We start from the raw sequence: 57671 nt of genomic DNA on the forward strand, positions 1-57671 counted from the left end.
CGGAAGATAATTAAATAAGGTGACAAAAGAAATGGATAGAATTGAATTCAAATGGACTGATGGAAACAATGAAGCTTTTCAACAGTTCTATATAGAAACGGAAAAATACTATAGTCAGATTGTTGGCGGAGTAGAAAAAAGAGCTGGGTTTGTTCCATACAATCTATCTGATACTATATCTGATGTTCTCATAGCATATATCAACGGAAAACCTGTTGGTTGTGCAGGACTGAAAAAGTATTCTGATAGTGATGTTGAGATAAAGCGTGTATGGGTAGAAGCTGAGTCAAGAGGTCAAAAGATTGCTAGTAGAATGATGGACTTTATTGAGGAAAAAGCCAGACAAATGAATTACAAGAGAGCAATACTGCAAACAAGACCTATTATGTTGGATGCTGTAGGACTATATGAGAGACGAGGATATTCGCTTATTGACAACTATCCTCCGTATGATTGTCTTGAAGGCGCCATATGCATGGCATTAGTATTGTAAATCAGAAGATAATCTTACAAAAGACAGACAAAGATTTAATGAGTAGAAAGTAAAATCAGAGTATTATTTTTGATCGCGGTTATTAAAGTTGCCACCAGCCGCATACAGTAGCCCTGAGCTTTCTACCGTACGCAGCAGGTAAACAGCAACTCGCCCTAGAAATGCCCAAAACAAGGCATTTAAGAGAGTGAAAAAGTTCTCAAAGAGATAATCATCTGCTATGGCAGAATATTGTTTCTTCGGAAATATTCAAAAATCTATTACCGGAAGCCCATGTGGCTTCCGGTTTTCTATTTAAGTCGTTCCTATTCGGGAATTAAAAATTTCACTTTACGATTCTATAAGATACTAAAAGATGCTTCGAAGACCCTATTTAGGCATGTCAGTTTGCTTGTGTATATAAAATATCTTGGCTGTGAATCTGATATTCTTTTAGTTGAGGCTATCATATGCAAGGCATTATGACTGCAAATCTTGGTTATTTCAAAATGGGTCAACAAAATACGGTGAAGTAGTTGACTGTAAAGCTGATATTATTCGATTTGAGTCAACCGGAGATGGCTGAGCGGTTGACTCTAAATAAGTTATTGCTATATATAGATCAACTATCGCATAGAAATGTTATGATCTCAAAACATGTTTTTTTAAAATGAGTCAATGGTCTTGGGGAATATTCATGACCGCAATCCCATAATTCTGTATATGAGTCAAGTGTCGAGCTGTAATCAGATGACTACAAATCCGGTCTTGTTCAAAATGAGTCAATTCAAGGCTAAGTAGCTAGTTGATTTCATTTCTACTAATGTTCTATATAAGTATGAAAAACCATTAAACCTATCGGGTTATGGGATAGTCTATCCTGAGTTCACATTCCTTTCGAGGAAACTACGAAAAGAGATTTATTGGGAGCACGAAGGGATGATGGACAAGCCTGAATACGCCATCAAGGCGGTTAAAAAGCTCAATAGCTATCAAATAAACGGGATTATGCCAGAAGAGCGCCTAATCCTTACTTTTGAGACTGAACAGGATGTTTTGAATTCGAAGATTGTAAGTGATTTGGTGGATAAATATCTTAGATGAATGGATATCTCAGATGAACCGTAATTATTTGATTTGCATGCCGGTAAATTATATAGCATACTAAAGATTACTGATTTTTTGATTCGATACATTAAATGAGAGATTAAATATAAGGAGAAAATTTAGTATGAAAATGGGTAGCAGTAACGATAAAGAGGCAGTAAAGGCACAGTATGCATCATCCAAAAGCCTTGATACCAGAATCAACTTCCATAATATGTATTCAACAAACAAGATGGGGTTTGGCCCCTGGCTTATATCTAATTATGAGATTAAAGAGGGCATGAAAGTACTTGAGATTGGATGCGGAACAGGCGATATGTGGAAAGGGCACGGCGATCTCATCGCAAAGTGTGATAAGCTTGTTCTATCTGATTTTTCTGAAGCTATGCTTGACGCTGCAAGGAAGAACGTTGGAGAGTTTTCAAACATAGAATACAAGCAAATCGATGTTCAGAATATACCTTTTGAAGAGAGCTCTTTTGACATAGTAATAGCAAACATGATGCTCTATCACGTGCCGGATATAGATAAAGCAATCAGTGAGGTCAGAAGAGTACTTAAGGATGATGGCGTTTTTTACAGCGCTACATACGGTGAGCACAATTTCAATGATATTATTGCTGAATGGTTTGGGCTTGTTGGCAAGAACTATGATCCTAACCATCTATTTACCCTTCAGAACGGAGGAGATGTTCTGGGAAAAGAGTTTGCGGATATAGAGGTGCGCCGATACGAGGATTCTCTTCATGTTACAAATATAGATGATCTTGCAGATTACCTTCAGAGTCTGAAGGCTCTTCATGGCATTGGAACTATGGAAAGAGAAGAGATTCTTAATATGCTGCTACCTCATGTAGAAGGTGGCGCCATCAATCTTCAGAAGGAATATGGAACTTTCATAGCACAGGGGATAAAGTAAGTGGACCAGGGAGCAAAAGGTACTATATCTTTTCTGACAAGTTTGTGGTAGGGTCAAAGTAGGTAAAGTTATTCGCATTTGAAAGGAGACCTGCCATGAAGAATATAAGACTGGTTCTAATCGGTGAATTGCTACTGTTCATTGCGGTATTTATGATGACTGTATTAGGGGGAAGCTGGGGGATGTCTGCTGTCTTATGGTTCCTTGACTTGCCATCGATACTGCTTATAGTACTAATCTTTGTTCCGGGATTACTTATCATGGGGGAATGGAAGAATTTCTTAAAAGCATTTTCAGTTGGCATCAGGCCATTTAGTCTGTTGGAACTGAAAAATATAATAGGCGCTGTCGATGCGGCCCAGAAGCTTACTATATATGCAGCTCTTTTTGCAATAATCATATCAGGGGTTCTGTTGATGGGACGATTAGACGATCCATATACGATAGGTCCCAATTTGGCAGTCTGTTTTCTGGCCGGATTATATGCAGTTATTATTGAGTTTTTGCTTCTTCCACTGAGGCTGAATGCAGAGCGGAAGATGAATGAAGAAATGGATCTGGGAGAATGACGAAAAATGAGATAACAAAACAGCAGTATCTCAAAGTTGCTCAGAAATACAGCTTTACTAGACGTGAACTGGAGCTGGGCTTTCTGAAGGTGTCCGGTTTTTCAAATAGAAGAATAGCATTTATGCTTGGAATATCGGAGCAGACTGTTAAGAATCATTTTACGCATATTTATGAGAAAGCGTGGGTTCCGGGAAGAAAGGAATTCCATGAATTGTTTGTAAATAATCAGGACTAAAGATCACTGAAAATGGAAATAGATATGAGGGTAAGAAACGTATCTGATCTTTTGAAGTCTCTTGCAGAGGCAGGAAGAACAGTGTTTGTTTCTACACATGATCCGGAATTGATTGAGCTTTGTTGTGATCATGTGCTGACTATTAGTAATGGAAAGGTATTTAGTCTGGTAGACAAGACTGGAGCGGTATAACGAACATGATAGTTGAAGGAAAGCATATCTATATACATGGAGACAGAGAGAAATCTGCGCCACTTATTGTCATGAATACATTTCAGGGTGATGAAAGTAATGTTTATAGTGCGCTTTGTACCATAACGGAAAAAGAGCTGAATCTTGCTGTTATAAGTGATATCAACTGGAATGATGAGATGTCTCCCTGGGAATGTGCACCTTTGTATAAAAATGACAGTCCTTACACGGGCGGAGCCGACAGATATCTTGAGAAGCTGACTGGGAGCATAATCCCTGCGATAAAAGATGAGCTTGGCGCAGAACCTGAATATACGGCTATCGCAGGCTATTCGCTTGGGGGATTGTTTGCACTTTACAGCTTGTATAAGACTGATGTGTTCACCAGAGCAGTGAGTGCATCAGGTTCTATGTGGTATCCTTCATTTTCAGAATATGTAGAAAAAAATGATTTTTGTAAAATGCCTTCAAAAGTATATTTTTCCCTTGGTGATAAAGAGGCGCGCACTCGCAACGCGCTTCTTAGTACAGTTGAAGATAAGACCGGAAAAGTTTATGATCAATACAAAAATAAGGGAATAGAAACTACGTTTGAAATGAATCCGGGAAATCATTTCAAAGATGCAGATTTGCGTCTTGCAAAGGGAATAGCCTGGATACTTAAATGATCTTAACTATTAAATAATTAACATCAAGAGAAAGACTAAAGAGAGCGGCCATGACAAATACAGAACAGACCACACAAAATATGACCTCAGGAAACAGTATGAAACAGATCATACTGTTCTTTTTGCCATTATTATGGGGAAATCTTTTCCAACAACTATATAGTCTTGTGGATAGCATTATAGTTGGCAAAGGAATCTCGGATCAGGCACTGGCCGCTGTTGGGGCAACAGGGACACTTAATTTCCTTATACTTGGATTTGTTGTAGGAATGACAAGAGGATTTGGCATAACCTTTGCACAGAGCTTTGGAAAAAATGATATTGCTATGCTGAATGCGTATATCAGGGCAGCCAAGAAGCTCAGTATAACTTTTGGAATAGTGTTTACTGTAGTTTGCATTTCTCTGCTCAATAAGATGCTGACGTTCTTGAACACTCCTGAAGATATCTATGACGATTCATATAGATATTTTGCGGTGATCTTACTGGGAATTGTAGTGACGGTTATGAATAATCTTGAGATCACAATTCTCCAGTCAATGGGAGATTCCAGAACGCCCCTCACTGCTATGATCTGTTCCTCACTTGTGAACATCATGCTGGATATCATTTTGATAATGGCCTTTGGCACAGGAGTTGCCGGGGCGGCAGTTGCAACAGTAGTTTCTCAGTTTGTATCATATCTTTTGTGCCTTAAAAAGCTTAGAACCATCAATTTTATGAGCCTGGAAAAAGACACATCAGAAATAGCAGATGAAAAGCTTTTACTGGTTGAACTGATGAAAATAGGACTTCCTGTGGCGTTTATGAATTCGGTCACAGCTGCAGGGGCCATGGTTCTGCAGTATTTTGTAAATCTTATGGGAAGCGCATATGTGGCTGCATACTCAGCCTGCATGAAATTTGCATCACTCTTTGAGCAGTTCGGAATGTCTGTAGGTCTTTCCATGATGACCTTTGTAGGGCAAAATAAGGGCGCCAGCAAATATGACAGGATACGCACAGGAGTAAGACAGGGCCTTATGCTTTCCACAGTGGTGAATGTGCCGATATCGCTCCTTATGATATTTGTGCCCGGAAGTCTGGCTAAGATGCTGCTGACTGATAATACGATAATCGGTTATTGCACCGATTTTATGCCAATCATGGGAATGAGCTTTTTTGCCTTGGGATGGCTTTTTGTATACAGATACTCTGTTCAGGGGTTGGGCAATACCTTTATACCAATGCTCTCAGGCGGTCTTGAAGTCATTATGAGACTGATCTTTGGATTCCTGGTAGGAAGGAACGGATTTAAGGGCATTGCCATTTCTGAAGTATCTGCATGGATAGGCGCTTTTCTGATGCTCATGGTGACATACTATTGTTTAATTGGCAAAAGAACTAAAGCATCAGCCTGAAGAGACAAAAAAGAGTCCATGGATTTTTTATCCAAGGACTCCTTTTTTAGCATTCACCTTCTGCATCCGGATCTTTTGTAACAGAAAGCTTTATTGCTTTAAAAATATGCTTCTGGATGAATCCGGTTCTGACGGTCATAAAAAGGTGCTTTTTCTAATCTTAAACGAGATTAAATATCGTGTAAATTGTCATTAAAAAATGTTAATATCTATTTAATTTTTCTGGTTGCCATTTGTAGTTGTTTTGGTGAATACCCGATTTGTTTGGAAAATGTTCGGGAAAAATTGGAATAGTTGTTAAAACCTGACATATAACATGCGTCGCTGGGAGAATAGCCCTCCTGTAGCAATTTGCAGGCCAGAGCAATCTTTTTGGCAATAATATACTGCTGTATTGTAAGTCCTGAAAATTTCTTAACGCAGCGTGAAATATAAGTTCCATTGTGATGAATTTCTTTTTCCAGGATACTAAGGGTAATCTCTTCAGTTAAGTGTGCATCTATATATTCAAATGTTCTGCTGACAATATCTGGAAGGGCATTTGGAGTATCTTCCATTGGATTATCAGAGTGTTTGGAAGTGAGTTTCACCATTATCAGTTTGAGATATGCGTCGACCAAAATATCGGAAGAAGCTTTAGGATGTTCGATATTCTTTTGAAGGCAGATGCATTGTTTTTTTATTTCCTCTAGTTCTTCTTCTGACAGATGTATAGAGTGAAGAGATTTGTCTTCACTGTCATATGGTTCAAAACATGAGCATAGAGAGAACTTTTTGTTGGAAGCTTTTTTGAGAACCGCGTCAGAAACGTTTATAACGACGCGATCATATTTATTAAGAGTGTGAATATCTGCCGTGTGAAACAGGTAGTGAGGTATGAAAGCAACATCCCCCTTATGCATGACTTTTCCTGAAAACTCGGTGTATAACCAGATTTCTCCGTCTAGTAAGATCAATATCTCGTGGCAGAAATGATTGTGCATGTCATCAGTATAGTCGAATGGAGCATCAATAGACTTTACTTCACATTGAAGATCTCCTTTTACCGGCTGAAATTTCTTTAGTATCTTCTTGCCTGTCATAACAATTCTCCTTATCAAGATATTAAAAATAGGATAATGCAATATTGATAGAAACACAATATGTATACATTGCACAATCTGACATTAATATTTTGTTAAAATCATACAATTGCGCAAAAAATATCAGAAAAACACATTAAATGTGCAGATATTGCTATCCTAAAAAGGTCATATTGCGCAAAAAAAATATACATAGAAGTGTAAGAAACATCAAAGGGGCAGTGTTATATTTACAACTAGGGGAAGGTTCTTTTTCAGAAAAAAAGTTGGGGTGAAACAAATGAGAAAGACAATAAGGAAGGTATGGAACTATAAGTGGATATACGTGATGCTGGTACCGGTAATTTTATATTATGTACTGTTTAAGTATATCCCAATGTATGGAATCACCATTGCATTCAAGAATTACAACGTTTTTAAAGGGATTACAGACAGTCCCTGGTGCGGATTTGAAGTATTCTCAAAAATCTTTAAGAGCAAAAATTTTTGGAACGCTATAAGAAATACTTTAGTGTTGAATTTTGCTACTTTATTTGTAAGTTTTCCGCTTACGATCATCGTGTCTCTTATGCTTAATGAAGTAAGAAACAAACATTTCAAGAGAATAACCCAGTCAGTTTTATATTTACCACATTTTATATCATGGGTAGTTGTAGCAGGAATTGCTACAAATCTTTTCTCTATGACAAACGGAAGCATCAACAGAGTGATTGAAAATATGGGAGGAAGTCCTATTCCGTTTATGAGTGATCATGGATGGTGGATATTCACTTATGTTGTATGTAATGTGTGGAAAGAGATAGGATGGGGAACTATTATTTATCTCGCAGCTTTGACAGGTGTTGATGAGAGCTTATATGAAGCAGCATATCTGGATGGCGCCACAGAATTTCAAAGACTAATCTATATAACTCTTCCCTCAATCAAGTCAGTAATTGTTACAATGCTTATTCTTCAGATTTCAAAGATGATGTCAATTGGCCTTGATGCTCCGCTTCTTTTGGGAAACAAGAAAGTTATGGATGTATCAGAAGTTATCAGTACGTACACTTACAGAATTGGTATTGAAAAGGCAAAATATAGTGATTCTACTGCGATTGGCCTTTTTCAGTCGGTAATAAATATTATCATTTTGTTTGTTGCTGATAAGTTTGCAAAGGCAATTGGTGAAGACGGAATAATCTGACGGGAGGAATAAAGTGTGAAAACAAAGAAACTTACACCGGGACTAATTGTTAATGATCTGCTTTTAGCAGTACTTGCTTTTATATGCATATATCCTTTTTTGAATGTACTGGCTTACTCAGTAAGTGGTTATAATGCAGTGCTTTCAGGGAGAGTAACTTTTTATCCGATCGATTTTAATATTGATGCTTACAGACAGATCCTTGGAAAGACACAAATTTGGATGGCGATGAAGAATACTGTGATCATAACAGTTGCAGGAACAGCATTAAGTCTTGTTCTTACAATTCTTGCATCATTTTCGCTTTCTAGAAAAGATTTGCCTGGAAGAAGCTTTTTTACAGCGTTTATTCTTTTTACTATGTATTTTAGCGGCGGAATGATCCCAACTTTCCTGACAGTCAAGTCTCTGGGACTATTTGATACAGTATTTGCGCTGTTTGTACCACAGTCCATCAACGTATTTAACTTTATCGTTATGAGAACATTTTTTAAAAATATTCCGGAGAGTTTGGAGGAGGCTGCAAGAATTGATGGCGCATCATACATGAAGGTATTAAATAAGATCATTCTTCCTCTTTCGGTTCCTATCATCGCAACCATGGGACTGTTCTATGCTGTTGGTTATTGGAACACATATTTTGACGCACTTATTTATATTCAAAAGCCTGAACTGTATACATTACAGCTTCGACTCAGGAGTCTTTTGTTTGGAGAGGAGCTTAATAACTCTAATGCAAATGCAGAGGGTATCGGAACGCAGGTTATGAGCCAGTCTCTTAAGATGGCGACAGTTGCTGTATCAACAATACCTATTCTTATTGTATATCCATGGCTTCAGAAGTATTTCGTTAAAGGTGTAATGGTTGGATCAGTAAAAGGATAATCATACCTCATATGGGGGTAAAAAATAAGGAGGCACTAATGAAAAACAAAGTATTGAAAAACTCATTGGCTATTGCACTTGCAGCAACAATGGTAGTTGGATGCGGAAGTACAGCGCCGGCTGAGACGGGGGCAGAACCAAAAACAGAGACACAGACTCAAACAGCGACTAGTACTGAGAGCACTGATAGTGCTACAGCTGCAGAAGCAAGTAAGTATCAGACAACTTACGGCTCAAAGCAGTTTGATAATGTGACGATCACAGTAGAACTCTTTGACAGAAGCAATGCTCCTGATGGCTCAACTATCACAGATAACAAGTGGACAAAGTATGTAAATGAGCAGATGAACAAGGTTGGAATCAACGTAGAGTTTGTCCCTGTTCCAAGATGGGATGAAGTAACAAAGATGCAGGCTATGGTAGCTTCTCAGACAGCTCCTGACCTTACGCTGACTTACACTTATGCTTATGCAGAAGACTACTATAACCAGGGCGGAACATGGAATCTATCAGAGTTCATTGATGGAGCTGACCAGGCTCTTAACATGAAAAAATATCTTGGAAGTGACGTTATTGATATCGGAAGAAATGAAAGCGGCGAGCTCTATGGTATCGTGGCTAAGAGAGCTACAACTGCAAAGAGTAACTTCTTTATCAGAAAAGATTGGCTTGATAAGCTGGGACTTGAGATTCCTACAAATCCCGATGAACTGTACACAGCACTTGATAAGATGGTTCATGAGAATCCAGATGGTATGACAGGTGTTTCTGGCGCAATTATCTGGAACGGTTGGAACTTAAAGCAGGTATTTTCAAAGATTGCAGGGGACCCGCTAAAAGTTAATGTATGCGGCGGTGGTGAGGATGTCATTCAGGATTACTACGATCCTGGTATGTATGATTATTATCAGTTCCTTAATAAACTCTACAACGGCGGAATTCTTCACCAGGAGTATTATAACCTTGCAGAAGATGATTTCAAGAGTGAAATCGTAACCGGTAACCTTGGGTTCTGTGAATACAGCGTAAACGGTAATGTTGACGTACTTCGTGGATCACTTCTTAAGACATTAAAAGAGAATGTAAGTGATGCAGATTTTGTTTCTATTCCTCAGTTCAAGAATATAAATGATGGTCAGGTTTATTCAGCAGCATATGGTGCTGGCGGACTTATTGCTTTCTGCCCTAAGACAGCAAGTGAAGAAGTTGTAGAAGCATGCATGACATATCTTGACTGGATGTGCACAGAAGATGGCGGTTTTGTTCTTTATCATGGATTTGAAGGCGAACATTACGATATGGTTGACGGAGTTCCGGTTGTTAAAGATGCTGAATACAATGCTCAGGATAAAGACTGGATCAGAACAGACCTCTTTATTGTAGGTAATCAGGGATACTTCGAGACAGTTGATGACTTCAATAAGTGCACATCAAAGGAAGCTCCCGGATATGAAGATTATGTTATCCAAAACTATGAGTATGCTCTTGCAGGAACACTTAATCACGATGCATCCTACACATCACCTTCTACAGCAGATCTGATCACAGATCTTAACATAGCAAAAGATGATTATCAGGTAAAGATGATCACATGTGCTCCTGAAGAATTTGATCAGATGTACAACGAATACATGGATGAACTTAAGTCAGTAGGAATTGACACAATCATTTCAGAGAGAGAAGAGCATTACAATAACTAACCATACCTATGGGGAAGCAGTTATTTTGACTGTTTCCCTATATTAAAAAAGAGGAGTATTTGGGGCTATGGATAAAAAAGATGGAATGAATTATGCACCAAAAGGTAAGCCGGCACCGGTTGTGAACAAAGGAGAATTCGTCATTGCAGCGATAGCCCTTGATCATGGTCATATCTATGGCATGTGCAATGGACTTATTGAAGCCGGAGCAACGCTCAAGTGGGTATATGACAGGGATGTAAAAAAAGCTGAAGCTTTTCAGAAGGCATATCCGGAGGTAAAAATAGCATCTTCAGAGGATGAGATATTAAATGATTCGGAAGTAAAACTTGTTTGTGGAGCGGCAGAGACCTGGAAGAGGTGTGAGCTTGGAATAAGAGTAATGGAGCATGGAAAAGACTATTTTACCGATAAAGCGCCACTTACGACTTTGGAGCAGCTTTCAATGGCAAAAGAAACAGTAGCCAAAACCGGAAAGAAATATATGGTCTATTACAGTGAAAGAATCCACGTTGAGTCTGCAGTTTTTGCTGGCCAGCTTGTGGATGAGGGGGCTATAGGAACACCCATCCATGTGGATGGCTTTGGACCTCACAGAGTAGGTAATCCAAAGGGAAGACCAGACTGGTTTTTTGAAAAAGAAAAATATGGCGGAATATTATGTGATATTGGTTCCCATCAGATAGAACAGTTTTTATACTATTGCAGAGTCAAAGATGCGCATGTGGCATATAGTGAAGTTGGCAATTATGGGCACCCTGATTATCCGGAACTTGAAGACTTTGGCGATGCAATAATTGTAGGTGATAATGGTACAACCCAGCATTTCAGGGTTGACTGGTTTACCCCGGATGGCCTCTCAACCTGGGGAGATGGAAGAACAATAATACTTGGAACTGAAGGATATATCGAGATAAGAAAGTATGTAAACATTGGTACAGGAGATGGAACCTGTGATCATGTTTATCTTGTAAATAAGGATGGAGAACAGCATTTTGAAGTTAATGGAAAAGTGGGGTTCCCATTCTTTGGACAGCTCATTTTGGACTGTATCAACAGAACTGAAAATGCAATGACGCAGGAACATGCCTTTAAAGCGGCTGAATTGTGCGTAAAAGCTGAAATGGAAGCTAAATATTTAACGCATAAATAATAGGGGAGAAAAGTATGATAAACGTTGCAATAGTTGGAACGGGTAATATTTCCAATCTTCATGTACAGGGACTGTTGGAGTTTCCTGAAAGATGCAAAATCGTAGCTCTTTGCGATATATATCCCAATAAAGCTGAAAGCATAAAAGAAAAATACAATCTTGGAAGTGATGTAAGAGTATTTGCTGATCATAAGAGTATGCTTGCTTCAGACGTAAAAATAGATTTAGTTCATGTCTGTACACCACCTTATGTACATGCATCAATAAGCATTGATTGTATGAATGCCGGGAAAAACGTCCTTGTGGAAAAGCCAATGGCAGCAAGCCTTGAAGAGTGCGATAGGATGTTGGAAGCTGAAAAGAAAAACAACGTAACCCTTGGAGTAATAGCGCAGAACAGATTCAGAGATGGGGTATATAAGCTAAAACAGCTGGCAAAGTCAGGTCTTGCCGGTAAAATCTGTCTTGCCAGAGTTGATTCCCAGTGGTGGAGAGCCCATTGTTATTATGATCTTTGGTGGCGAGGAATCTGGGAAAAAGAGGGAGGTGGGCCTACGCTTAATCATGCAGTTCATCATATAGATATGCTCAATTGGATAGAAGAGAGATCTCCTGTTGAAGCGACGGCGGTATTGACCAATGTTATGCATGATAATGCTGAAGTGGAGGATTTGTCACTGGCATGTCTGAAATATGAGGATGGATCTGTGGCAGAAGTTATTTCATCTGTAGTTAGCCATGGTGAGGAACAGGGAATCACTCTTCAGTGTGCCGATGCCAAGATTTCCATGCCGTGGAGTCTTAAGGCTGAGGTAGGAATGGAAAATGGATTCCCGGTAGATGGGGGGAACACTGAACTTATCGAGAAAATAAATAAGTTCTATGATGAATTGCCTGATCTTAAATATGAAGGGCATACCGGCGAGATAGATGATTACCTTTCCGCATTGGAGAATGGCAGAAAACCACTGATAACAGGAGAAGATGGAAAAAGAACGATTGAAGTAATAACAGCTATTTACGAAGCGGGGTTTGAAAAGAAAACTATCAGCCTTCCTATAGCTGAGAACTCGGAATATTACAAGGCTGACGGCATACAGAAAAACGCAGTGCACTTTTATGAAAAAAAATCATTTGTTGAGAATTTTACAGAGGAAAAAATAACAGTAGGAAACTATTGATGGGTATGAAAATGGTTCGATATGGCATAATTGGAATTGGAAATATGGGAAGTGCGCATGCAAAAGCTCTTTTCAATGGTGAGGTTAAAAATTCGACTTTGACCTGTGTATGTGATTGTGATAAAAATCGGATTGACTGGGCAAGGGGACAGTTTGGGGACAAGGTCTCATATTACGCGGATTATAGAGAGATGCTTTCGTCGAGTAATTTGGATGTGTGTCTTATTGCAACGCCCCATTATCAACATACCAAAATGGCAATAGATGCCTTTGATAGAGGATTACATGTTTTAACAGAAAAACCCGCAGGAGTTGATACAAAGTCAGTTGAACTCATGGATAAAAAAGCTTTAGAGAGCGGCAAAAGTTTTGGGATAATGTTCAACCAAAGAACCAGCAATATATTTAGTGCCCTTAAGAGCTTTGTTGACCTTGGAATACTTGGAGATATAAAGAGATTTAACTGGATAATCAGCAACTGGTATAGGACTCAGGCATACTATGAGTCATCAGGCTGGAGAGCATCCTGGAATGGCGAGGGAGGCGGAGTATTGCTCAATCAGGCACCGCATAACCTTGATATATGGCAATGGATAATGGGAATGCCTTCATCGCTTACAGCTTTTTGTCATGAAGGGCTGTTCCATGATGTTGATGTTGAGGATGATGCAACGATATATGCTGAATATAGCAATGGAGCAACAGCTACTTTCATAACTTCAACAGGAGAGTATCCAGGCAGCAACAGACTTGAAATCAGCGGGACTTATGGCAAAGCAATTGCAGAAAATGGAGTGCTGAAACTTTTTCTTTTGAAAAAGGACGAGAGGAAGATTTGTTTTAACTCTAAAGAATCCATGCCTTGTGAAGAGGTTACAGAGATAGTCTTAAATCTAAAAGACGAACGGGATGGACATATTCTTATTATGGAAAATTTCAGTGATCACATTTTGAATGGAACAAAACTCATAGCACCGGGCGAGGAGGGAATTAAGAGTCTTGGAATCAGCAATGCTGCATATCTTTCTTCATGGAAAAGAAGTGTTGTTGACCTTCCAGTTGATGAAGATGAGTTTTTATTTTATCTCAATAGAAAAAAAGCATCTGAAGTGTCTGACAAATTAGCTAAAAAAACTAAAGGTGCTATAAAGGATATGGGTAATTATAGCAGACGATGGTCTGTTCAATGGTAAAAGAAAAAAGTGCCTGTAGGCACTTTTTTCTTTTACATTTTCGTAGATTCTCTATATATCAGATCTGTTTCTGTATAAGTGATGCGGTAGTTAAGATCAGGCTGCTCAATCCTTGACATGACCATGTTGGCAGCAGAATAGCCTATTATCTGGCTGTGAATATGACTGGTCGAAAGTGAAGGTGTCATTATCTTGGACTCAGGTGAGTCGTCAAATCCAAACAGCTTAATGTCCCTTGGACATTCGATGCCTAGCTTTCTAAGCCCATATAAAAGATCAAGTGCAACGAAGTCGTTGGCACAAATAAACATCTCCGGAAGTTCTTCCATGTTCTGAAGAGCCTTGAATAAATAATCTTTATAATGAGAATCATGACTGTGAACTTCTGAAAGACAGTATTTTTCATTGAATTCCAGATTATTGATGTACAGTGCTTCTCTAAAGGCAGTAAATCTCTCATAGAATGAACGACAGTGAGTTACCTGGCCTACGAAGCCTATTTTTGTCATGCCCTTTTTGCTCATATCGTTTATCACTGTGTAAATGCTTGTGGAATTGTCCATAAGCAGGATGTCTGCATTTAATGGTTTCCAGTAGCTTGCAACGGGAGCATCTATCATAAGTACCGGAATGTCAAGTTCGCACAGCATCTCACAGTAGGGATGGTTGAACATCTCGATACATACAATTGCCTTAGTGTTGTCGGGATTAAATGAAAGTGGGAGACTGAGGTCTGTCACATTGTTCTCATCTACTCTGTGCATGGTAAGGCTATATCCAAGAATCGATACCTCATTCTGAAACTTGTCGATCATAGTAGAAGCAAAGTGAGAGTTATTAAGAAGTCCTCCTGTGAAAAGAGCTATTTCCCCGGCAGCTTTATTTCTGGTAAAAGAAGGATTTTTGATATCAGCTACAGAGTTTGCATATGAAAACTGTTTGTATCCCATAGCTATTGCTTTTTCTAAAACCTTCTGCCTCGTTGACTCAGCTAAAACCCCCGTATTGTTGATTGCTTTTGAAACTGTATTTCTGGATACTCCAAGAGCATCTGCTATATCCTGAAGTGTAACCTTGGTTGCCATTGTAATCTCCGTTCTTTAGTGTTTTTTCTTATGCATAACACCCATATCATTATAAAATGTAAAAATTATTGTGTCAAATGTAAAAATAAAATGATGCAAATGTAAAAGTATTATATTGACAGTTTTTTTACCATATGTTATATTTTACATACGCAAAAGAAAATGTTACAAATGTAAAACAGATGGGGAGGGAGCGTTATGAATGCAAAAGCAAAGGACAACAGCTTACACAATACATTCATATATATTAAGCAGCATTGGCAACTGTACGTATTCTTTTTGGGGCCTGCACTAATCCTTACGATCGTGTTCAGGTATGTTCCTATGGGAGGCATTCTTATCGCATTCCAGAAATATAACCCTTTCAAAGGAATATTGGGGAGCGAGTGGGTTGGTCTTAAATATTTCAGGCAGTTTTTATCTTCGCCTGACTTCTTCCAATATCTTACCAATACATTAAAACTTAGTATTTTCGGTCTTCTTTGGGGCTTCCCAATGCCGATCATATTGGCGCTCTTGCTTAACAGAGTGACAAGCAGCAGTATCAAGCAGAAAATTCAGCTGGTTCTCTACATGCCAAACTTTATTTCAGTCATCGTTCTCTGTGGTATGGTCAGAATACTTCTTTCAGTAACAGGACCACTTAACCTTTTGCTTGGAACGAGCATAAACTTCCTTACGATCCCGGCAGCTTTCAGACCGATCTACATCATAAGCGGAATCTGGCAGGGAGCAGGTTGGGCATCGATCATGTACACCGCGGCTTTATCCAATGCCAGCAAAGAGCTAAAAGAGGCAGCTCAGATCGATGGAGCGAATATCTGGCAGCAGATAAAGGCAGTTGAGTGGCCTGCTATAAAGGACATGGTTGTTATCCAGTTCATACTTCAGGCCGGAAACATCATGAGCATAGGCTTTGAGAAAGCTTATGCATTACAGTCAGATATGAACCTTGCTTCATCTGAGATCATAGCAACCTACGTTTACAAAAAAGGTTTGCTTAATGGTGATTACAGTTATTCCACAGCGGTAGGTCTTTTCAATACTATCGTCAATGTCATTCTTCTCATCACAGTTAATAAAGTAGTAGAGAAGCTCAATGACGGACAGGGATTATAAGGAGATATCAAAATGGAAAAATCACTTTCAATCAGGAAAAAGAGCGAGTTCGCAAGGGCTTCTCTTGGAGATAAGACATTTCTTCTTGTTGGATATATCATCCTTGCAGCATTTGTACTGGCTATTATAGGACCCATGGTCTATATCATAATTGCTTCATTCATGGATCCCATAACACTTCAGAATAAGGGAATAGTTTTTGACCTCAGCAAGTGGACACTCACGGCTTACGAGCGAGTAATGACAAACCCTCAGATCTGGACAGGCTTTTTTAACGCAGTGCTTTATTCAGTACTATTCGCATTTATTTCAGTATTTATTACACTGCTGTGTGCTTATCCAATGTCACGAGATGATTTTAAGGGTAAAAAAATATTCAACACAATTTTTATCATAACGATGTTTTTTGGAGGCGGACTTATTCCTACATACCTTCTTGTCAGCAACTTAGGTCTTCTTGACAGTATGTGGGCAGTAATCCTTCCGGGATCATTTAGTGTTTGGAACATGATAATCGCAAGAACCTACTACAAAGGAATTCCAAGTGAACTTAGAGAGGCAGCAGACGTTGATGGAGCCAATGAGCTTGTGTTCTTCTTTAGAATACTTCTTCCTGTCTGCACACCACTTATTGCAGTGCTTATCCTTTGGCAGTTCGTTGGAATGTGGAACAGCTACTTTGATGCGATGATCTATTTAAACTCTGCAAACAAGCAGCCGCTTCAGCTGGTGCTCAGAGCAATCCTTATTCAGAACGAACCTGATCCTGGAATGATCGCAGATATGCAGAGTACAGCCCAGAGAGCACAGCTTGCAGAACTTTTAAAATATGCAACCATCATAGTTTCAAGCTTACCACTTATAGTTATGTACCCATTCTTCCAGAAATACTTTGATTCAGGAATTATGGTGGGGTCTGTAAAAGGTTGAGCAGAACTTCCTTACAAAAAGAAGTTTTAAATAATGTAATGTTAGAGGGAAAAGGAGAGGAAAAATGAAAAAGAAAGCATCAAAATTTTTAAGTGCTGCACTTGTACTTGCACTGACTGCAGGCATAGCTACAGGTTGTGGCAACGGGGCATCAGGCAGTGGATCAGCCAGCGTTTCAGCAGATGATCTTAGCTTCCCACTTGAGAACAAAGTTACAATCACAGGTATGATCAGCTATCCATCAGGAACTGAGTCAGAACCTAACAACAGAACAATCTTCAAAAGACTTGAAGAAGAAACCAATGTACATGTTGACTGGACAGCTATTTCAAGCGATCAGTGGGGCGATAAGATTCAGCTCAACATGGCAAACAAGAACACTCTTACAGATTTCGTTTTCAATGCAGGATTCAGCAACTCTGATCTTATCAGATATGCAGATCAGGGCGTGATCATTCCTGTGGAAGAGTACATCGATAACTACATGCCTAATCTTAAGGCTGTATTTGACAAGTATCCTGAATACCGCACAATGTGTGAGGATTCAGAGGGACATATCTGGGCACTTCCTTGGATCGAACAGCTTGGTTCAAACAAGACAGCTATCCAGACAGTAGGTAACAACTTCACATACATCAACAAGAAATGGCTTGATTTCCTTGGACTTCAGACACCTACAACAGTTGATGAGTTTGAAGAAGTACTTAAGCAGTTTAAGGATCACGCAGCAGACCTTCAGAAAGAATTTGGTATCGAAGGCGATATCATTCCTATGTCATGCATCATGAACGATCAGGATCCAAGTCTTCTTATCAACGGTTTTGGCGAAGGCTACGGCGATAACGACATAGGACAGCACATTGCAGTTACTGATGACAAGAAGGTCATCTGCACAGCTACTCAGGAAGGCTTTAAGTCTGGTATGCAGTGGCTCCATAAGCTCTATGAAGAGGGCCTTATCGATCCTGAGTGCTTTACACAGGACTGGTCTACATATGTAGCAAAAGGAAAATCCCACAGATACGGCGTATGCTTCACATGGGATGTTGCCAACATCGATAACCTTGAAGACTTCGTTCCACTTGCAGCTCTTCAGGCAGATACCAAGAACGTAACACCTTTAAATGCTTCATTCACATCAGGTTTTGACCGCGGCAGATGCGTTGTAACATCAAAGTGCGCTAACCCTGCATTCGTATGTGCTTGGCTTGATCTTATGTATGATCCATTCCAGTCACCACAGAACAACTGGGGAACATATGGCGAAGACGATGAATTCGATATCTTCGAGCTTTCAACAAATGCAAATGGTGAAAAGATGCTTAAGCACGCACCTCTTGGAGATGCATCACCTGTAGAAGTTCGTGAAGCTGAGTGCGTAGGCGGACCTCTTGCAATCCTTGATGAGTACTATGGCGTATACGTAACATGTCCTGATGATGCACAGTATCGTCTTGACTGGATAAAAGAGTACTACACAGATGACATGCACTGCCAGTATGTATATCCTAACGTATTCATGACAGCAGATGACACAGAAAAGCTTACAACTATCCAGACAGATCTTATCAGCTACATCAACTCAAGCAGAAGTAACTTCGTAATGAACGGCCTTACAGATGCTGACTGGGATGAGTACATCAAGCAGGTCAATGCATATGGTCTTGATGAGTACCTTTCAATCTATCAGAAGTACTTTGATGAGTTCTACAAGTAATTAAGAATGTTTTTTACATTATGAAAGGCGAGGGGGAGGAGAATTAATTTATCCTCCCTCTTTTATGGAAAAAAACTGTTTACCAGATCTTTCATCAGCCGGAAAAAGAAATACAGGATTTATTTAAGTGAGGAACAAAGAATGAGTGATAAATTAAACAAAGCCAGAGAATATGAAGCAAAGAAGGAAAAGATGATCCCGGAGGAGCAAAGGCCTCTTTTTCATCTTACTCCCAGATGTGGCTGGATGAATGATCCAAACGGTTTTAGCTTTTATAAAGGGGAGTATCATCTCTTTTACCAGTATTATCCATATGATACAGTATGGGGACCTATGCACTGGGGACATGCAAAGAGTGCTGACCTTATAACATGGCAGTACCTTCCTTGTGCAATGGCACCGGATGAGCAGCATGATAAAGACGGATGCTTTTCAGGAAGTGCCATAGAGATGGAAGATGGTAAGCAGCTCCTTGTCTATACAGGTGTTGAAAAGAAAGAAGATGAAGAGGGTAATATCAGAGAAGTTCAGACTCAGTGCATTGCTCTTGGAGATGGAACAGATTACAAAAAGTATGAAAATAACCCTGTAATTGACAGCACTACTTTACCGGAGGGCGCAGGAAAGTATGATTTCAGAGACCCTAAGGTATGGAGAGAAAACGGCAAGTACTATCTTGTTGTAGGAAATAAGACAGAGGATAAAGATGGACAGATCCTCAAGTATGTGAGCGAGGATGGGATCCATTGGAAATATGACAAACTTGTCATAAAGAATAACCGCAGATTCGGAGTGATGTGGGAATGCCCCGATTATTTTGAACTTGATGGCAAACAGCTTCTTATGACAAGTCCACAGGATATGCTTCCTGAGGAGCTGGAATTCCATAACGGTAATGGAACTTTGTGCGTAATTGGTCATTTGGATGAAAATGGTGATTACTGCGAAGAAAATTTCCAGGCAATAGACTACGGAATTGATTTTTATGCACCACAGACAATCCTTGCTGCTGACGGCAGAAGGATCATGATCGGCTGGATGCAGAACTGGGATACATGCGGTATCAGACGCGATGATTTCCCATGGTTTGGACAGATGAGCTTCCCAAGGGAAATCTGGCTTGAAAATAACAAGCTCATGCAGAGACCAGCCAGAGAAATAGAGAATTACTACGGAAAAAGAATAAGCAGACAAAACGTGCTTATATCTGACAGCGCATCACTTTCAAGCATTGAGGGAAGATGCATAGATATGACTGTAAAGGTCAGACCAACAGGAGATGATCTTTCATATAAAAAGTTTGAGATAAGATTTGCAGATAATGGCAAAGCTTTTTCAACCATTGAATACGATCCGGAGATGAATATTGTAAAGATTGACAGAAAACATTCCGGAAGCAGAAGGGCTATTGTCCATCAGAGAAGATGTAAAGTGGCTAATAATAAGGGACAGATTACATTAAGACTTGTCCTGGACAGATACAGCATGGAGCTGTTCATAAATGATGGTGAGCAGGCTATGTCAATGGTCATTCTTACTGATGTGAAGGCTGAAGGAATCAGCTTTAAAGCTCAGGGAGAGCTATTGATGGATGTGACAATGCATGAACTTGTGAGGGGAAAAGATGAATAAAAAAATAGATGTTGTTGCTCTTGGGGAACTTTTGATCGATTTTACAGGCAGTGGAGATAGTAGTCAGGGAAATCCTTTATTTGAGGCTAACCCAGGCGGAGCTCCCTGTAATGTTCTTTCAATGCTTCAAAATCTTGGAAATGACACAGCTTTTATCGGAAAAGTTGGAGATGATTTCTTTGGGAGGCTGCTTGCTGAGAGGATAAGCAAGCAGGGCATAAGCACAAAGGGACTTACCTTTGATAAGGAGATACACACTACACTTGCCTTTGTAAATAAGCTTCCAAACGGTGACAGGGATTTTTCTTTTTACAGAAAACCCGGTGCTGATATGATGCTGAGTATTGATGATGTTCTGGCAAACAGAGCGCTTATTGAGAGCGCAGATGTATTCCATTTTGGAACTCTTTCAATGACAGATGAGACGGTTCGAACGGCAACAGAGCTTGCTGTTGACATAGCTAAAAAAGCGGGATGCCTCATTTCTTTTGACCCTAATTACAGAGCACCACTGTGGGAGTCGGAAGAAAAGGCGTTAAAAGCCATTGAATATGGACTAAGTAACTGCGATATCCTTAAAATATCAGATAATGAAGTAGAGCTTGTTACGGGAATATCTGATATCCAGGCAGGTGCTGAGAAGATAAAAAGAGATTTTGGCATTTCTCTTGTCTTTGCAACTCTTGGACCAAATGGCAGCATGGCTCTGTATAAAGATATGGTTGTTAAAAAAGAAGGATATCTGAATCCTGACACTATAGAAACTACAGGTGCCGGTGATACCTTCTGCGCCTGCGCAATTGACTATGTACACAAAAAAGGCATAAACAGTCTTACTAAAGAGGAGCTTTTTGAGTGCCTTGACTTTGCAAATGCTGCAGCTTCAATAATCACAACGCGCAAAGGAGCGCTTTCCGTAATGCCTTCAAAAGAAGAGGTTGAAGCCTTCTTGGTTCGTTTTGGCAAAAAATAAAGCCCCTCACGCAGGATCTTGCCTACGCAAAGGGCTTATTGGCTAAATTGTATTACTCGTTAATTGTAAACTGTCCAATGAGATTATTAAGTGATTCAGACTGCTCCGAAAGCTCCTGGGAAACCGCGCTTGATTCTTCAGCGGTAGCGGAGTTGTTCTGAACTACATTGGATATCATTTCTATACCTTTATCTATCTCATCCATGCTCTGAGCCTGCTGTTCAGCAAGGTCACCGGTCTGGATGATCATCTCTGTGATCTCTTCTACGCTGTTTTGCATAGCGTCAAGAGCTTCTGTTGTTTCAGCAACAACTGAGTTACCGTTGTTGATCTCATCCATAGTATCAGCAATAAGCTGGTGAGTGTTCTTGGCAGCTTCACTTGACTGATCTGCAAGCTTTCCAATCTGATCGGCTACGACTGCAAAGCCTTTTCCTGTTTCACCTGCTCTTGCAGCCTCGATAGAAGCGTTGAGGGCAAGGAGTGAAGTCTGTTTTGCAATGGCCTCGATGGAGTTCGTTACCTGCTCAATTTCAGCAGAAGCCTCTGTGATCCTTGTCATGGCATCTGTAACAAGATGCATCTTTCTGGCACTTGCTTCAGCATTATCTCTGACTTCTGTAGCCATTTCCTTACTCTTTTCAGCCACTTCTGCAAGCTGCTTGGTCTGCTCGTTAATAGAATTAACTGAAGCTGTGAGCTCCTCAACTGCAGCTGCCTGATCTGTAGAACCTTCTGCAAGGTCATTAGCGCCCTGTGACATGTTAACAGCGCCCTGTGAAACCTGCTGTGAAGAGTTCTTAACTTCTGAAAGAGTGCTTGAAAGATTATCAGAAATATCTGAAAGAGCTCTTCTGATGGCCTCATAGTCGCCAATATAAAGCTTTTCATTCTGAGAACCTGAAGAGAAATCACCTGAAGACATTCTCTTAAGTGTTTCATCAATATCTCTTACGATATTTTCAATAACATCGGTAGCTTCCGTGATATCATTTGCAAGTCTTCCCAGCTCATCTTCTGAATCTGTTTCAACTTTGATCTCAATTTCACCTTTGGCCATTTTGTCTGCAGCTTCTGCAATGGCATTTATCGGCTGCAGGATGCTGTCTGTAAGAGCTTTTCTCGCCTTTAATGAGTACATTATCGCATAAACAACAACTATGAGAGATATCAAAGTCATTACAAGTACGCTGATAAGAGCGAGGATGTATGCGGAAGATGCCTGAGCTTTTGCTGAGATTCCAATTTCCTTAAAGTCTTTTACAACGACTTTTATGGCCTCATTTACAGTGCCTACATAGTAGTCATACAGATCCTGGTCTGAGGCACCGTCTGAGAACATCTGAATAAGGGTATCATCGGCCTTGTCTATATCACTTATATGCTGATAAGCAGTGGACAGATCACCTTTATATACTTTACTAAGTGTATCAAGACCATCATTCAGCTCCTGGATCTTTTCCTGAGCACCTTCAATCTGTGTCTGGATGTCATCAGCATCCTTAGCAGCAAGTGCCCACAGATAATATTTCGCCAGAGCCTGAATAGTTATTCGTACTTCACCCTGTTGAGTGTTCTGCTCGTAGTAAACCGCATATATGTTATGCAGGTTAAACAGAGCAGTAACATCGATCAGAATGATAACTACGAATATTACGATAAGATTAGTCTGAAATTTATTAAAAACCTTTTTGAATTTGTCAGCTACGGGAAGCTTCTTAAATGAGCCAGACGTAAATTCATTGTTAACTGCCGTTTTCTTAGCCATGATAACCTCCTATCATTTTCCATACCTAAAAAAGGCACAAACCTTATTCTGAATGTTTTATCGACAAGATATATATAATATTTTAGTATTTAGACGTAAAAAAATACATATATATACGTGAATTTATACTTTTTTCAGATATAAGTATAGTTTATGGCAACCATAATAAATATCGATTTTACTTATATATGTTACAAGAGTACTATGAATATGCATTGAAAATGCTATTAAGAAAAAAGTGAGGGTTTAAAAATGGTTAAAGCAGTAGTAGGCGCAAACTGGGGAGACGAAGGAAAAGGCAAGATCACAGATACTCTTGCAGATAATGCCGATGTTGTTATTCGCTTTCAGGGAGGCGCTAACGCAGGCCACACTATAGTAAATGATTATGGCAAGTTTGCACTTCACACTATGCCATCAGGTGTTTTTCATTCACATATAATGAACATCATCGGAAACGGTGTAGCTTTTGATATAACAAAGTTCATGAAAGAACTTAATGAGATTACTTCAAAGGGTGTTCCAATGCCACAGATAATGATCTCAGACAGAGTTCAGGTAATGATGCCTTATCATGTACTTTTCGATACTCTTGAGGAAGCTCGTCTTGCAGGAAAGAGCTTTGGCTCAACAAAGTCAGGTATTGCTCCTTTCTATTCTGATAAGTTTGCCAAGATTGGATGGCAGATCAACGAGTTTTACCAGGATGATGAGGTTATTAAGGAAAAGATCGCAAGAATAGCTGAGATCAAAGATGTTATCTTAAAGAATCTTTATCATGCAGAACCAATCGATCAGGAAGCGCTCTTTGAGCAGATCGTAAGCTGGAGAGAGCAGGTTAAACCATATATTGGAAATGTAGCTCTTTATCTTGATCAGGCAATTAAGGAAGGAAAGACAATTCTCTTAGAGGGACAGCTTGGAACCATGAAGGATCCTGACCACGGAATCTATCCTATGGTTACATCCTCATCACCTCTTGCTGCTTACGGCGCTATCGGAGCAGGTATTCCTCCATATGAGATCAAGCAGATCGTTACAGTATCCAAAGCTTACTCATCAGCAGTAGGAGCAGGTGCATTTGTTTCAGAGCTCTTTGGAGATGAGGCAGAAGAACTCAGAAGACGCGGTGGTGACGGCGGTGAGTACGGCGCTACTACAGGAAGACCAAGAAGAGTAGGCTGGTATGACTGCGTAGCAAGTAAATATGGCTGCAGACTTCAGGGTACAACTGATGTTGCATTCACAGTACTTGATGTGTTAGGATACCTTGATGAAATACCTGTTTGCGTAGGATATGACATTGACGGTGAAGTGACAACAGAATTCCCTGTTACACACCTTCTTGAAAAGGCTAAGCCTGTATATGAGGTACTTCCTGGCTGGAAATGCGATATCAGAGGAATAAAGAACTACGAAGACCTTCCTGAGAACTGCAGAAAATATATTGAGTTTATCGAGGAACATATTGGATATCCGATCACTATGGTCAGCAACGGTCCTGCAAGAACAGATATAATATATCGTAAAAAAGGATGATATTTATTATGGAAAAAACTCCTAAGTTTAAGAGAGTTCTTGCACTTGCAGCACTTATTCTGATTGCTGTTTTGATAGTGGCATTTTTACTTGTGGCTTTGTTTGGCGGTCCTGAGTCAAAAGATCTTTTTATGGGCCTTGCGGGAGCTGTAGTAGCGGTGCCGATTTTGACCTGGCTTTTGATATGGTCGATTGGAGCTATCACAGGAAGACATACCATTGCTTCCCTTGATGCAATGAGCAGCAATAAAAAGCACGACAAATACGGAAATGTAATTCCTGACGGCGAAATTGACACAATAGTATTTGATATAGGTAATGTCCTTACAGATTTTGCCTGGGATAAGTTCCTTGTATTTAAAGGCTATGATGACAAAATGGTAGAGCGTATTGCCAAGGCAACTGTTTACAGTGATGACTGGGTGGAATACGACAAGGGTAACCTTACTAATGAAGAGATAATTGCAAGGTTTGTGGAAAACGATCCTGAGATCAGGACAGATATAGAGGATTCTTTCAAAAATATCGATGGAATCATCTTGAAGCGTGAAAAGACAATTCCATGGATCAGAGCCTTAAAGGCAGCAGGTTACAAGGTTTTGTATCTTTCAAACTTTTCAAAACAGGCTCTTGAGGGATGTCCTGATGCAATGGCCTTCTTGGATGAAACAGACGGTGGAATCTTAAGCTACCGCGAGCATGTAGTAAAGCCTGACCCGGCAATCTACAACCTCCTTGTAAGCCGCTACAATCTGACTCCATCAAAGACAGTATTCATCGACGACACACCGGTCAACATCGAGGCAGCCCAAAACCTCGGCTGGAAAGGAATAATCTACCGCGATTACAATCAGGTAGTTGACGAACTTGCAACTCTTGGTGTGAAGTTCTGATAAAAAGTCACAGGGACGGTTTTTTTGACTTGTTGTGAACAATAAGTCAAAAGAACCGTCCCTGTGTGACTTCTTCGATACTTAGGCTTGGGAAAAATTGTTTTTGATCAATTGAATGAGCTTGTCTGCGGCTATGGACAGTGAGCGTGAAGTGTCGGTGACGACGCAGATCTGGCGCTTGGGTATCATCTTATTGAAGCGAAGCTCAAAGAGGACGCCGCTGTCCAGATACTCTTTTGCGAAGTCTCTTACGACGCAGCCAACACCCAGGCTTCGAAGGGCGAACTGGACTATCATATCGCTGGTTGCGAGCTCGAATTCCGGATGAAGAGTGGTGTTGTGCTTTTCAAGGAAGGAGTGGATATAGTCCGTTGTGCTGGTTTTGCCTTCAAGGAAGATCAGGGGCATTGATTGTAGGTCTGAGAAATCAAGCATCCTGTTCTTATACGGGATAAACTTTCTTCCCGCCACAAAGGTGTCCTGAATGTCTGAGACAGGGAAAAAAGACAGATTGCTATCTTCTGTAAATGGGCTTGAAACCACGCCGAAATCAATTCGATCATCTCTTAAGTAAGAGAGCGTCTCAGGGGTCGGGCCGTTTGTTACAGTTACTTTTATACCGGGATAGAGTTCATGGAATTTTTCAAGGTAGGGCAAAAGAAAGAATCTGAGGGTCATGTCACTGGCGCCGATTCTTACCTCTCCTGCATCAAGATGAAGGAGTTGCTTTAACCTTTGCTCTCCAAGGTCGATCTGCTCATAACCTTTTTCTACATATCTATATAGAAGACTTCCCTCAGACGTGAGCTTCATTCCCTTTGAGGTTCTTTGGAATAGTGTACATCCAAGTAGGGATTCCAACTGATGTATGGACTGGCTCACGGCAGGTTGCGATATTGACAGCTCTTTTGCCGCAGCGGTTATACCATTATATTTGCCTACATAGTAAAAGACTTTGTAATATTCGAGATTACTTATCATTGCATGCTCCTTCATAAGTATTGCTTATATCACGAGATATTATATCATCTTTTATTTTCATAATAAATTCTCATAAAATATTCTGTACTTTTTATGACAGCCTTGCTATAATTTATCAAGGAATTTGGTAAAAGATTATTGAGTTTAGGCAGAGGGATGACCTTCAAAGCCTTTAAAGGAGCGCCTTTCAATGAGTATTCAAAATGACGGTAGTGTCAATGAGAACAGTGTTGAGGACATCGTTTCCAGATATCGTCCAGAAGTGGATAAGTTATTACCATATGTCAGATGGCTGCAGGACAATGCTAAATCAGAGGTTGCCCAGAGCTATTCTAATGGCGACCTTAAATCTATGCCATTTCCAGTTTACGATTCAAATTTGTTAATGTTTGTAAAAGCGGCTCAGAATACTAATCTTATTGACCGCAATTATGTCTATGTTTATTCCAGGAATCATTTAAATAGTGCTAAAGATGAGCTTATGTTTATCAGGGAAGCTCAGATAATGGATATGGATGACCTTGCAGGTATTCTTTCCAAGTACATTCTTACTGGAATGACAAAAGGAACAGTGTGGGCAGAGGGAGTCTACAACGGAGTACTGTTCCAGGTAGTCAGCAAAATGGACGAGCTTTTGAATTATTGGTCTTCCAAGGCCTGATAGCTGAACTACTTTATTAAATGTTGGTAGGAGTGGAGAATGGGAGAGAAGTCTGCCAAGAAGAAACAGTATATTCTTGACAAAGCCAGAGTGGTTTTTTCTGAAAAAGGTTTTAAGAATGTAACTATGAAAGACATTGTAGATGCCTGTGACATAAGTCGTGGGGGTCTTTATCTCTATTTTTCCAGTACCGAAGATATTTTTCTTGAAGTTCTTTCAACTGAGTCCGATGAGGACGATGACGAGGCTATTGGTGCAGCGTTATCAGGTGATGCATCTGCAGGTGATATGCTTGCTCTTTTCCTCAAGGAACAGAAAAAAGACATCCTTAGAAAAAAGAACAATCTGACTGTCGCTACATATGAGTATTTTTCCGTTAAGAAACAGTCGGCAAAAGATAATCCTTTAAAAGTTAAGTTTGATACATCTGTAAGAATTGTTGAAAAGCTTATTGAAAATGGCGTTGAAAATGGTGAATTTGTTTGTGAGAACCCTTTAGGCTGTGCTCGCAATCTTATGTACGTGGTGGAAGGTCTTAAGATTTCTTCCAAGACTATTGGTATTTCCGAAGAAGCCATTGATAGAGAATTAATGTACGTTCTTGAGGGATTAGTGTCTGATGAATTAAATAGTTAGTTTTAATTAAAGAGTGCTTATATCAGCACTCTTTATTTTTAACAATATACAATATTTTTTTGAACGAGGAGATATTATGAGCAGTGTAAGACGAATCTATGTTGAGAAAAAACAGCCCTTTGCTGGAAAAGCAAGAGAACTCAGGCATGAGATTAAGAGTTATCTTGGAATTGAAAGCGTATCAGATGTAAGAATCTTCATCCGCTATGATGTAGAGAATATTTCTGATGAGGTTTTTGAGAAGGCCTGCAGAACTGTTTTCTCAGAGCCTCCTGTAGATATTTTATACAGAGAGAATATTGAAGTGCCAAGTGGAGCTGTAGTATTCAGCATCGAAGCACTTCCGGGACAGTTTGATCAGAGAGCTGATTCCGCAGAACAGTGCGTTCGTTTTATAAAAGGTGATGAAGAACCTGTTATCAAGACAGCAGTTACCTATATGCTCATTGGAAATATGACTTCTGAGGAAGTTTCAAAGATCAAGGAATACACAATGAACCCTGTGGATTCAAGGATCGCAGATGAGACCAAGCCTGAGACTTTGGTAACAAATTATGATGAGCCAGAAGATGTGGCAGTTCTCGATAACTTCTGCACAATGCCTGAAGAGGACTTTGAAAACCTCTACAAATCACTTGGCCTTGCAATGACACTTAATGATTTCAAGTGGATCAGACAGTACTTTAATGATGATGAGCACAGAAATCCTACAATGACTGAGATCAGAGTCCTTGATACATACTGGTCAGACCACTGCCGTCATACAACATTTGGAACAGAGCTTAAGAACGTTGAGTTTGGAGAGGGTGATTACAGAGCACCTATCGAGAATGCCTATAACGACTACCTTGCTGCAAGAGATTCACTTTATCAGACAGAGGATAAAAAGAAAGAAAAATTCATTTCCCTTATGGATATCGCTCTTATGGGAATGAAAAAGCTTAAAAAAGACGGAAAACTCACAGATATGGAGGAGTCAGAGGAGAACAATGCCTGCACAGTTGTAGTTCCTATCGATGTGGACTATGGCGAGGGCGTAAAGAGAGAGAACTGGCTTGTGTTCTTCAAGAATGAGACTCACAACCATCCTACAGAGATCGAGCCATTCGGTGGCGCTGCAACATGTCTTGGTGGTGCAATCAGAGATCCTCTTTCAGGAAGAGGCTACGTTTACCAGGCTATGCGTGTAACAGGTGCCGCAGATCCTACAGTTCCTGTAGCTGAGACTATGAAGGGCAAGCTTTCACAGAAAAAGCTCGTAAGAGGCGCTGCTTCAGGATATTCATCATACGGTAACCAGATCGGACTTGCTACAGGTTATGTAAAAGAAATCTATCATCCGGGCTATGTGGCTAAGAGAATGGAAATTGGTGCGGTTATGGGAGCTGCTCCTCAGGAGCATGTTATCCGTGAGAGCGCTGATCCCGGAGACATCATTGTGCTTCTTGGCGGAAGAACAGGAAGAGACGGCTGCGGCGGAGCAACAGGTTCATCTAAGGCTCATGATTCAAAATCTCTTACAAGCTGCGGAGCAGAAGTTCAGAAGGGTAATGCACCTACAGAGAGAAAGCTTCAGAGACTCTTTAGACGTCCTGAAGTCAGTGAACTTATAAAGAAATGTAATGACTTTGGAGCAGGCGGAGTTTCAGTTGCTATCGGTGAGCTTGCACCTGGTCTTGATATCAATCTTGATCTTGTACCTAAAAAGTATGCAGGTCTTGATGGAACAGAACTTGCTATCTCAGAGTCACAGGAGAGAATGGCAGTAGTTGTAGCTCCTAAGGATGTGGACAAATTCCTTGAATATGCTGGAGAAGAAAACCTTGAGGCTGTTAAGGTTGCAGTAGTTACTGAGGAGCCAAGACTTGTACTTAACTGGAGAGGCAAGAAGATTGTAAACCTTAAGAGAGCATTCCTTGATACCAACGGAGCTCACCAGGAGACAAGCGTTAAGGTTGAGATTCCTTCAAAGGCTGATAACTATCTTGACCAGACAGCTTCAGAGGGCGTTAAAGAAGCTCTTTCAAATGGAGATGTAAAGAAAGCATGGCTTTCAGTATTAAATGACCTCAATGTATGTTCTCAAAAAGGTCTTGTTGAGATGTTCGACTCATCAATCGGAGCAGGTTCAGTCCTCATGCCTTATGGTGGAAAGAGACAGCTCTCTGAGACACAGACTATGATCGCAAAACTTCCTGTTTTATCAGGAAAAACAGATACAGTAACAATGATGAGCTACGGTTTTGATCCATATCTTTCAAGCTGGAGCCCATACCACGGTGCAGCTTTCGCAGTTACAGAGTCTGTATCAAGGATTGTTGCAAGCGGCGGAGATTACAAAAAGCTCCACTTCACATTCCAGGAGTACTTTAAGAGAATGACAGAAGATGCAAGCCGTTGGAGCCAGCCTTTCACAGCTCTTTTGGGTGCATATGAAGCTCAGATGAAGTTTGGCCTTGCTTCTATCGGTGGAAAAGACTCTATGTCAGGCTCATTTAACGAGATAAACGTACCACCTACACTTGTTTCTTTTGCCGTAGATGTAGCACAGCTTTCAGATGTAGTAACACCTGAGCTTAAAAAGGCAGGAAATAAGCTTGTTCAGTTCAAGCTTCCAAGAGATGGCTACGATCTTCCTGATTATGAAAAGATCATGGCTCTTTATGAGAAGATTAATGCTCTTATGAAAAAGAAGGCAGTCGTTTCAGCCTATGCTGAGGATTCATACGGAATTGCTGCTTCAGTATCCAAGATGGCCTTCGGTAACGGTTTTGGAGTTAAGATTGACGAGAGCATCAGTGCAAAAGAGCTCTTTACAAATGATATAGCAGATATCATTGCAGAAGTTCCTGCAGAGTTTGTTTCAGATGCAGTAGATGCAGGAGCAAGAGTTATCGGTGAAGTTACAGATGATAGCACATTCACAGCTTGCGGCGTAAGCTTCTCAGAAGAAGAGGCCCTTGAGAGCTGGAAGGATAAACTTGAGAAGGTATTCCACTCAACAGTTAACGAGGAGAAAAAAGCTGTAGGCACAGGTCTTTTCAAGGCTGAGAGCGTATATGTATGCAAGAATAAGGTTGCAAAGCCTACAGTATTTATTCCTGTATTCCCTGGAACAAACTGCGAGTATGACAGCGCTCAGGCTTTCGAAAGAGCCGGTGCAAATACTAACATCAAGATATTCAGAAACAGAGATGCTCAGGATATCAAAGAATCTGTTGAAGAGTTCAAAAAAGCTATCGAGCAGGCTCAGATCATCATGTTCCCTGGCGGATTCTCAGCCGGCGACGAACCTGACGGAAGTGCTAAGTTCTTTGCTACAGCCTTCCAGAATGAGGAGATCAAGGCAGCAGTAGAGGACCTCTTACAGAACAGAGACGGACTTGCACTTGGTATCTGTAACGGTTTCCAGGCTATGATCAAGCTTGGCCTTGTACCAAACGGCAGGATCACAGGACAGGATGAAAATGCACCTACACTGACATTTAACACAATTGGAAGACATATTTCCAAGATGGCTACAATAAAGGTTGTTTCCAACAATTCACCTTGGCTTCAGAATGCAAAGCTTGGCGGAGTATACACAAACCCTGCTTCACACGGAGAAGGAAGATTTGTTGCAACTGAAGATGTACTTGATAAGCTCTTTGCAAACGGTCAGATCGCAACACAGTACTGCGACCTTGATGGAAACATCACAATGGATGACGAGTGGAACATCAACGGCTCCTACAGAGCAGTTGAAGGTATCCTTTCACCTGATGGAAGATGTCTTGGTAAGATGGCTCACTCAGAGAGACGCGGCGACGGCGTAGCAATCAACATCTACGGCGAGCAGGATATGAAGATCTTTGAGTCAGGTGTTGAATACTTTAAGTGATATAGCGAGAGTGAAGCGGAGCAATCCGTATATCACACAAGTCACATGTACAGAGGAGTAATTCATGAAAGCATTTTTAATATTGGAAGACGGAACCGTCTTTGAAGGAAAGCATATTGGTGCTGATAAAGATGTAGTAAGCGAGATCGTTTTTAACACATCAATGGCAGGATATACAGAAGTTTTTACAGACCCATCCTACGCAGGACAGTCTGTTTGTATGACATATCCGCTTATAGGAAATTATGGCGTGTGCCTGGATGACATGGAATCAGATAAGATCTGGGTCGACGCAGTTATAGTAAGAGAGCTTTCTCATATTCCTTCCAATTTCAGATGTGATATGTCAATTCAGGAATTCCTTGAAAAGTACGATATTCCTGGAATTGAGGGTATAGATACCAGAAAGCTTGTAAGGATCCTTAGAGAAAAAGGAACCATGAACGGTTTTATTACAACCAACGAAAGCCTCAAGTATGAGGATGTAAAAGATAAGCTCCACGCCTATACAACAGGAGATGTGGTAAGCAAAGTATCCTGCAAGGAAAAGAAGTTCCTTAAGGGAGTAGCAGATATTTCTGAGAACGGACCTCTTTCAGGCAGTGCTTCTTTTAACGAGGATGATTACAAGGAGAGCCTTAAAGGTGACCTTTCAAAGAGAGAAAAGAAGCCTGCTATCGTAAAAGAACTTAACGGAAAAGGCCTTAAGATCGCGCTTCTTGACTTTGGTGCAAAAAGAAACATTGCAGCATCACTAGTTGCCAGAGGGTGCGATGTGACAATTTATCCTTCAGATACAACAGCAGAAGAAATTCTTAAGGATGCGCCGGATGGAATCATGCTTTCCAACGGCCCCGGAGATCCAAAAGAGTGCACACAGATCATTAAAGAGATCAAAAAGCTCTATGATTCAGAGCTGCCTATTTTTGCGATCTGTCTTGGACATCAGCTCATGGCACTTGCAACAGGAGCTGATACCTTCAAGATGAAGTATGGACACAGAGGTGGTAACCACCCGGTAAAAGACCTGTCAAATAACAGGGTTTATATCTCATCACAGAACCATGGATATGTGGTTGATATGGATAAGCTCGATCCAAATGTGGCAAAGCCTGCATTTATAAATGTAAACGATGGAACAAACGAGGGACTTGCCTATGTTGGAAAGAATATCTTTACAGTTCAGTTCCATCCCGAAGCGTGCCCTGGACCACAGGACAGCAGCTATCTGTTTGACAGATTCATTTCAATGATAAGGGAAGGAGGCAGAGACTAATGCCAAAGAATAAAGATGTAAAAAAGGTACTGGTCATCGGCTCCGGTCCTATAGTAATTGGTCAGGCTGCAGAGTTTGACTATGCCGGAACTCAGGCCTGCCGCTCACTTAAAGAAGAGGGAATTGAGGTTGTACTTGTAAACTCAAACCCTGCTACGATCATGACTGATAAGGACATTGCTGACGAGGTTTATATTGAGCCTCTTACAGTGAAGACCCTTGAGCAGATCATAGAAAAAGAAAAACCGGATTCAATCCTACCAACTCTTGGTGGACAGGCTGGACTTAACCTTGGAATGGAACTTGATGAATCAGGATTTTTGAAATCCCATAACGTTAAGCTTCTTGGAACTACAGCTGAGACTATCAGAAAAGCTGAGGACCGCCAGGAATTCAAGGATACAATGGAAAAGATCGGTGAGCCTTGTGCGGCTTCACTTGTTGTACATAACGTAAAAGACGGTGTGGATTTTGCAAACAAGATCGGATACCCGGTAGTTCTTCGTCCTGCATTTACACTTGGCGGATCAGGCGGCGGAATAGCCTACAACCAGGTACAGTGCGAAGAAATCCTCGAGAACGGACTCAGACTTTCAAGAGCCAGCGAGGTTTTGGTTGAAAGATGTATCGCCGGTTGGAAAGAAATCGAGTACGAAGTAATGCGTGACAGTGCAGGAAACTGCATCACAGTCTGCAACATGGAAAACATCGACCCTGTTGGTGTTCACACTGGTGACTCAATAGTTGTGGCTCCATCACAGACTCTTTCTGATAAAGAATACCAGATGCTCAGAAGCGCAGCTCTTAATATCATTGATGAGCTTCAGATCACAGGTGGCTGTAACGTACAGTTCGCCCTTCATCCAACAAGCTTTGAGTACTGTGTAATTGAGGTTAACCCACGTGTAAGCCGTTCTTCTGCGCTTGCATCAAAGGCTACAGGATATCCTATAGCAAAAGTTGCAGCAAAGATTGCCCTTGGATATACCCTCGACGAGATAAAGAACGCAATCACAGGAAAGACCTATGCAAGCTTTGAGCCTACTTTGGACTACTGCGTAGTTAAGTTCCCAAGGCTTCCATTTGATAAATTCATCACAGCCAAGAGAACACTTACAACACAGATGAAGGCGACCGGCGAAGTTATGAGCATCTGCACTAACTTTGAAGGCGCAATGATGAAGGCTATCAGATCTCTTGAACAGCACGTTGACTGCCTTACAAGCTATGATTTCTCAGAGCTTGATGACGATGAGCTTTTAGAGAGACTCAAAGTAGTAGATGACCAGAGAATATGGGTAATTGCTGAGGCTCTTCGCCGCGGCATCAGCCATGATAGGATCCATGACATCACAAAGATCGATCTTTGGTTTATAGATAAGCTCCACACCCTTGTAAAGATGGAACTTAAGCTCCTTAGAATAGGTGAAAAGAATACAGAAGGTAAGCTGGGGACAGTAGAAGATGCTAAAAAGATCATTTCTTTTGACACACTCCTTGAAGCTAAGCGCCTTGAGTATCCTGACACAGTTATCAGCAGACTTACAAGATTCTCGGTTGATGTTTTAAAACAGCTCCGTGAAGAACTTGGCATCAAGGCCACATTTAAGATTGTTGATACCTGCGCTGCTGAGTTTGAAGCAGCAACACCATATTACTATTCGGTTTACAACGGTCCGGACTCTGAGGATGAAGCTGCAATAAGCGGTCAGACGAAGTCATGCTCTCGCGATGCTCGCCATGACACGTTCAGTCCAGACTCGACAGAACCTCGTCAGGACTTCACAGCCAAGAAAAAGATATTGGTTCTTGGTTCAGGCCCTATCAGAATCGGCCAGGGTATCGAGTTCGACTACTGCTCAGTACATGCTACATGGGCATTCAAGAAAGCCGGATTTGAGACAATCATCATAAATAACAACCCTGAGACAGTAAGTACTGACTTTGATATTGCTGATAAGCTCTATTTTGAGCCACTTACTCCTGAAGACGTTGAGAACATCGTTAAGCTCGAAAAGCCTGATGGAGCAGTAGTTCAGTTTGGTGGACAGACTGCCATCAAGCTCACTCAGGATCTGATGAAGATGGGTGTTAAGATCTATGGAACAGATGCTAAGGATGTAGACGCAGCAGAGGATAGAGAGATCTTTGACCAGATACTTGAAGAGACTCAGATTAAGCGTGCTCAGGGAGCAACAGTTTATACAGCAGAAGAGGCAAAAGAGGTTGCTAACCGCCTTGGATATCCGGTACTTGTTCGTCCTTCTTACGTTCTCGGCGGACAGGGCATGCAGATAGCTCTTTCAGACCAGGAAATTGAGGAGTTCATGAATATCATCAACAGATATGCTCAGGATCATCCAATCCTTGTTGATAAGTATCTTCAGGGAATCGAGACAGAAGTTGATGCTGTATGTGACGGCGATGACATCGTTATCCCCGGAATCATGGAACACATTGAGAGATCAGGTATCCATTCAGGAGACTCAATCTCCGTTTATCCTGCACAGTCTCTTTCTGACAAGGTAAAAGAGACAATTGCTGAATATACAAAGAGACTGGCAAAGGCCCTTCATGTAATAGGCCTTATCAATGTTCAGTTTATCGCTGTAGGTGATGAGGTTTACATCATCGAGGCCAACCCAAGATCTTCCAGAACAGTTCCTTACATCAGTAAGGTTACAGGAATTCCTATTGTTGATCTTGCAGCTAAGGTCATGATGGGACATAAGTTAAAAGACCTTGGATATACACCGGGACTTCAGCCTGAGGCTGGTTACGTTGCTATCAAGATGCCGGTATTCTCTTTTGAAAAGATCAGAGGAGCTGAGATCAGCCTTGGACCTGAAATGAAGAGTACAGGTGAGTGTCTTGGAATCAGCAAGAGCTTCAATGAAGCACTTTACAAGGCCTTCCTTGGAGCAGGCGTGAACCTTCCTAAGTACAAGCAGATGATCATTACTGTTAAGGATTCAGATAAGGGAGAAGTTATTGAGATAGCACGCCGCTATGAGAAACTTGGATACATTATCTATGCAACACGTTCAACAGCCGATACGCTCAATGAGAACGGCGTTAGGGCCAGAAAGATAAATCGTATCAACCAGGAATCTCCTACAGTCATCGACCTTATCCTTGGTCACAAGATTGACCTTGTAATCGATACTCCTACACAGGGAAGAGATAAATCGAGAGACGGATTCCTTATCCGCAGAACTGCCATAGAGACAGGTGTTAATGTCATCACAGCACTTGATACAGCAAGAGCGCTTGTAACAAGTCTTGAGACAAAGGCAACTGAAGAGAATCTTGAACTTGTAGATATTGCAAAACTGTAAAAGTGGACTGTATCGGGACGGGGTTGTAGGGCCATTTTAGAAAATGGCCCTACAACCCCGTCCACTTAGTTCTTTCGCTCAAATCCATGTTGCCCGAAGATTTCTGTATTCTGCGACCATAGGAGCAAGTTGCCTGAAACCTATGTGTCCGCCTGTTAACAGGTCGCCATATGTGTGACCGTCATCAACAAATTCAAATATCTGTAAGTCGTTAACATAGAAAGTGACTTTGTTCTTATTTTTTATAACCTTTATTTTGTACCATTCAGATTCCGGTGATGCGTCAGGAATAGGATCTGCCCCTTGAGCTACCAGGTGGAAACCATAGCTTTTTCTCAGATTGCAGGTGTGGAAGGCCCTTTCATCAGGCTCTTTTCTTCTGAAATAAGAAACGTGAAAAGCATTGATGTCACCACTGTGATACTGCTTATATTCACCGGTTCTTTTGCTTAAACTCTCATCAAATATACTTCCGCCACTTCTGGCTTTCGCAGCAAAGAACATAATGGCCAGGCCTGGCTCTTTTAACGGACGAAATTCCCATTCAATCTTCACATCAGAAGGAAACGCTTCAGGACACCATAAAACGTAGTTTGCTTTTTGCCCTTCACTGGCAGACAAGGCATTCTCAAGCCTCATAGCCCCATTGGGAAAACTGATCCTGGCACTGCCTTCAAGGATGAACTTTGAAATGTCTTCCTCACATGCAAGCGGATTTTCATAAATTAACTTGCTCATTTTGTAACCCCCAAAATAATGCTTAATACACTACAATGCCTATTATAGCAGATGGGTAGGTGGTTTGGATCATTGTTTTTTACTTGAATATGATTTTCATCAGGGAAAAGAAATAGTGAAAAACATATTCTAAAAACCATTAATTATATAATGTTTTAATGGTTTACTAAGTTTGGCTTATGCTAACATGACTTCGTTGTGAATTATGAATTATATATGTTTTGGAGGACATAGTGTTATGTACAAGAAACTTTTAGCTAAGGTCACTGCTACGGCAATGGTTATTACAATGGTTGCAACTTTTGGTTTTACATCTTTTGCAGCTGAAGAGGAATCAATTGAGTCGTCTGTTTCTGAAAATGCTATTACCCCGGAAAAAAATATGGCTTATTATTCTACCAACGAGGACGATCATAAAGTAATTGAAGGTGATGTGGTAGAAGAAGGCTATTATGCTGTAGAGGCTCTAGGTGATGATGAAGTTAAAGTAAATGGTTCTGTAGAAGGAAAAGTGCAGGCTTATCTGGGCGGAACAGTTGAGGTTACGGGTGATGTAACTTCAAATGGACACGAGAGCTTACTGGATTCAACTGACTTAATTATTGGAGCTGATCCACGTAACGGACTTGTTACAGCAGCCGATGAGGGATCAAGTGTTAAGGTTGGCGGAAATGTAGATGGTTCCAGGATTATTACGAAAAGTGAAGAAAATATATCTGGCTCACATACTACTCATTATGTTGATGATAAGGCAACTACAATAACAGAGTATGATACAAAGACCATTACAGGCGGTGCTTCTGCAGGTGTGTACGTAGCAGAAGGTGCTGATGTTGATGTTGAAGGAAATGTAGTAGGAGGTAGAACGGGTGCCTACGTAAGGGGCGAGAGTACATTAACCGTTGGTGGAAATGTAGTTTCCAACGGACAGGAGACTATTGAATCCGGTACAGAATATGTAAATGGTGAAGGTGCTTCTTTTACACGTCATGTGAAAATCGTTGATGGAAAAGAAGACGTAACTTATACAGTTGATGAGGGTTCAACAGGAGTTCCTGCCGTAAATCAGAAGAGTTTTGATAGCCATGGTATATACACAGATGGAAACGGAAAAATCGTGGTTGAAGGCGATGTTACCGGTCAGCAGTATGGTATTACTATTGCCAATGATGAAGATGGAAAAGCTGGAAGTATCGTGGTTTTAGGTACTATCAAGGGCGAAAAATATGGTCTGAATCTAGCTGGTGCTAATTCTATGTCCAAGTATGTTGAGGACAACAGTACAGGTGAAAGTTATGCAGTCAGGGCGCAAAAAGGCGGAGAAAAACTGGCAAAAGAAATGCCTCAGATAACAGTCTATGCTGTTGAGGGTGCAAAGGCAATAAGTGATGGAAAACTTGGTACCCGCTACGTTGAGGGTATCGGTGAAATACCTTATCGTGTTGAGTGCTATGAAGGCTTTAAAAATGTTTACGATTCAGTAGTAAGTGCTATCAACTACATAATCAAACAGGATGATAAGTCTAACGCAGATTACAGCATTACTGTGGATAAAGATACATCCAAGCAGGAAATTAACGGTAAGGAATACTTTACAACAAAGATCAACCAGGCATTTGCAGTAGCTGCAAAGCTCCCTGAAGGTTACACCATAAGTGGTGGAGAAAATGTAACAGTTGTTGATAACGGAAATGGAACCTTCTCACTTACACTGAATAATGTAAAGGGTGGAATCAACCTTAAGGCAGTACTTAGACCTGTTTCAACTGGTGATAATTCTTCATCAGGCGGTAATGACTATGAAGTAGTAGTTGAGGAAGTTACTCAGACTGCTCCTACTCCTACCCAGCCTGGTGCATTAGTTATTACAAGTACATCCGGTCAGGCAAATGCAGCATCTAACCCTGAACAGGCAGCGCTTGTAGCAGCAATCAGTGGAGAAAAGCCAGCTCAGACAATATCATTCAGCGTTGGAAAGGTTACACCACAGCAGTACAAGGAAGCTGTTATAAATAATGTGGCGTCAGTTCCTGCAAACGGTGCTCTTAACCTTGTTACAGACAAGCCTTCAGTAATTGATTACAAGATGGTAGAAGCTCTTTCAGCCAGAAGTGATATTGATGTAAACGTAGTATTTAATTATGGCGGCAAGAGATACAAAGTTGTTATTCCTGCAGGATATGATATGAAGAGCCTTCTTGATAAAAATGGCTATTGCGGATTCTTAAGACTCCTTGCAGTACTCGGCGGTGAAACAATCTAATATTAGAAACAGATAAATGAACAGATAAATGATGTTGCTTTACAACTGATTTATTTGAATGAATTTTTAAAGCACGCATGTTTGGCTATACGCTGAACATGCGTGCTTCATTTTTGTATAAGAGTAAGAAATTGGCTACGTACAAGGGCCTCTGGTTCTGTATCTTTTTGCTGATATCTTTTGGGAGAAAACATCGAATAAAGATGTATGTCTAAAAAATTCCGGTACTTTTTGGGGTACTTTTGGCAGATGTACGGATAAGAATGCTGATAAAGTGCAATCTTATCCGTACAATCTGTCAGTAGATAGTTCATTTTCCGCGTGACATACGGATAAGACAGCGTACAACGTGCAATCTTATCCGTACAATCTGTCAGTAGATAGTGCATTTTGCACGTGACATACGGATAAGACAGCATGCAACGTGCAATCTTATCCGTACAATCTGTCAGTAGACACTTCATTTCCCGCGTGACGTACGGATAAGACAGCATACAACATGCAATCTTATCCGTAAAAGGAAAGATCATTGAGCAAAAATGACCATATTGTACGGATAAAAATAAAGAATAGTGCTGAAGTTATCCGTACGATGGGATGAAAAGGAGAAAATCTACAAGTATCACTTTAAATGAGTGGTTTATTTAAACGGCACATGAGCTCCTGTGAAGGAGACTACTGCAATCAGCTTATCAAGATCGTCTGTTACAGTGACTTCGAAGAAGCTGTTTCTTTTGCCGTTTTTTAAGAGTCTGGCTTCTGCAAAAAGCTTGTTTCCTTTGGTTGCTGACATGAAATTTGCCTGACCTACAAGGCTAACTGTTGCGCACTCTTTTCCATAATTGGATGCTACTGCGAAGGCAAAATCAGCCAGTGTATAGATGGCGCCGCCCATTATGCCGCCATAGGCATTTTTGTGTTTTGGAGTAAGTTCCATGCTGCATTTTGCATAGTTTTCACCTATCTCATCGATAACGGCACCGGAAAGCTCTGTGGCATACAGATCTTTTGAAAAAACTTCTCTTGCATCTTCAAGTGTTCCCATGTTTTATCCCCAATTTGTTGTTGATTATCAAGTAAAATTGCCAGGGTCAATTTTAAGTGTAAATCAATATTAGTATTATTTTGTTACAGTTTCTTTTATGAAATCCATAGCCTCAAGATAGCCATTAAGCCCATGACCATAGATCTGTTTATCGCAGGCCGGAGCAGTTACGGAAATCTTGCGGAATTCTTCTCGTGACTGGATATCTGAAATATGTACTTCTACCTTTACGATTTGCTCGATGCTCTTTAATGCATCGTGGATAGCGTAGCTGTAATGTGTATAAGCTCCTGGATTAATTACGATTCCCTGGGTTCCATCACTATAGGCTTCCTGTATTCTGTCTATAATTGCGCCTTCATGATTGGACTGGAATATTATGACCTCATCACCGTCTGCTGCAGCTTTTTCTTTTATCGTATTGCAGAGATATGCATAATCCTGATTTCCATATATAGCCTTTTCTCTTATTCCAAGGAAATTGAGATTTGGTCCGTTGATTACAAGAATTTTCATGTTCTTTCTGCTCCTGTTTCCAAATTTATCATGTTAAAAAAGATTATAAATAATGAGAAGGCAGAATAAAAGGAAAAAATACTCATTCAGAAAAAACAAATGTGAAAATAGGGGTCAGAAAAATGCAAAATAAAAACAAAATTCCCCTTGCACCTGCTATTGAATTGGTGTATAAAGAGAAAGGAAAATTTAACAGACGGGAGCTTGTATTACAGGCTGAGAGGAAGGTGTGACCTTCGACCGAGAACCTGATTTGGATAATGCCAACGTAGGGATGCCTGATACTAGGAGAATATTCGCGGAAGCAACCAAACAAGGTTACTTCCGCTTTTTGCGTGTAAAGCACATAGCATTTACGAGTTTGTGTCTGCTTTACACGCAAAACACGAAGCAATGCAGCAGAGTGGATAGGAACCTTGTGAATATTATGAGCAAAACCGTCTGAGAAAAGGAGAAAAGGTATGAAAAAAAGTAACTGGTTATTAAGGATGGTAATGCTTGCAATGTTCGTTGCACTCGGGGTGGTAATATCACCGATTTTGAGGATTGAGGGAATGTGCCCAATGGCGCATCTTATCAACATCACCTGTGCTGTGTTTATGGGACCTGCCTATGCATTTTTGTGCGCTGTTCTGATCGGAGTTATCAGAATGATGATTATGGGCATCCCTCCGCTTGCTCTTACAGGAGCTGTGTTTGGGGCAGCACTTTCCGGTATTTTCTACAAACTTTCCAAAGGAAAGATCATAGCAGCTGTTCTTGGGGAGATCATTGGAACAGGAATCATCGGAGCAATAGTTTCATATCCGGTAATGACTTATATCTGGGGAAAACAGGGACTTACATGGTTCTTCTATGTACCATCATTTATCTGCGGAACCCTCATTGGAGGAAGCATAGCATTTTTGCTTCTTAACAGATTGGAGGCAGCAGGTGCTCTTTCAAAGATCCAGAACAGTTTAAAAGACATTGAAACAAAGGAAAAGGCGGCATAATGGCTGATTTGATCCATTGTATTACAAATCCAATATCTATGATGCAGTGTGCCAATGCGGTTTTGGCTCTCGGTGATAAGCCCATAATGGCTGAGCATCCATTGGAGGTAAAAGAAATAACAAATGATGCATCAGCGCTTCTATTAAATCTTGGGAATATATCTGATTCAAGGATGGAAGCTATGAAAATATCATTTGAGGCAGCTCTTTTTAAAGGGCTGCCTATTGTGCTTGATGCGGTAGGAACTGCCTGTTCAGAGCTTAGAAGGAAATTTGCTTTGGGACTTATAAAAGAAAGAGAAGCTTTAATGCGCGATGAGAGCAGGGACTTCAAAGGATTCTTTTTGATAAAGGGCAACAATTCAGAGATAAAGGCGCTTCTTGATGAAAACTATAGGGGGCTTGGCGTTGATGCTGATGAACGCTTAAAAAAAGAAGACTCAATCAGTGCTTCAATAAAACTTGCAACAAGTCTTAATGCAACTGTTTTGTGTAGTGGCGAGACGGATGTGATAACTGATGGGGAAAAGACATTCCTTATATCGAACGGAGTCTCAGAAATGGGAAATATTACCGGTACAGGTTGCATGCTTGGGGCGATATGCGCAAGCTTTTTGGCCAAAGAACAAAGCATAGATCAGGTTATAAAAGCCTGTGCGTTTTTTGGAATTGCAGGCGAGTTGGCAAGAGAAGAACTGTTAAAGAATCAAAAGGATATGAATGAAAGAGTCAGCCCAATAGGCTGTGGAAGTTTCCTTATAAAACTTTTGGATGAACTATCAGTTGTAAACGAAGATATCATAGAAAAACGGATTAATTTGGATTACATATAACATATGAAAGAAGCAGGAAAAGTTAAATGAGCAGAATAGACAAAGCGCAAATGAAGCTGTATCTGGTGACAGATAGTACTAACCTGCCGGAAGAGATTTTTTTAAAGAAGGTAGAAGATGCCTTGCGAGGCGGGGTGACCATGCTTCAGATAAGGGAAAAAGACAAGACTACAAGAGACTACATTGAACTTGCGGCAAAGACTCATGAAATAGCTAAAAGATACAATGTGCCATTAATAATAGATGACAGAGTGGACGTTGCCATGGCTGTTGATGCCGAGGGCGTGCACCTTGGACAGAGCGATATGCAGGTGGATAAAGCAAGGAAAATCTTTGGTGAAAAGAAAATAATAGGTGCCACCACAAAGACAGTTCCACAGGCCCTTGAAGCATACCAGAATGGCGCAGATTATCTGGGAGTTGGAGCAATTTATCCGACGACTACCAAAGTAAAAACGGTTCTCACTTCTGTGGATACTCTGACAGATATCTGCAATAGCGTTCCTATTCCTGCCAATGCCATAGGCGGTCTTAATAAAAATAACATTGATGTGTTAAAAAATGCTCCGATTGCCGGAATATGCGTGGTTTCTGCAATTATGAAGGCAGAAGATTCATACGAGGCGGCAAAAGAGCTGCTTAAGGCATACGAGGAACTAAAAGCATGAAAACAGTATTAACAATAGCGGGAAGCGACTGTTCAGGCGGAGCCGGGATCCAGGCAGATCTTAAAACGATTGAAGCTCATGGATTGTATGGCATGAGCGTTATCACGGCTTTGACTGCGCAGAACACGCTTGGAATCAGCGGGATCATGGCGGTGGATGCTGAATTTGTAAAAAAACAGCTTGAGGCAATATTTGATGACATAAGGCCAGATGCCATAAAAATTGGAATGCTTCCTGATGCAGATGTTATGAAGGCTGTAAGGGACGTGCTTGTTGCTTATAAGGCATCAAATATCGTACTTGATCCTGTTCTTGGCTCAACATCAGGGACGGAGCTTTCCAAAAAGGAAGCGAGAGAGTTCCTTAAAAATGAGCTCTTTTGCCTATGTGATCTGGTAACCCCTAACATTCCGGAAGCTGAAATACTCAGCGGGAGAAAAATAGACTCAAAGAAAGATATGGAAGATGTTGCCAGATCTTTGTCGGAAGAATATGGCAGCAGCTTTTTAGTAAAGGGTGGACACAGCTCTTTTGACAAGGAGGATGAGGCTTGTGACTGTCTGTATCATAGAAATTCTATCTTTATAGAAGGAAGGCGGATAAATAATCCTAATACACATGGCACGGGATGCACGTTATCAAGTGCTATTGCCTGCAATCTGGCTTGCGGCCTTACCGTGGAAGAGTCAGTAAAAAAAGCTAAAGAATACATTGGTAAGTGCATATCGGCGGGACTTGATATCGGCAGAGGCAGGGGACCTCTTTTACATAATTTGAGGTAACTCTGAATATTTACAAAATAAAAACTTGAGGAGAAAAGGTATGACAAATTACACAACACAGATGGATGCTGCAAGGAAGGGAATCATAACACCTCAGATGGAGGCTGTTGCAAAGGACGAGTACAGATCAGCAGAAGAAATAAGGGACCTTGTAGCAAGGGGACAGGTAGCAATCTGTGCTAACAAGAACCATAAGTGCCTAGTACCAAAGGGCGTAGGCTCAATGCTAAAAACAAAGATAAACGTAAATCTTGGAGTTTCAAGGGACTGCAAGGATTATGATGTTGAGATGGAAAAAGTGATGGCGGCCGTAAACATGGGCGCTGACGCCATTATGGATCTGTCTTCTCACGGGAACACACAGCCCTTTAGAAAAAAGCTTGTTGAAGAATGCCCTGTAATGCTGGGAACAGTGCCGGTTTATGACAGTGTTATCCACTATCAGAGGGATCTTTCTGAACTTACAGCCAAAGATTTTATCGATGTTATAAGGCTTCATGCTGAGGATGGTGTTGATTTCGTGACACTTCACTGCGGAATAACCAGAAAGACCATTGATCAGATAAAAAGACATAAGAGAAAAATGAATATTGTCTCAAGGGGCGGCTCCCTTGTTTTTGCATGGATGAGCATGACAGGAGAAGAAAATCCCTTCTATGAATACTTTGATGAGATCCTTGAAATATGCAGAGAACATGATGTGACAATCTCCCTGGGAGATGCCTGCAGACCGGGATGCCTTGCGGATGCCAGCGATGTATGCCAGATTGAAGAGCTGGTAAGACTTGGAGAACTGACAAAGAGAGCTTGGGAAAAAGATGTTCAGGTCATGGTTGAAGGACCGGGACATGTGCCAATGGATCAGATCGAGGCCAATATGAAGATGCAGCAGACAATCTGCATGGGAGCTCCTTTCTATGTACTTGGACCTCTTGTTACTGATATTGCACCGGGATATGACCATATCACATCTGCAATCGGTGGTGCAATCGCAGGGGCGGCAGGCGCAGCTTTCCTTTGCTATGTGACACCGGCTGAGCACCTTGCTCTTCCAAATGTAGACGATGTAAAGCAGGGAATTATCGCATCTAAGATAGCGGCCCATGCTGCTGATATAGCAAAAAAGATCCCACATGCCATGGACATCGACAATGAAATGGCTGATGCCAGAAAGAATTTTGACTGGGATAAACAGTGGGAGTGTGCCATCGACCCTGAAACTGCGAAGGCTATAAGAGCCGACAGAGCACCTGAATTTGATGATACCTGCTCTATGTGTGGTAAATTCTGCGCTGTCAGGAGCATGAACAAAGCACTTGCTGGAGAACATATTGACATATTATAATTAGATAGACTATCCCGTAAAAAAATAGTTGAAAAAAACAAGTCTATAGTTTAAACTATACTAGTTGTTTGATGTAAAAATTTATATTGTTACTTTCTTAAACGCAGATAGTGACGTTTTTTAGGAGGATTTTTTATGATTTCTGCAAGTGATTTCAGAAATGGTATGACCATCGAAATCGATGGCAACGTATGTCAGATTATTGAATTCCAGCACGTTAAGCCTGGTAAGGGCGCTGCTTTCGTAAGAACAAAGCTTAAAGATATCATCAATGGCGGTGTTAAAGAGACAACATTCCGTCCTACTGAGAAGTTCCCAGCAGCTCGTATCGACAGAAAAGATATGCAGTATCTCTATCAGGATGGCGATATCTACAACTTCATGGATTCAGAGACTTATGAGCAGATCGGACTTACATCTGAGCAGGTTGGCGATTCTCTTAAGTTCGTAAAAGAGAATGAAGTTTGTAAGATCAATTCTTATAATGGAAATGTATTCGCAGTTGAGCCTCCAATGTTCGTAGAGCTTGCAATCTCTGAGACAGAGCCTGGATTCAAGGGCGATACAGCAACAGGTGCTACAAAGCCTGCAACTGTTGAGACTGGTGCAACTGTTTATGTTCCTCTCTTCGTTAACGAAGGAGATGTTATCAAGATTGATACTAGAACAGGTGAGTACCTTTCAAGAGTTTAATCTGTATACAACCGTATCTGATTCATTTAGATCATAATTTTATAGAAACGAATGTAAGACAATAGTTTATTTGAGCTATTGTCTTATTTTTTTACTTTTATCAAAAAATGAAATGGAGAGGATATGAAAATGAATATATTAGAATTTGGAAAGATAATGACAGAGGAAGTAAAGGATGCGCTTGGAAATGCTGTAGATGTGGAGTTTAAGGAGATTACCAAGAATAATGGTATAGTCAATCACGCACTTATTATCAGAAAACAGGCAGAAAATGTAGCTCCTACAATCTACATCGATGATCTCTATGATAAATTTAAGGATGGTAAGGTGATCATGAGTATTGTGAATGAGATTGTAGAGCTGTATAACCAGTATGCCCCGGGGGAGAGCGTTGATGTGTCATTCTTTACCGATTTTTCGAAAGTGGCAGGTCTTTTAGCATTTAAGGTTGTTAATTACTACAAGAATGAAGAAATCCTTAGAGATATCCCGCATAAGAGATTTGCAGACCTTGCCCTGGTTCCATTTTGTCTTGTTCATGATGAAAGGCTTGGAAGGGGGATCATTACTATAAAAAATGAGCACTTGAAGGAGTGGGAGGTATCCTTTGACGAGCTATGGGAGAATGTCTATGAGAATGCACCCAAAATTCTGCCACTTACTTTCGGTAATATGGCAGAGTATGTGCCTGCTCTGAAAGAAATGCCCCTTGATGGAGTCCTTCCTGAAATGTTTGTCTTCTCAAACAGTTCAAAGATCAACGGAGCAGGAGTCTTTTTGTATCCGGGGGTAATGGAGGCAACTTCAAAAGCCCTGCAAAGCAGTTTGATCGTGATCCCCTCATCTGTGCATGAGGTGATAGTTATTCCTTCTGAAAAAATGGCAGTAGATCCGGGCTATCTTTACAAAATGGTAAAAGAAGTAAATTGTACTGTTGTGGAGGATGGAGAAGTGCTAAGTGACAACGTTTATTATTATGACAAAAACACAGGCAAAATGGGGGTTCTGCAAGAGGAAATGGCTATTTAAATTGGACTTTAGAGTGCGCATATGATATTATATTCGGGTATGTATGCACCCGTAGTCTAATGGATAAAACGTAGGCCTCCGACGCCTTTGTTGCTGGTTCGAGTCCAGTCGGGTGCATGTTTACTAGTATAGTGGGGACTATTACTTATTCAGAGGTTTTTTATAATGAAAAAGAAAAATGACTTTAATTCATGGAGAAATGATAAAAAGGATATATTTGCAATTCTAGGCGACAATAAAAAGATTCTCATGCCTGTTATCCTGGTGCTTGCCGTTGCTATTACTGTTGGTATTGCTATCAGTGCAAACCGCAGGGCTGCGATGCTTGCTGAAGCTCCGGCCGATTCTGACGTGGCAGCAACTTTTGAGATTCAGGATGTAACTATGGAAGAGAATGCATATCCTGATGTGAATGCTCTTGTTGATACTTATTACACTGCAATGGCTGCGGGTGATTCAGAGACTATCAAGTCTATCTACAAGGGACTTGATGAGACAGAAGCTCTTAAGGCAGTTGCAGCTGCAGATTATATAGAGGATTTCGAGAATATCGTTGTATATACAAAACCCGGCCCATTGACCGGAAGCTATGTGGCTTACGTATATAACGAGGTTAAGCTCTATGAGTATGAAAAAGCCATTCCCGGACTTGAGACTATGTACATCTGTACTGATGAGGATGGTAATCTTTATATCAATGGAGACATTGCTGATGCCAATGAGATTGAGTATATAAAGAACGTGAATGTACAGGCTGATGTTATTGACTTAAACAACAAGGTAGCATCAAGCTATAATGAGATGGTAAATTCTGATGAAGCGCTTGCAGAGCTTTTGACCAAGATGAGATCTGGAATTCAGGTATCAGTAGGAGAGGCTCTTGCATCTTCTGAGGCAAGCTCATCAACTGCAGATGATGCAGAGGCAAGTGATGAGAGCTCAGAAGAAGTCAGCGAGGCAGCACAGGAGACAGAGCCTGAGACAACGACGGTTCGCACTATCAAGGCAACAGATGTCATAAACATCAGAAAGTCTGATAGTGAAACAGCGGATGTTCTTGCCAAGACTTCAAAGGGACAGGAGTTTAAGGAGCTTGAAGCTCTTGCAAACGGATGGAGCAAGATAGAATATAATGGCGGAGTAGCTTATGTAAAGACCGAGTTTTTTGAGGTTGTAAGTGAAGAAACAGTTGCAGCTGATAACACTGAGACTGAAACAGAAACTGAGGAGACAACCTCCACAAAGGATACTTCTGCCAAAACTGGTAAGATGACTGTTAAGGAATCAGTAAGGCTTCGTAAGTCTGAGAGTACTGAGGCTGATATCTTAGCGATGATCTATGCTGGTTCAACTGTCAACGTAGTTGAACAATACGCTAATGGCTGGGCCAAAGTAGAGTATAATGGAAATACAGGATATATCAAATCTGAGTTTTTGGAGTAATTAGACCCGAATAAGGAGGCAAGCTATATGTTTGGACGAACTAGAGTTGCTATCATGGGTACTGGCAGAATTGCAGAGATCATGGCCAAAACCCTTAAGAATGCCAAGGGAGTTACCTGTTATGCTGTGGGTTCCAGAACTGAAGAAAAGGCGAAAGCATTTGCATCCAAATATGGAATAAAAAGATATTATGGATCATATGAAAGTCTTGTGGCGGATCCGAAGGTTGACCTTGTTTATGTTGCGACTCCACATTCTGAGCATTTTGAGAATGTGAAGCTGGCTCTTTTAAATGGAAAGCATGTATTATGTGAAAAAGCCTTTATGCTGAATGAACAGCAGGCTAAAACCATATTTGATCTGGCTGAAGAGAAAGATCTCCTTGTAGTAGAAGCTATGTGGGTAAGATTTATGCCTATGAGAAATAAGCTTATGGAGGTTCTGGCCGGAGGTGTTATTGGCGAGCCTACGATGCTTACAGCAAATCTTGGATATAACATTGCGCACAAAGAAAGAATTGCCAAACCTGAGCTTGGTGGTGGTGTTCTACTTGATCTTGGAGTATATGTTCTTAATTTTGCGTCAATGGTATTTGGAAATGATGTGACAGATATTGTTTCCATGTGCTCTTTTAACAATTTAGGGATGGACCTTCACGACAGTATTACGCTTAGGTACAGAGATGGCAAAATGGCCGTGCTTAATGCGTCAGGTCTTTCTGTAAGTGACAGAAGCGGTGTTATCTATGGAACAAAAGGATATATTGTTGTAGATAATATAAATAATTTTGAGGGAATCACGGTTTACGACTCTGACCACAAAAAGACTGCTTATTATAAACGGCCTAAGCAGAAGACTGGTTATGAGTATGAGGTTGAGGCATGTGTGAGAGCACTTAATGAGAAGTGGATTGAGTGTCCTGAAATGCCACATTCTGAGAGCCTTAAGATCCTTAATATGATGGATTTTATCAGAAAGACTAATGGAATAGTATTTCCTATAGAGAAAAATGAAAATTGCCTGGAACAAATGCAGGAAAACGAGACTGGGGATGTTTTGGAGGCTGAAGTTGTTCAGGCAGACGTAGTAAGTACGGAAGAAAATAATAACGATACTGAAGAAATACAGAATGAAACGGTTAGTGTGTCAGAAGAAAATGAGGGAGTTTCTGAAAATGCACAGGATGAGAATGCGGGGGCTGTAGAAGAGTAAGACGAGGAGTTTATGCAAAAGAAGTATTTATTGGGAATTTTGCTCATAGCAATAATAGCAGGAAATATTCCGTTCATCAGTTATGCTGATGAATATGAAGATACTATCGCTGCAATGCAGCAGCAGGAAGCACAAACTCAGGCGGAAATTTCTGATCTTGAAAAGCAGACTAAGGAAACTCAGGATGCTATCAGCGCTCTTCAGGGACAGAAAGCCCAGACTCAGAGCAATGTATCCAATCTGGAGACTCAGAGCAGTGCGTTGCAGAGTACAATTAACGGATATTCCAATAAACTTAATTCGCTTAACGATGAGATTTCTGAAGCAGAAGAGGCAATGGCTGAAGTGTCTTCAGAAATCGTTAAGCTCAATTCTGAACTTCAGCAGGCAAAGGCTGAGGAGCAGGACAGATATAATCTTTTAAAGAAACGCCTAAAGTCCACCTACGAAAAAGGGTCAGGTGCCGGACTTCTTCAGATTCTTTTGGAATCAGGTTCAATCCAGGAATTTCTTACAAAATTTGAATATTTGAATGCCATAATCGAATATGATCAGAGGAAGATAAGTGAGTATCAGAAATTGCAGGCTGATATTGAGAGCAAAAAAGCTGTGGTGGAAGAGAAAGAGGCAGAACTTGATCAGTATCAGACACAGCTTGATGAGAAGCATGATGAACTGGCTGATCTTACAGATACGGTAAGAGGACAGCTTAGCAGTACCAAGAGTACTCTTTCTTCTGAAAAGAATAAACTTGCTGATTATGACAAACAGCTTACTGAACTCGATTCCAAGATGAAAGCCCTGGAAGCTAAAACAGCAGCGGCACAGGCAGCTCTTGCTAAACAGATAGCAGAGAGACTTGCTATGACTAAGGAAGATACATCAGGCTCTTACGCTGCAAGTGCAGATGAACTTACCTGGCTTGCGGCAACAATACAGGCTGAGGCAGATGGAGAGTCATATACAGGTAAGCTTGCTGTAGGCTCTGTTATCATGAACAGAGTTAAGAGTTCTGCTTTCCCGAGCACGGTTGTAGGCGTAATTACACAGAATATGCAGTTTGCTTCTTATCGTTCAGGTAAGGTTGAACTTATCATATCAAATGGTCCTAATTCTACATGTATCCGCGCGGCTCAGGAAGTTTTGGATGGAGCCCGTGTAGGTGATTATCTCTTTTTCATGACCAAATATTGGGCAGATTATTATGGAATTGCCGAATATGAGATGATTGGTAATCATGCATTCTTCTATCGCTGGATAGTAAAAGAGAAGGAAGAGGAAGAAGAGCAGGAAGTCGAGGAATCTGACAGCAGTTCTGAAAACAATGAAAGCGAATCATCTTCAGAATCTGAAAATGAGGAGCAGGAAGACTCTGAAGAATCAGAGGATAATTCAGAGGAGTCAGAGGAAAACTCAGATGAAAGCTCTGATGAAGGTGGAGATTCTGATGAAGGCGGAGAGTAAGGCTGATTGCGACATATATTAGCTAGCTGTAATAAAAAACAAATAAAAATGATTTTTGCTCTTGCACTTTAAATTACTAAAATGTATAATCGTATACATGCAGTGATGTCTGCGCAATGGGGCGTAGAGACCTTTGGTTTCTTACGCCCCTTTTTATTACATTGTTTTTATGTGCCAAGGCACAGGAAGGAGAATGAAAATGTCATACGTTGATGAGATCTACGATTACGTCGTAGAAAAGAACCCAGCTCAGCCAGAATTCCATCAGGCAGTCAAGGAGGTACTTGAGTCACTCCGTGTTGTTATTGAAGCTAATGAAGAAGAATACCGCAAGGATGCTCTTTTAGAGAGACTTGTTACTCCTGAAAGACAGATTCTTTTCAGAGTTCCTTGGGTTGATGATAAAGGACAGGTTCAGGTTAACAATGGCTTCCGTGTTCAGTTCAATTCAGCAATCGGACCATACAAGGGTGGCCTTCGTTTTCACCCTTCAGTAAACCTTGGAATTATTAAGTTCCTTGGATTTGAGCAGATTTTCAAAAACTCTCTTACAAGCCTTCCTATCGGTGGCGGTAAGGGTGGTTCTGACTTTGATCCTAAGGGCAAGTCAGACAGAGAAGTTATGGCTTTCTGCCAGAGCTTCATGACAGAGCTGTTCAGACACATCGGAGCTGATACAGACGTTCCTGCCGGAGATATCGGTGTAGGTGGACGTGAGATTGGTTATCTCTATGGCCAGTACAAGAGAATCAGAGACGTATATGAAGGAGTTCTTACAGGTAAAGGACTTACATACGGCGGATCACTTGCTCGTACACAGGCTACAGGTTATGGACTCGTATATATCACAGAAGAACTTTTGAAGGATCATGGCAAGGATATGGCTGGTAAGACAGTTGTTGTATCCGGTGCAGGAAACGTAGCAATCTACGCTATTGAGAAGGCTCAGCAGCTCGGTGCAAAGGTTGTAACATGTTCTGATTCTACAGGTTGGATTTATGATCCGGAAGGAATTGATGTTGCTCTTCTTAAGGAAGTAAAAGAGGTTAAGAGAGCTCGTCTTTCTGAGTATGCCGCTGCCAGAAAGTCTGCAGAATATCATGAGAAGAAGAATGGTGAGCACGGCGTATGGAACGTTAAGTGTGATGTAGCTCTTCCTTGTGCAACACAGAACGAGCTTGATCTTGATGATGCTAAGGCTCTAGTAGCAAATGGCGTAATCGCTGTTTGTGAGGGTGCTAACATGCCTTCAACAATTGAAGCTACAAAGTACCTTCAGGACAATGGAGTTCTCTTTATTTGTGGTAAGGCTTCTAATGCCGGTGGCGTTGCAACATCAGCTCTTGAGATGAGCCAGAATAGTGAGAGACTTTCATGGACATTCGAAGAAGTTGATAATAAGCTCCAGGGCATCATGGTCAACATCTATAAGAGCATTTCTGAAGCAGCAAAGAAGTATGGCAAGGAAGGCGACTATGTTGCAGGTGCAAATATTGCCGGATTCCTTAAGGTTGCTGAAGCTATGAAGGCTCAGGGTATTGTTTGATAATTACAGGTGAATAAAAGATTCATTATTCTGGTCGAAGACTGTTTTTGTTTTTTGAGGACACACTTATTTCACACTTTTTTGTGTAAAATGACATTGCAAAGATTATGAAAAACAGATAATATAAATCACGCTACTGTTGTTGGTCTTTTATACGGAGGCGACGATATGGGTGAATGGAAACAGGTCTTTGACCGAGTGATGGATCAGTTATATAACCATCCTGAAGAGATGCGTGCTAGACTTCTTAATAAGTACGATAATAATAAATATAAGACTGAGGAACGTCCTCAAACTGCTATTGAGATGCTTCGAGGCATGCACTGATTATATAGTACAATAAAGGCGATGAAATGATCTTCATTTCATCGCCTTATTTCTTTATTTATTCATAAAGGTCCTAACGTTGATCCCGTTTACTTCAATATGATCATCTACAGCAATGACGAGGCACTGTCTGCCATCAACTATCTTGGATTCTACAAGGTCTGTGCGGTCAGGTTTTACCTTGATCACTACGTCAGGTGTTTCAATGTCGAATTTCTTGGTGTTAGCTATGTTGCTTGCAAGAAGAGGGAAGTCCTCATCACCTGCACATTTTGTATAGTTTTCCTCGAAATAACCAAGGCGCTCTTCAGATACACCGCTGTCCTGAAGGAGCTGCTTAACGTCTTTTTTTGAAAGCTCAAGTGGTTCAGGGTCTTCAGCGTGATCTTCAATCATATCGTTTAAGTTATCATGAATGTTTTTCATGATGTCATAGTCAGCATCCTCACCTATGGTGTTTTGGACAACAGCATCGAAAATGTCCTTCTGCTCCGGAGCGGATATAGGAGCTCTTCCACCGAACATGGCCTCCACAAATTCAGGCTGAAGATCATCGGGCTTTTTGGTGAAGTAGAGCATATTGTGGATATCCATCTCTCTTTCTATGAAAGCCGGGAAAAGAAATCCCTTTGTAGGGCCCTCTACGATCCAGTCACGATATCTGTCCTCAATAACATTTTTTGATTCATTGTAGCCAAGACCTGCCTTTGAAAGCTTCACAGGGCAGATGCTGCAAAGAATATAGTCATAGATCTTGTCGGAAGCATCTTCCATTTCGATTCCGTCATTTGTGACACCGGGAATATCGTAAACTGCGTGAACTACGATTATGTAATAGTTTTCTCCGTTGATGTAATTGGCTATGATCTTGTCGTAGAATTCCTCTAAGAGTTCATCATCTTCAAGCCTTGAATTACGGAGAGTCAAAAGAAAGTCCTGAGTTCCTCCCGGCTGTTCCTGGTCAAGAGGAAACTCAAGACTGATCAGATTCTTGCCAAATGTTCCTGCAAGTGTGTGCTGGAAAATATCCAGATATTTAAACATTTCTTCCTCTGGGATCTGTCCAAAGGCCTTTCTGAAAGTAAGTCGCTTGTTTTTTTCATGATCAACATAGCATCCGCAAATGTGATCGATAGTGCATCTGTCTGGTGTGAACTGCTTCTTGATTTCTAGTGTTTCTGCCTTATTCATTATAAATATTATTTTCCTTTATCCATAAATTTTTGGCACATATCCTCAGCAAACTGTACCGGATATAATTGTACCATAACGGAATCAATAAGGTCACCTATCGTCATCCTAAATGCTATTTTAACAAATTTATCGTAGGTAGTATCAAACATTTTTTCAAAAACTTTTATGCTCTCTACGTCAATCTGATTGACGATAGGAGTACTTATATCAGTTGCAATTCCAAGCATAGAGGACAGGCTTGTGGCACTGGTACCCATCATCTGGTTCATTGCTTCTGATGCAGCTGATAGATGAAGTTCTGTAATCTCACCTGAGGTATTTGTTCCATCGCCGCCCATCATAAGGTCGGTCATGACTTTGACATCGTGTTCTTTCAAAACGAGCACGTTATTGCCCTGCAGACCTTTTACATAATGAATCTGCACGAATATACAGGTCTTTTCGTAGTCATCAAGGGCTTCACTCCTCTTAATGACTTTAACATTCGGGGTAGTGATATCTACCTTTTTATTTACCATCATGCTCAGAGTGGTAGCGGAATTTCCCATGCTTATATTGGCAATCTCACCTAAGATATCAACCTGCTCATTAGTTAAGCTCATTCCTTCCAAGACAGTTACCTCCATGATTTAATATGAAATCTACTAATATTTTAGTTTATTTACTACATTTTTGTAAAGGAAGATTTACGTAATAACCTTAAGGTTTATTCTTTTTTAAGAATATATTTATAACCTTTAGTTTATAATATAAGAAGTGAAAGTATTTGCTCAGATTTGGTCACAAAAATTACACATTATGATCGTTTGTGCTTATTTTGTGAGTATCATACAATATTGTCGGTGATTAATTGTGATTAATATTGATTGAAATTGATTGAGTGTGATGGTATTATTTACTCAATAAAAAACAAAGAGGGCAATATGCTTACACAAGAGCGTCGTGATCTTATAGTTTCATATATTAATGATAACAATGCAGTTACAGTAGCAGAGCTTATGGAGAAATTTGATGCTTCCGCTGCTACGATTCGTCGTGATCTTTCTGTCCTTCATGATGAAAAAAAGATACTTAAGGTGTTCGGTGGTGCAACATCTGTTATGTCCGGTGATGTGACAACTTTTGAGCCGCCGGTATCAGCTAAGGCCTCCCTTAACAGGGAAGAAAAAGATGCGATAAGTAAATATGCAGCATCTTTAATATATGATGATGACTTTGTTTATATAGATTCAGGAACAACGACACTTGAGATGATCAAGTATATAGAAAACAGCAAGGCCAAGTACATTACAAACGGAATTGTACATGCCAAGAAGCTTTTGGAAAAAGGCCTTAATACCATGATCATCGGTGGAAGATGCAAGGCTTCAACAGAAGCGATCATCGGTCCTGATTGTATCGAGGGCATCAGTAAATATCATTTCACCAAGGCTTTTATGGGAACAAACGGCATTTCAATCCCGGCAGGCTTTACAACTCCTGATGTGGATGAAGCCCTGGTAAAACAGGAAGCTGTCAAACATGCGTATATCTCCTATGTTCTGGCAGATCATACCAAGTTTGGTCAGGTTAGTTCAGTTACTTTTGCAGACATAACAAGCTGCTGCATTATAACGGATAAAGAGCCCAGTAAGAACTATAGTAGTAAAACAATCGTGAAGGTTGTATGAAGTAAGGAGGAAACACATGATCTATACGGTTACTTTTAATCCGGCAATTGATTATGTAGTCAGAATGAGCGATTCTCTTTTACCTGGAATGACAAACCGCTCAGATTCTGAAGAATGTTACTTTGGTGGAAAGGGAATCAATGTATCAACTATTCTTAAGAACTTAGGAATAGACAATACAGCTCTTGGATTCGTTGCAGGTTTCACCGGAGAAGCAATCGAAAAGAGTGTAAATGAGAGAGGAATTAAAGCTGACTTCATAAAGCTGAGCGATGGAATCTCAAGAATCAATGTAAAGATAAAAGGACAGGCTGAAACAGAGATAAATGCTCAGGGTCCCAAGATTCCGGCAGATGCTCTGGACAAGCTTTTCTCCCAGATAAAAGAGCTTAAGGATGGCGACATCCTTATTCTTGCAGGAAGTATTCCAAATTCACTTCCAAGCGATGTTTACGAAAGAATTATTTCTTTTGTCTGCGATAAAAAGATCGAAGTTGTTGTTGATGCCACAAAGGACCTTTTAAAGAACGTCCTTAAGTATCATCCATTTTTAATAAAGCCAAACAATCACGAACTTGGTGAGATGTTTGGAACGGTTCTTAAGACCGATGATGAGATTGAGGAACATGCTAGAAAACTTCAGGAGATGGGCGCCAGAAATGTTCTTATTTCTATGGCTGGTGACGGTTCAATGCTCATTACTGAGACCGGTGAGAAATACCGCGTAGGTGTTCCAAAGGGGAAGGTTAGAAATTCGGTAGGAGCAGGCGATTCAATGGTCGCTGGTTTCATTGCCGGATATCTAAATAAAGGGAGCTACGAAGAGGCTCTCAAAATGGGTACTGCTGCTGGAAGCGCCACAGCTTTTTCAGACGATCTGGCAACAGGAGAAGCAATACACGAACTATATAATAGCCTATAAGGCATACAAGGAGGGACTATGAAAATCACAGATTTACTAAAGAAAGAGGGTATACTCTTGAATTGCCCTGCTACTGACAGGGAAAGCGCGATTGATGCACTCATCGACCTGCATTCAAAGGTTGGTAATCTTAATGATGCAGCAGCATTTAAAGAAGCAATTCTTGCGCGTGAAGAGAAGGGGTCAACTGCAATTGGTATGGGAATTGCTGTTCCTCATGGAAAGTCAGCAGCAGTAAAGACAGCAGGACTTACAGCTATCACAATTCCAAGCGGAATTGATTACAAATCACTTGATGGAAACCCAAGTAATCTTTTCTTCATGATCGCTGCACCTGATACAGCAGCTGATACACACTTGGAAGTTCTTTCAAAGCTCATGACTCTTCTTATGGACCAGTCATTTGCTAAAAAGCTTGTTGAAGCAAAAACAGCTGATGAATTCCTTAAAGTAATCGACGATAAGGAAGCAGAAAAAGACAAAGAGACAAGCGCAAAGGCTGCACCTGCAGCAAAGCCTTCTGTAAAGAAGCTTGTTGGTGTAACAGCTTGTCCTACAGGTATCGCACATACATTTATGGCAGCTGAAGCTTTAGAGCTTAAGGCAAAAGAGCTT

50 protein-coding genes, 1 tRNA gene, 1 pseudogene and 1 riboswitch (1 of these 53 running past the window's edge) are annotated in these 57671 nt (G+C 40.7%); of the genes and pseudogenes, 43 read left to right on the forward strand and 9 right to left on the reverse strand.

The window, feature by feature from the left end; all coding sequences use genetic code 11:
- Window positions 1–31: 31 nt before the first annotated feature.
- From C4S54_RS08050 to C4S54_RS08080, 8 genes are all read left to right on the forward strand, one after another.
- Window positions 32–493 carry a GNAT family N-acetyltransferase gene (locus tag C4S54_RS08050; RefSeq protein WP_089904312.1) on the forward strand — a complete coding sequence of 154 codons (462 nt, stop codon included), beginning with the start codon at window positions 32–34 and terminating at the stop codon, window positions 491–493.
- Window positions 494–1411: 918 nt separating this feature from the next.
- The gene (locus C4S54_RS15985) at window positions 1412–1576 is read left to right on the forward strand and encodes a hypothetical protein (protein ID WP_160110727.1); all 165 of its coding nucleotides are present in this window, start codon (window positions 1412–1414) and stop codon (window positions 1574–1576) included.
- 127 nt (window positions 1577–1703) lie between these two features.
- On the forward strand, window positions 1704–2498 hold the full coding sequence (locus C4S54_RS08055; protein WP_103869076.1) for a class I SAM-dependent methyltransferase: 795 nt from the start codon (window positions 1704–1706) through the stop codon (window positions 2496–2498).
- 95 nt (window positions 2499–2593) lie between these two features.
- On the forward strand, window positions 2594–3067 hold the full coding sequence (locus C4S54_RS08060) for a hypothetical protein (RefSeq protein ID WP_022772985.1): 474 nt from the start codon (window positions 2594–2596) through the stop codon (window positions 3065–3067).
- Window positions 3064–3303, forward strand: a complete 240-nt coding sequence (locus C4S54_RS08065; RefSeq protein ID WP_022772986.1) for a helix-turn-helix transcriptional regulator — start codon at window positions 3064–3066, stop codon at window positions 3301–3303. The genes C4S54_RS08060 and C4S54_RS08065 overlap by 4 nt, the downstream gene beginning before the upstream one ends.
- Window positions 3304–3327: 24 nt before the next feature.
- On the forward strand, window positions 3328–3495 hold the full coding sequence (locus tag C4S54_RS15990) for a hypothetical protein (RefSeq protein WP_160110728.1): 168 nt from the start codon (window positions 3328–3330) through the stop codon (window positions 3493–3495).
- Between the two features lie 5 nt (window positions 3496–3500).
- Window positions 3501–4163: an alpha/beta hydrolase gene (locus C4S54_RS08075; protein WP_103869078.1), complete on the forward strand. Its 663-nt coding sequence runs from the start codon at window positions 3501–3503 to the stop codon at window positions 4161–4163.
- A gap of 50 nt (window positions 4164–4213) precedes the next feature.
- Window positions 4214–5563 (forward strand): MATE family efflux transporter, encoded by a 1350-nt coding sequence (locus C4S54_RS08080; protein WP_103869079.1) that lies wholly within the window; start codon window positions 4214–4216, stop codon window positions 5561–5563.
- Window positions 5564–5772: 209 nt separating this feature from the next.
- On the opposite strand, the gene C4S54_RS08085 is transcribed toward C4S54_RS08080, so the two are convergent.
- A complete protein-coding gene (locus tag C4S54_RS08085; protein ID WP_103869080.1) occupies window positions 5773–6645 on the reverse strand; it encodes an AraC family transcriptional regulator in 873 nt (290 codons plus the stop codon).
- Window positions 6646–6925: 280 nt separating this feature from the next.
- On the opposite strand from C4S54_RS08085, the gene C4S54_RS08090 reads away from it, so the two are divergent.
- The 6 genes from C4S54_RS08090 to C4S54_RS08115 all read left to right on the forward strand — a co-directional run bounded on the left by C4S54_RS08090 (window position 6926) and on the right by C4S54_RS08115 (window position 13943).
- The gene (locus C4S54_RS08090) at window positions 6926–7831 is read left to right on the forward strand and encodes an ABC transporter permease (protein WP_103869081.1); all 906 of its coding nucleotides are present in this window, start codon (window positions 6926–6928) and stop codon (window positions 7829–7831) included.
- A 15-nt stretch (window positions 7832–7846) separates the two neighbouring features.
- The gene (locus C4S54_RS08095) at window positions 7847–8716 is read left to right on the forward strand and encodes a carbohydrate ABC transporter permease (RefSeq protein ID WP_103869082.1); all 870 of its coding nucleotides are present in this window, start codon (window positions 7847–7849) and stop codon (window positions 8714–8716) included.
- Window positions 8717–8754: 38 nt separating this feature from the next.
- A complete protein-coding gene (locus C4S54_RS08100; RefSeq protein WP_103869083.1) occupies window positions 8755–10416 on the forward strand; it encodes an extracellular solute-binding protein in 1662 nt (553 codons plus the stop codon).
- A 67-nt stretch (window positions 10417–10483) separates the two neighbouring features.
- A complete protein-coding gene (locus C4S54_RS08105; protein ID WP_103869084.1) occupies window positions 10484–11569 on the forward strand; it encodes a Gfo/Idh/MocA family protein in 1086 nt (361 codons plus the stop codon).
- 14 nt (window positions 11570–11583) lie between these two features.
- Window positions 11584–12750 carry a Gfo/Idh/MocA family protein gene (locus C4S54_RS08110; protein WP_103869085.1) on the forward strand — a complete coding sequence of 389 codons (1167 nt, stop codon included), beginning with the start codon at window positions 11584–11586 and terminating at the stop codon, window positions 12748–12750.
- Window positions 12750–13943 carry a Gfo/Idh/MocA family protein gene (locus C4S54_RS08115; RefSeq protein ID WP_242973766.1) on the forward strand — a complete coding sequence of 398 codons (1194 nt, stop codon included), beginning with the start codon at window positions 12750–12752 and terminating at the stop codon, window positions 13941–13943. The genes C4S54_RS08110 and C4S54_RS08115 overlap by 1 nt, the downstream gene beginning before the upstream one ends.
- Window positions 13944–13975: 32 nt before the next feature.
- Here the strand turns inward: C4S54_RS08115 and C4S54_RS08120 are convergent, their stop codons facing one another.
- Complete coding sequence (locus C4S54_RS08120; protein ID WP_103869086.1) at window positions 13976–15028, reverse strand: LacI family DNA-binding transcriptional regulator; 1053 nt, start codon at window positions 15026–15028, stop codon at window positions 13976–13978.
- A gap of 198 nt (window positions 15029–15226) precedes the next feature.
- On the opposite strand from C4S54_RS08120, the gene C4S54_RS08125 reads away from it, so the two are divergent.
- The 5 genes from C4S54_RS08125 (at window position 15227) to C4S54_RS08145 (ending at window position 21399) form a co-directional block, all read left to right on the forward strand.
- Window positions 15227–16147: an ABC transporter permease gene (locus C4S54_RS08125; RefSeq protein ID WP_103869087.1), complete on the forward strand. Its 921-nt coding sequence runs from the start codon at window positions 15227–15229 to the stop codon at window positions 16145–16147.
- 12 nt (window positions 16148–16159) lie between these two features.
- Window positions 16160–17077 (forward strand): carbohydrate ABC transporter permease, encoded by a 918-nt coding sequence (locus tag C4S54_RS08130; RefSeq protein WP_200821057.1) that lies wholly within the window; start codon window positions 16160–16162, stop codon window positions 17075–17077.
- A 64-nt stretch (window positions 17078–17141) separates the two neighbouring features.
- Window positions 17142–18794: an ABC transporter substrate-binding protein gene (locus C4S54_RS08135; RefSeq protein ID WP_103869088.1), complete on the forward strand. Its 1653-nt coding sequence runs from the start codon at window positions 17142–17144 to the stop codon at window positions 18792–18794.
- 141 nt (window positions 18795–18935) lie between these two features.
- On the forward strand, window positions 18936–20426 hold the full coding sequence (locus C4S54_RS08140) for a glycoside hydrolase family 32 protein (RefSeq protein WP_103869089.1): 1491 nt from the start codon (window positions 18936–18938) through the stop codon (window positions 20424–20426).
- Window positions 20419–21399 carry a carbohydrate kinase family protein gene (locus tag C4S54_RS08145; protein WP_103869090.1) on the forward strand — a complete coding sequence of 327 codons (981 nt, stop codon included), beginning with the start codon at window positions 20419–20421 and terminating at the stop codon, window positions 21397–21399. The genes C4S54_RS08140 and C4S54_RS08145 overlap by 8 nt, the downstream gene beginning before the upstream one ends.
- A 52-nt stretch (window positions 21400–21451) precedes the next feature.
- Here C4S54_RS08145 and C4S54_RS08150 read toward each other — a convergent pair whose 3' ends face one another.
- Window positions 21452–23167 carry a methyl-accepting chemotaxis protein gene (locus C4S54_RS08150; protein ID WP_103869091.1) on the reverse strand — a complete coding sequence of 572 codons (1716 nt, stop codon included), beginning with the start codon at window positions 23165–23167 and terminating at the stop codon, window positions 21452–21454.
- Window positions 23168–23419: 252 nt separating this feature from the next.
- Here C4S54_RS08150 and C4S54_RS08155 point away from each other — a divergent pair, with 252 nt between their 5' ends.
- Window positions 23420–24706, forward strand: coding sequence for an adenylosuccinate synthase (locus C4S54_RS08155; protein WP_103869092.1), 1287 nt, complete (start codon window positions 23420–23422; stop codon window positions 24704–24706).
- Between the two features lie 8 nt (window positions 24707–24714).
- Window positions 24715–25599: an HAD family hydrolase gene (locus tag C4S54_RS08160; protein WP_160110729.1), complete on the forward strand. Its 885-nt coding sequence runs from the start codon at window positions 24715–24717 to the stop codon at window positions 25597–25599.
- Window positions 25600–25680: 81 nt separating this feature from the next.
- On the opposite strand, the gene C4S54_RS08165 is transcribed toward C4S54_RS08160, so the two are convergent.
- The gene (locus C4S54_RS08165; RefSeq protein ID WP_103869094.1) at window positions 25681–26580 is read right to left on the reverse strand and encodes a LysR family transcriptional regulator; all 900 of its coding nucleotides are present in this window, start codon (window positions 26578–26580) and stop codon (window positions 25681–25683) included.
- A 190-nt stretch (window positions 26581–26770) separates the two neighbouring features.
- On the opposite strand from C4S54_RS08165, the gene C4S54_RS08170 reads away from it, so the two are divergent.
- The 5 genes from C4S54_RS08170 to carB all read left to right on the forward strand — a co-directional run bounded on the left by C4S54_RS08170 (window position 26771) and on the right by carB (window position 36371).
- The gene (locus C4S54_RS08170; protein WP_103869095.1) at window positions 26771–27241 is read left to right on the forward strand and encodes a hypothetical protein; all 471 of its coding nucleotides are present in this window, start codon (window positions 26771–26773) and stop codon (window positions 27239–27241) included.
- A 39-nt stretch (window positions 27242–27280) separates the two neighbouring features.
- Window positions 27281–27877 carry a TetR/AcrR family transcriptional regulator gene (locus C4S54_RS08175; RefSeq protein WP_022773005.1) on the forward strand — a complete coding sequence of 199 codons (597 nt, stop codon included), beginning with the start codon at window positions 27281–27283 and terminating at the stop codon, window positions 27875–27877.
- A gap of 76 nt (window positions 27878–27953) precedes the next feature.
- A complete protein-coding gene (locus C4S54_RS08180) occupies window positions 27954–31757 on the forward strand; it encodes a phosphoribosylformylglycinamidine synthase (RefSeq protein WP_103869096.1) in 3804 nt (1267 codons plus the stop codon).
- A 64-nt stretch (window positions 31758–31821) separates the two neighbouring features.
- Entirely contained in the window at window positions 31822–33033 is a 1212-nt protein-coding gene (locus tag C4S54_RS08185; protein WP_103869097.1) for a carbamoyl phosphate synthase small subunit, read from the forward strand.
- A complete protein-coding gene (carB, locus tag C4S54_RS08190) occupies window positions 33033–36371 on the forward strand; it encodes a carbamoyl-phosphate synthase large subunit (RefSeq protein WP_103869098.1) in 3339 nt (1112 codons plus the stop codon). The genes C4S54_RS08185 and carB overlap by 1 nt, the downstream gene beginning before the upstream one ends.
- A gap of 78 nt (window positions 36372–36449) precedes the next feature.
- Here the strand turns inward: carB and C4S54_RS08195 are convergent, their stop codons facing one another.
- Window positions 36450–37109 carry a DUF1961 family protein gene (locus tag C4S54_RS08195; RefSeq protein WP_103869099.1) on the reverse strand — a complete coding sequence of 220 codons (660 nt, stop codon included), beginning with the start codon at window positions 37107–37109 and terminating at the stop codon, window positions 36450–36452.
- A gap of 238 nt (window positions 37110–37347) precedes the next feature.
- On the opposite strand from C4S54_RS08195, the gene C4S54_RS08200 reads away from it, so the two are divergent.
- Window positions 37348–39372: a hypothetical protein gene (locus C4S54_RS08200; protein ID WP_103869100.1), complete on the forward strand. Its 2025-nt coding sequence runs from the start codon at window positions 37348–37350 to the stop codon at window positions 39370–39372.
- 640 nt (window positions 39373–40012) lie between these two features.
- Here C4S54_RS08200 and C4S54_RS08205 read toward each other — a convergent pair.
- Together C4S54_RS08205 and C4S54_RS08210 are read right to left on the reverse strand one after the other, a co-directional pair.
- On the reverse strand, window positions 40013–40417 hold the full coding sequence (locus C4S54_RS08205) for a PaaI family thioesterase (protein ID WP_103869101.1): 405 nt from the start codon (window positions 40415–40417) through the stop codon (window positions 40013–40015).
- Window positions 40418–40492: 75 nt separating this feature from the next.
- Window positions 40493–40933, reverse strand: a complete 441-nt coding sequence (locus tag C4S54_RS08210; RefSeq protein WP_103869102.1) for a type II 3-dehydroquinate dehydratase — start codon at window positions 40931–40933, stop codon at window positions 40493–40495.
- Between the two features lie 188 nt (window positions 40934–41121).
- A riboswitch (TPP riboswitch) is annotated at window positions 41122–41226 on the forward strand.
- A 168-nt stretch (window positions 41227–41394) separates the two neighbouring features.
- Between C4S54_RS08210 and thiW the strand changes: the two genes are divergently transcribed.
- The 13 genes from thiW (at window position 41395) to C4S54_RS15995 (ending at window position 53270) form a co-directional block, all read left to right on the forward strand.
- Entirely contained in the window at window positions 41395–41928 is a 534-nt protein-coding gene (gene thiW / locus C4S54_RS08215; RefSeq protein ID WP_103869103.1) for an energy coupling factor transporter S component ThiW, read from the forward strand.
- A complete protein-coding gene (gene thiM, locus C4S54_RS08220) occupies window positions 41928–42761 on the forward strand; it encodes a hydroxyethylthiazole kinase (protein WP_103869104.1) in 834 nt (277 codons plus the stop codon). Before thiW ends, thiM begins: the two co-directional genes overlap by 1 nt.
- A gap of 26 nt (window positions 42762–42787) precedes the next feature.
- Window positions 42788–43429 carry a thiamine phosphate synthase gene (thiE, locus tag C4S54_RS08225; RefSeq protein ID WP_103869105.1) on the forward strand — a complete coding sequence of 214 codons (642 nt, stop codon included), beginning with the start codon at window positions 42788–42790 and terminating at the stop codon, window positions 43427–43429.
- The gene (gene thiD / locus C4S54_RS08230; RefSeq protein WP_103869106.1) at window positions 43426–44211 is read left to right on the forward strand and encodes a bifunctional hydroxymethylpyrimidine kinase/phosphomethylpyrimidine kinase; all 786 of its coding nucleotides are present in this window, start codon (window positions 43426–43428) and stop codon (window positions 44209–44211) included. The genes thiE and thiD overlap by 4 nt, the downstream gene beginning before the upstream one ends.
- A gap of 40 nt (window positions 44212–44251) precedes the next feature.
- Window positions 44252–45556, forward strand: coding sequence for a phosphomethylpyrimidine synthase ThiC (gene thiC, locus C4S54_RS08235; RefSeq protein ID WP_103869107.1), 1305 nt, complete (start codon window positions 44252–44254; stop codon window positions 45554–45556).
- Between the two features lie 135 nt (window positions 45557–45691).
- The gene (gene efp / locus C4S54_RS08240) at window positions 45692–46249 is read left to right on the forward strand and encodes an elongation factor P (RefSeq protein WP_022773023.1); all 558 of its coding nucleotides are present in this window, start codon (window positions 45692–45694) and stop codon (window positions 46247–46249) included.
- A 129-nt stretch (window positions 46250–46378) separates the two neighbouring features.
- Window positions 46379–47278 (forward strand): DUF5688 family protein, encoded by a 900-nt coding sequence (locus tag C4S54_RS08245; protein WP_146059974.1) that lies wholly within the window; start codon window positions 46379–46381, stop codon window positions 47276–47278.
- A gap of 45 nt (window positions 47279–47323) precedes the next feature.
- Window positions 47324–47395 (forward strand) — tRNA-Arg (locus C4S54_RS08250).
- 48 nt (window positions 47396–47443) lie between these two features.
- Window positions 47444–48721 (forward strand): SH3 domain-containing protein, encoded by a 1278-nt coding sequence (locus C4S54_RS08255; RefSeq protein ID WP_103869109.1) that lies wholly within the window; start codon window positions 47444–47446, stop codon window positions 48719–48721.
- A gap of 27 nt (window positions 48722–48748) precedes the next feature.
- The gene (locus C4S54_RS08260) at window positions 48749–49933 is read left to right on the forward strand and encodes a Gfo/Idh/MocA family protein (protein ID WP_103869110.1); all 1185 of its coding nucleotides are present in this window, start codon (window positions 48749–48751) and stop codon (window positions 49931–49933) included.
- A 12-nt stretch (window positions 49934–49945) separates the two neighbouring features.
- Window positions 49946–51397 carry a cell wall hydrolase gene (locus tag C4S54_RS08265; RefSeq protein ID WP_103869111.1) on the forward strand — a complete coding sequence of 484 codons (1452 nt, stop codon included), beginning with the start codon at window positions 49946–49948 and terminating at the stop codon, window positions 51395–51397.
- 199 nt (window positions 51398–51596) lie between these two features.
- Entirely contained in the window at window positions 51597–52943 is a 1347-nt protein-coding gene (gene gdhA, locus C4S54_RS08270) for an NADP-specific glutamate dehydrogenase (RefSeq protein WP_022773030.1), read from the forward strand.
- Between the two features lie 168 nt (window positions 52944–53111).
- The gene (locus C4S54_RS15995; protein WP_022773031.1) at window positions 53112–53270 is read left to right on the forward strand and encodes a hypothetical protein; all 159 of its coding nucleotides are present in this window, start codon (window positions 53112–53114) and stop codon (window positions 53268–53270) included.
- Between the two features lie 54 nt (window positions 53271–53324).
- On the opposite strand, the gene C4S54_RS08275 is transcribed toward C4S54_RS15995, so the two are convergent.
- Window positions 53325–54461 carry a DUF4317 domain-containing protein gene (locus C4S54_RS08275; RefSeq protein ID WP_103869112.1) on the reverse strand — a complete coding sequence of 379 codons (1137 nt, stop codon included), beginning with the start codon at window positions 54459–54461 and terminating at the stop codon, window positions 53325–53327.
- Between the two features lie 35 nt (window positions 54462–54496).
- Window positions 54497–55063: pseudogene (fliY, locus tag C4S54_RS08280) on the reverse strand (flagellar motor switch phosphatase FliY); the annotation flags it as partial.
- 324 nt (window positions 55064–55387) lie between these two features.
- Between fliY and C4S54_RS08285 the strand changes: the two are divergent.
- The 3 genes in view from C4S54_RS08285 to C4S54_RS08295 are tightly spaced (at most 18 nt apart) and all read left to right on the forward strand, a layout consistent with a single transcriptional unit that may run on beyond the window.
- The gene (locus C4S54_RS08285) at window positions 55388–56134 is read left to right on the forward strand and encodes a DeoR/GlpR family DNA-binding transcription regulator (protein WP_103869113.1); all 747 of its coding nucleotides are present in this window, start codon (window positions 55388–55390) and stop codon (window positions 56132–56134) included.
- Between the two features lie 16 nt (window positions 56135–56150).
- Window positions 56151–57056 (forward strand): 1-phosphofructokinase, encoded by a 906-nt coding sequence (pfkB, locus tag C4S54_RS08290; RefSeq protein WP_022773037.1) that lies wholly within the window; start codon window positions 56151–56153, stop codon window positions 57054–57056.
- Between the two features lie 18 nt (window positions 57057–57074).
- Window positions 57075–57671, forward strand: partial view of a PTS fructose transporter subunit IIABC gene (locus tag C4S54_RS08295; protein WP_103869114.1) — the start only. 1323 nt of this gene lie beyond the right edge of the window; 597 of the gene's 1920 nt are visible here — the first part of the coding sequence; the start codon lies at window positions 57075–57077; the stop codon falls past the right edge of the window.

This window comes from Butyrivibrio sp. Su6, assembly GCF_900108105.1.
GTDB lineage: Bacteria > Bacillota > Clostridia > Lachnospirales > Lachnospiraceae > Butyrivibrio.

Coding starts and splice junctions, on each gene's coding strand:
- C4S54_RS08150 (WP_103869091.1), bottom strand. CDS start 23,167: ATGGCTAAGAAAACGGCAGTTAACAATGAATTTACGTCTGGCTCATTT.
- thiW (WP_103869103.1), top strand. CDS start 41,395: ATGAAAAAAAGTAACTGGTTATTAAGGATGGTAATGCTTGCAATGTTC.
- C4S54_RS08275 (WP_103869112.1), bottom strand. CDS start 54,461: ATGAATAAGGCAGAAACACTAGAAATCAAGAAGCAGTTCACACCAGAC.
- C4S54_RS08245 (WP_146059974.1), top strand. CDS start 46,379: ATGAATATATTAGAATTTGGAAAGATAATGACAGAGGAAGTAAAGGAT.
- C4S54_RS08080 (WP_103869079.1), top strand. CDS start 4,214: ATGACAAATACAGAACAGACCACACAAAATATGACCTCAGGAAACAGT.
- C4S54_RS08175 (WP_022773005.1), top strand. CDS start 27,281: ATGGGAGAGAAGTCTGCCAAGAAGAAACAGTATATTCTTGACAAAGCC.
- gdhA (WP_022773030.1), top strand. CDS start 51,597: ATGTCATACGTTGATGAGATCTACGATTACGTCGTAGAAAAGAACCCA.
- C4S54_RS08130 (WP_200821057.1), top strand. CDS start 16,160: ATGGAAAAATCACTTTCAATCAGGAAAAAGAGCGAGTTCGCAAGGGCT.
- C4S54_RS08200 (WP_103869100.1), top strand. CDS start 37,348: ATGTACAAGAAACTTTTAGCTAAGGTCACTGCTACGGCAATGGTTATT.
- C4S54_RS08110 (WP_103869085.1), top strand. CDS start 11,584: ATGATAAACGTTGCAATAGTTGGAACGGGTAATATTTCCAATCTTCAT.
- C4S54_RS08205 (WP_103869101.1), bottom strand. CDS start 40,417: ATGGGAACACTTGAAGATGCAAGAGAAGTTTTTTCAAAAGATCTGTAT.
- pfkB (WP_022773037.1), top strand. CDS start 56,151: ATGATCTATACGGTTACTTTTAATCCGGCAATTGATTATGTAGTCAGA.
- C4S54_RS08075 (WP_103869078.1), top strand. CDS start 3,501: ATGATAGTTGAAGGAAAGCATATCTATATACATGGAGACAGAGAGAAA.
- thiE (WP_103869105.1), top strand. CDS start 42,788: ATGAGCAGAATAGACAAAGCGCAAATGAAGCTGTATCTGGTGACAGAT.
- efp (WP_022773023.1), top strand. CDS start 45,692: ATGATTTCTGCAAGTGATTTCAGAAATGGTATGACCATCGAAATCGAT.
- C4S54_RS08140 (WP_103869089.1), top strand. CDS start 18,936: ATGAGTGATAAATTAAACAAAGCCAGAGAATATGAAGCAAAGAAGGAA.
- C4S54_RS08195 (WP_103869099.1), bottom strand. CDS start 37,109: ATGAGCAAGTTAATTTATGAAAATCCGCTTGCATGTGAGGAAGACATT.
- C4S54_RS08180 (WP_103869096.1), top strand. CDS start 27,954: ATGAGCAGTGTAAGACGAATCTATGTTGAGAAAAAACAGCCCTTTGCT.
- C4S54_RS08050 (WP_089904312.1), top strand. CDS start 32: ATGGATAGAATTGAATTCAAATGGACTGATGGAAACAATGAAGCTTTT.
- C4S54_RS08055 (WP_103869076.1), top strand. CDS start 1,704: ATGAAAATGGGTAGCAGTAACGATAAAGAGGCAGTAAAGGCACAGTAT.
- C4S54_RS08145 (WP_103869090.1), top strand. CDS start 20,419: ATGAATAAAAAAATAGATGTTGTTGCTCTTGGGGAACTTTTGATCGAT.
- C4S54_RS15995 (WP_022773031.1), top strand. CDS start 53,112: ATGGGTGAATGGAAACAGGTCTTTGACCGAGTGATGGATCAGTTATAT.
- carB (WP_103869098.1), top strand. CDS start 33,033: ATGCCAAAGAATAAAGATGTAAAAAAGGTACTGGTCATCGGCTCCGGT.
- C4S54_RS08285 (WP_103869113.1), top strand. CDS start 55,388: ATGCTTACACAAGAGCGTCGTGATCTTATAGTTTCATATATTAATGAT.
- C4S54_RS08100 (WP_103869083.1), top strand. CDS start 8,755: ATGAAAAACAAAGTATTGAAAAACTCATTGGCTATTGCACTTGCAGCA.
- C4S54_RS08125 (WP_103869087.1), top strand. CDS start 15,227: ATGAATGCAAAAGCAAAGGACAACAGCTTACACAATACATTCATATAT.
- C4S54_RS08255 (WP_103869109.1), top strand. CDS start 47,444: ATGAAAAAGAAAAATGACTTTAATTCATGGAGAAATGATAAAAAGGAT.
- C4S54_RS08170 (WP_103869095.1), top strand. CDS start 26,771: ATGAGTATTCAAAATGACGGTAGTGTCAATGAGAACAGTGTTGAGGAC.
- C4S54_RS08260 (WP_103869110.1), top strand. CDS start 48,749: ATGTTTGGACGAACTAGAGTTGCTATCATGGGTACTGGCAGAATTGCA.
- C4S54_RS15985 (WP_160110727.1), top strand. CDS start 1,412: ATGATGGACAAGCCTGAATACGCCATCAAGGCGGTTAAAAAGCTCAAT.
- thiM (WP_103869104.1), top strand. CDS start 41,928: ATGGCTGATTTGATCCATTGTATTACAAATCCAATATCTATGATGCAG.
- C4S54_RS08210 (WP_103869102.1), bottom strand. CDS start 40,933: ATGAAAATTCTTGTAATCAACGGACCAAATCTCAATTTCCTTGGAATA.
- C4S54_RS08090 (WP_103869081.1), top strand. CDS start 6,926: ATGAGAAAGACAATAAGGAAGGTATGGAACTATAAGTGGATATACGTG.
- thiC (WP_103869107.1), top strand. CDS start 44,252: ATGACAAATTACACAACACAGATGGATGCTGCAAGGAAGGGAATCATA.
- C4S54_RS08120 (WP_103869086.1), bottom strand. CDS start 15,028: ATGGCAACCAAGGTTACACTTCAGGATATAGCAGATGCTCTTGGAGTA.
- C4S54_RS08135 (WP_103869088.1), top strand. CDS start 17,142: ATGAAAAAGAAAGCATCAAAATTTTTAAGTGCTGCACTTGTACTTGCA.
- C4S54_RS08265 (WP_103869111.1), top strand. CDS start 49,946: ATGCAAAAGAAGTATTTATTGGGAATTTTGCTCATAGCAATAATAGCA.
- C4S54_RS08155 (WP_103869092.1), top strand. CDS start 23,420: ATGGTTAAAGCAGTAGTAGGCGCAAACTGGGGAGACGAAGGAAAAGGC.
- C4S54_RS08065 (WP_022772986.1), top strand. CDS start 3,064: ATGACGAAAAATGAGATAACAAAACAGCAGTATCTCAAAGTTGCTCAG.
- C4S54_RS08105 (WP_103869084.1), top strand. CDS start 10,484: ATGGATAAAAAAGATGGAATGAATTATGCACCAAAAGGTAAGCCGGCA.
- thiD (WP_103869106.1), top strand. CDS start 43,426: ATGAAAACAGTATTAACAATAGCGGGAAGCGACTGTTCAGGCGGAGCC.
- C4S54_RS08115 (WP_242973766.1), top strand. CDS start 12,750: ATGGGTATGAAAATGGTTCGATATGGCATAATTGGAATTGGAAATATG.
- C4S54_RS08060 (WP_022772985.1), top strand. CDS start 2,594: ATGAAGAATATAAGACTGGTTCTAATCGGTGAATTGCTACTGTTCATT.
- C4S54_RS08085 (WP_103869080.1), bottom strand. CDS start 6,645: ATGACAGGCAAGAAGATACTAAAGAAATTTCAGCCGGTAAAAGGAGAT.
- C4S54_RS08185 (WP_103869097.1), top strand. CDS start 31,822: ATGAAAGCATTTTTAATATTGGAAGACGGAACCGTCTTTGAAGGAAAG.
- C4S54_RS15990 (WP_160110728.1), top strand. CDS start 3,328: ATGAGGGTAAGAAACGTATCTGATCTTTTGAAGTCTCTTGCAGAGGCA.
- C4S54_RS08160 (WP_160110729.1), top strand. CDS start 24,715: ATGGAAAAAACTCCTAAGTTTAAGAGAGTTCTTGCACTTGCAGCACTT.
- C4S54_RS08165 (WP_103869094.1), bottom strand. CDS start 26,580: ATGATAAGTAATCTCGAATATTACAAAGTCTTTTACTATGTAGGCAAA.